The organism is Chloroflexota bacterium (genome assembly GCA_038040195.1).
GTDB lineage: Bacteria > Chloroflexota > Limnocylindria > QHBO01 > QHBO01 > DASTEQ01.
In genome coordinates, this window is record JBBPIR010000002.1 from 1 (window position 1) to 57671 (window position 57671).

Consider the following 57671-nt stretch of genomic DNA (forward strand, 5'->3'; position numbering starts at 1 on the left):
GAGCAGGGGACTCATAAGCCCTTGGTCGGTGGTTCGAATCCGCCCTCCGCTACCAGCCCCGAACTCGCCTCGTGGTTGGAGGACGGCGCTGGCCGGACCGACATCCCAGAAGGCGTATCGCTCGTCCTCGCCGTTTCCGGCGGTCCGGACTCAACGGCCCTCCTGCACGCCGCGGCCGCGGCGGCGCGCGCGCGCGATTGGCAGCTGGTGGTCGCCCATCTCGACCACGGCCTGCGCCCGGAATCGGGAGATGACGCCAGGTTCGTGACCGATGCCGCCGATGCGCTGGCGCTGCCCTGGCGGCTGCGCCGGATCGATGTCGGTGCCAAGGCGAAGCAAGACGGATCCGGGGTGGAGGAGGCAGGCAGGCGGGCGCGCTACGCGTTTCTGGACGAGGTCGCCGACAGCCTGGGGCCGGAATCGCTGGTGGTCACCGCCCACACCGCCGATGACCAGGCCGAGACGGTGCTTTTCAACCTGGCGCGCGGGAGCGGCCAGCACGGGCTGCGTGGCATGCCCGCCCGCCGCGGCCGGATTGTCCGGCCGCTGCTCCACGTCCGCCGGTCGGCGCTGCGTGCCGTCCTGGACGCCGCCGGGATCGGGTACCGGCTGGATCCGACCAACGCGGATACCGACCGATCCCGTGCGTGGGTGCGGGCCGAGATCCTGCCGGCCCTCGAGCGGCTGAACCCGGCCGCGGTCGATGCTCTCCTCCGGTTCGCGGAGCTGGCTGCCGATGACGATGCCCTGCTGGACGCCCTGGCGGCCGGGGAGTTGGCACGTCGGCGGGATGCCGACGGCGCCATCGACTGGCGTCAACCCCCGCCCCACGCCCTGGGGCGTCGCGTCCTGCGCCTCGCGATCGGGGACCCGGCGCCAGCCGCGGATCGCATCGAGGCTGTTCTGTCGGCCGCCAGCGGACCCCGCGGCGGGCTGATCATCGAGCTCGGCCGAGGTCGAAGAGCGACAATCCGCGGCCGGCGCGTCCGCATCGGTCCGTGAACCTTTCGGGGTAGTCCCATCGAGCCCATTTGTTGCGATGGGGGGGCGTCCCTATACTCAGGGCCGGTCGTACCCTATGCATTGGAGTTCGCCTCCGCTCGTGAACAGCCGACTCGTCCGCAGCAGCATCCTCATCGTTGGCGCCCTGTTCGCCATGGCCCTGCTGTGGACCTACCTCATGGACTCCGACGCCGGGCCGGCCTACACCTACAGCAACCTGCTGGCCGATGCTCAGGCGGGCAAGGTCGAGACCATCACCCAGGACGGCATCACGCTGACCATCAAACTGGAGGGCACCGCCGAGCCTAAGACGACGGTCGTGCCGTCAGACAACATCAACGTCTACACGGAGGTGTGCGCGGCCACCGGAACCAACCCCGGCACGTCGTGCCCCATCGAGTATGAAGCGGTGATCCCGAGCGCCACGGGCGGGATCATCTTCTCCCTGATCTCGATCCTCCTGCCGGTCCTAATCATCGGCGCGTTCTTCATCTTCATGATGCGCCAGGCCCAGGGCACCAACAACCAGGCCATGAGCTTCGGCAAGAGTCGGGCCCGCATGTTCCTGGGCAGCAAGACGGTGATCACCTTCGCCGACGTGGCGGGGGTTGAGGAGGCCAAGCAGGAGCTGACCGAGGTGGTCGAGTTCCTGAAGTACCCCGAGAAGTTCAACGCGCTCGGGGCCCGAATCCCGCGCGGCGTGCTGCTGGTCGGCCCGCCCGGCACCGGCAAGACGCTCCTGGCCCGGGCCGTGGCCGGCGAGGCCGGTGTCCCGTTCTTCTCGATCTCGGGGTCGGAGTTCGTCGAGATGTTCGTTGGCGTGGGTGCCAGCCGGGTGCGCGACCTGTTCGAGCAGGCCAAGCGCAACTCGCCCTGCATCGTGTTCGTCGACGAGATCGACGCGGTCGGGCGCCAGCGCGGCGCGGGGCTCGGCGGCTCGCACGATGAGCGGGAACAGACCCTGAACCAGATCCTCGTCGAGATGGATGGCTTTGACACGAACACCAACGTCATCGTGGTGGCCGCCACCAACCGGCCCGACGTCCTCGACCCGGCACTCCTGCGCCCGGGCCGCTTCGACCGCCAGGTGGTGCTCGACCGGCCCGACATCAGAGGCCGCCGCGAGATCCTCGACGTCCACGTCAAGGGCAAGCCCCTGGACAAGACGGTCGACCTGGACGACCTCGCGCGCCGCTCCCCGGGCTTCTCGGGCGCGGATCTCGCCAACCTGGTCAACGAGGCCGCCATCCTGGCGGCCCGCCGCAACAAGAAGACGATCACCCAGCCGGAGTTCACCGAGTCTGTGGATCGTGTGATCGCCGGCCCGGAGCGGCGGAGCCGGATCATCACCGAGGCTGAGCAGAGGATCATCGCGTATCACGAGGGCGGGCACGCCGTCGTCCAGCGGGTGCTCCCCAAGTGCGATCCGGTCACCAAGGTGACCATCATCTCCCGCGGGATGGCCCTGGGCTACACGATGAGCCTCCCCACCGAGGACCGATACCTCCACAGCAAGTCCGAGTTTGAGGACAAGCTGGCCGGGATGCTGGGCGGCCATGTCTCCGAGGAGATCGTGTTCGGCGACACGACCACGGGGGCGAGCAACGACATCGAGAAAGCCACTGGACTGGCGCGAGCGATGGTCACCCAGTACGGGATGAGCGAAACCCTCGGCCCGCTGGCATTCGGCAAGAAGGACGAGATGATCTTCCTGGGCCGGGAGATCTCCGAGCAGCGCAATTACTCCGACGAGGTGGCGGCCAAGATCGACGCCGAAGTGCGAGCCATCATCGACCGCGCCTCGGAGCGTGCCCGGCAGGCGCTCACCGAGCATCGCGCGGTGCTCGACCGGCTGGCCGCCTTGCTCGTGGAGAAGGAAACCATCGAGGCAGCGGAGTTCGAGGCCCTGTGGGATGGGATCCTCCCGCCACGCGACCTGGGCGGCCCGAAGCCGTCCGAATCGGCGCCGGTGGACGAACTCCCCGAAGTGGTGGGCGGCGAGGAGAAGGCGGCGCCGCGCCGCCGACGCGGCCCCGCACCCCAGCCCGCCTAGGCGGACGCTGCTAGTCCTATCGGCCCATTCCGGACCGTAAAGGCCGGGTCGTATACTCGCCACTGGTGCGTCCGGGCACCTGCCCGGAGCACGGTACGACAGCGAGGCCGAACCTTCCCCATGATCGACGAATCGCCCCCGCAGACCATCGAGACCGACTGGAAGCTCGAGACCGACGGCTCCGGGCTTGACCCGCGCACCGCGCTGGAAGTCCTCACCAACCTCAATGAACGAGTGGCCGAGGGCCGGATCAGCGATCTTCAGCCCATCGCCACCGGATTCGTGCCGTTCGACAAGGCCATCGGCGGCGGGCTGCGGGCCGGTGAGCTGATGCTGATTGGCGGGGCCCAGGGATCGGGCAAGACCACCCTGGCCCTGCAGATGGCGCGCAACATGGCCGCCTCCGGGCAGGCCAGTGTGCTGTACGTGTGCTTCGAGCACGAGGAGGACTACCTCGTCCAGCGCATGATCGCCATGGAGTCCGCTCTCGCCGCGCTCCCCAAGAAGACGGGCGCCGTGAAGATCCAGGAGGTCCGCCAGGAGGTCCTGTCGACCTTCGAAGCAGCCGCCGAGGCGGGCCAGGCGGCCAAGCTGGGCGCCAACCCGCGCCTGCGTCCAAGCCTGGAACGGATCGCGCGCTACGGGAACTCGATGTACCTCATGCGTGGCACCGCCACTGACAGCACGGTCGACAATCTCCGAGCCCTGGTCGAAACGCGCCGCGGCGGGGATGAGCGGCGGCTGGTCCTGTTCGTGGACTACCTCCAGAAGGTCCCCGTCATCCCCGAGCCGGCCGACGAGACCGAGAAGGTGACGCGCGTCGTCAACGGGCTGAAGGACATCGCCCTGGCCTGCGAGATCCCGGTGGTCGCCATCGTGGCCGCCGATCGCGAAGGCCTCAAGGCCAAGCGCCTGCGCAACCACCACCTGCGCGGCAGCAGCGCCATCAACTACGAGGCCGACATCATCCTGATCCTGAACGACAAGTACAGCATTGTGGCCAAGGTGAACATCGAGTTCAATCCGTATCAGGCCCAGCGCTACCGGGACTGGGTGGTAGCCACCATCGAGAAGAACCGGGGCGGTCAAGACAACATCGACCTGGAGTGGCAGAAGCTCTTCCAGTACAGCTGCTTTGATCCGAACGGCCGGATCACGGCCGAGAAGCTGATCGAAGAGCGGCTCTACACCGAGTAGAGCCGCCACCGCCCCGTGGACGCGTATCGGGTATTGCAGGTCGCGCCCGATTGCGAGGACGAGGTCCTGGACAGCGCGTATCGAGCCCTGGCGTTGAAGTACCACCCCGATCGGGATACCACCCAGCAGGCGGTCCGGCGAATGGCCGAGTTGAACCAGGCGTACGCCCTGGTGCGTGATCCGGCCACGCGCGCCCGGCACGACGCCGCTCGTCGGCGCGCATCCGTCACCACGATCCAACCGGCTTCGGCCGGCGCCGCGCCGCCGCCGCGTTCCACGACTGCCGGCTCCCGGCTCACGTTCGGACGCTACGCGGGCTGGACCCTGCGCGACCTGGCGCGCGAGGATCCGGATAACCTGCGCTGGCTCTCTCGCCACACGTCCGGAATCCGCTACCGGACCGAGATCTACGCGATCCTGGGCAAGATGGCGATCGGCGCCGCCTGACTCACCGGCCGGACGACCGTCAGTCCGGCCCAGGCGCTAGGCTCTCACCCCATGGCGAACTCCGTTCCGAACCGCCTGCCCCTGCGCGCGGTCTTTCTCGACGTCGGCGAGACGCTCATGCATCCCGACCCGACCTGGGAGCACGTGTACGCGCGGGCCTTCGCCGATTTCGGCGTCTCGGTCGACATGACCGAGCTCCAGGCGTCACTGCGGCGCGCGTACCAGGGTGGCGGCTACGGCTTCGATGGCAGCCTGGTGCCCAGTGCCGATGCCAGCCACCGCCGACTGGTGGAGATGGATCAGGTCGCCTTCACCGAGATCGGCCTCGAGCCTCTCCCGGAGGCGTTCTTCCGCCACCTGGCGAGCCTGTTCATGGACCCCGCCACCTGGCACGTCTTCCCGGACGTGCGGGTCGTGCTGCCGCAGCTGAAGGCTCGCGGATTGGTCCTGGGCGCCGTGTCCAACTGGGCCTGGCAGCTCCCCGAGCTGCTCGACGCGCTCGACCTGGGCCGGCATCTCGACTTCGTGGGCGCCAGCGCCCGGATCGGCTACGACAAGCCCCACCCCGGCATCTTCCGGTGGGCGCTGGACCGAGCCAAGGTAGCCCCCGAATCGGTGATCCACGTGGGAGACCATCTCGACGCCGATGTGGCCGGTGCGCGCGGGGTGGGGATCGAGCCGGTACTCCTGGACCGACGGGGTCGCCACCAGCCTCCGCCCGACGACGTGCCGGTTCTCACCACGCTCGACGAGCTGCTGCCGTTGGTGGACGCCCGCCTGACAGCGGTCACCGGCGCACCGGGCTGAGGCGCACCGGGCTGGCCACGGAGACGGGGCGCGAGACCTGGCGCTGCTTCGTCGGGATCCCGGTCGGATCTCCGCTGCGGAGGGACCTGCAACTTGCCGTGGCGCGCTGGCAGGCCCAAGAGAACGCCCCTGACCTGCGCTGGACCGATCCGGACGGCTGGCACGTGACCCTGGCCTTCTTGGGCGCTACCGACCCCTCCGACGTCCCGGACCTGGTTTCCGCGCTGCGCGGCGCCGCGCATGGGGAAGCCGAATTCCAGCTGGAAACAGGCGGGGTGGGCGCCTTTCCGCAGGCCGGCGCCGCCCAGGCCATCTGGTACGGCGTGTCCGATCCGCACCATCAGCTCACCGAACTGGCCGCCAGGGTCCAGGCAGCCGTTCGGCCATCCTCGGAGCCGACGCGCTTTCGCCCTCATCTGACCCTGGCCCGCAGCCGCGTCCGCCGCGGCGAGCCGTTGGGTTCATGGCTGGCCACCCTGGACCCACCGTCCGGGACGCTGACGGTGGACGGCCTGACCCTGTTCCGGAGCCACCTCGGGCGCGGGCCGGCACGATACGAGGTGCTTGCCAGGCTGCCGCTGAGCGGCGCAGGATCGGAGCGTGGCTGAGCCTGACGTTCGCGAGCCGCGGCCTTTGATGGTCGCCGTCATCGGCGACGCGGACCCGCGTGGTCCCGATGCCCATCGCACCCTGGAATGGGCCGAGGAGGTCGGGCAGCTGCTGGCTCGCGCCGGTGCGACCGTGATCACTGGTGGGCTGGGCGGGGTGATGCGGGCCGCGTCTCGGGGCGCTCGGGCAGCCGGCGGGTCGACGATCGGGATTCTGCCTGGGGCCGACGCCGCCGAGGCCAACGAGTTCGTTCAGCTGGCGATCCCGACCGGGCTCGGTGTCGTTCGCAACCTGGTGGTCGTGACCGCCGCGGACGCGGTGGTCGCCGTCGGCGGACGGCATGGCACCCTGTCGGAGATCGGCCTGGCCCTCCGCATGGGACGGGAGGTCGTTGGCCTCGGCACGTGGCGCATCGAGGCCGATCAGCGCGTGGGTGGCCCCCGCCTGCACCGTGCACGCGACCCCCGCGAGGCCGCCCAGCTCGCCCTGCGGCTGGCTCGCGCGGGTCCTATCGTTCCCGATTGACATCAGAGGACGCCGGCCCAATGCGGGCCGCCGTCATCGGTCTTGTCCGACCTGATTCGCTAGTGGACCAGGCCCTGCAGGCTGAGGTGGTACAGCTTGGTCGGGTCGTACGGCATGCACAGCTGGCCCTCGCCGCCGATCTCCCACGTCCACGAGATGATCTGCACGGCAGCCACCTGGAGCGCGCTCGAATCGCAGTTGGTATTGGCGTTACCCAGGAGCCGGACCTCGGCCGTCGGGGCGTAGATCGTGCCTGAGATGTGGAGCTCCACGCCGCCCTCGATATCGATGATTCCGCTGTACCCCTGGCTTCCGTCCCCGTCGTACCAGATCAGCATGCCTCCAAACGGGCAACCGTCGTCGTTGGGGTTGAAAAGATCAGGATCGTACGTGACCGGTGGGCACGCTTCATCCGCCCGCAGTCCGGCGAGGGCGAGCTCGGCCCCGGCGGTCAGGTCCAGGTTCTGCTGGCAGTTGGTGGCGGTGCCGCCGGGGCAGTTGGCGGTGGGGTTGTCGGTGTTGTAGATCAGGACCGGCGCCGGCTCGGTCGCGCTGGCGAAGAACGAGTCGACCGAGCCCGTTGCGCCGATCTTGATGCCCCCTCCGGCGATCACGTAGATGCCCGGATTCAAGACCACACGGAGTTTGTTGCCGATGTCCCACCCGCCGTAGTAGACGCCCGGATCGAGGTGGACGCAGTCGTAATTGGCGGGGAGGCCGGGGCATAGCGCCGGGTCAGACGGTACCCAGTGCCGGCCGGGCCCGCTGGCGCTGCAACCCGTCGAGAACTGGCCCGTGGCCTGGAGCGGCTGGGCGCCTGGACCCGTTCCACACGTTGCTCCCGGCGCGCTCGTATCCCAGGGCGGGAACACCAGGCTTCCCAGCGGGTCCGCGATCGGTGAAGCGCCCTCGTCGAGGACGCCGGTGATCTGGCTGCCGTCCCCGCGACAGCTGCCATGCACGTTGATCTTCGGCGAAATCAGCCTCACCGTCGAGCCGTCAAGCCGCAACGCTCCTTCCCCGTTGTTGCAGGCGTCGTCGGCAACTCTGCCCTGATTGCACTCCGAGTTGATCTGGACGTACCCTCCCGGCCCGGTGTAGCCGGAGACCGGCTCGATCTGGATCCTGGCGCTGCCATGCAGCCTGGCGGTCTCGCAGTCGGTCGGGTTCAAGGCGACGAGCGAATGGGTGTTTGTGTTCCCGCGTTGCCGAGCGGCAACCGCATCCGTCATGACCGATAAGGTGCCAAAGCCCAGAAGGCGGCCGAAGAAGGTATCGCGCTCTCGGGTGAGGACGACCTGCACCATGCCAGAAACCCCCTGAAAGTCGGGAGCCCGAGCATCCGGAGGGAAGAGGACCTCCAGCAACCCGCCGTGTGGATCGTTGGCCGGGACGCAGCCCGTGCCACCAGGGATCATGTCGTCGCTCGTCGCTGCTGCGAAGAAGCCGTTCTGGCGGGCGTAGTGGCACGCGGCGGCCTCGGCCATTGGCCAGTTGATGGTCTGGCCGGTAATGTCGTCGATAAACCGGGCGGCCGCCACCGCACCGGGGTCGACTGCGTTCTGCTCCTGCCGACGCAGGAGAACCCCAAACCCGAGGTCGACGACCAGCGCGGCGATCCCCAGCAGGACAACGAGCGCCGCCGCGGTGATCACCAGGATCTGTCCCCTCGGCTCTACGCGGCGCATGACCTGGGGCTCCTCATTGCTGGTACTGCATGGTTTCGGTAATGACCGCCCGCAGGGTGACGGTTTCCGGGATGAGCAGGAATCCGGCGCCCGGCGGCGTCCAGTTGAAACAGGCAAACACTGTAACTTCGTTGGCGATCACCGAGTTGAATGCGGCCATGCTGCTCGCCATATCGTTGGTCGCGGACGTCAGCGGCATCGGAGCCGTGCACTGGATCTGCTCCGGATCAGTCCGGGGGTCGATGTCCGTGATCGTGCCTCCACTGTCAGATGGAATGGTGCAGTAGCGGAAGGGGTTGGGCGCGTAAGGGGGGTTGAGATCGGCTGGTGGGGCGTCGTAGTCGGTGAAGGTTCCGTAGGCATCGGTCACCCAGTAGCCAGACCAGCAGGCTGAGAACTGGATGCCCGCGGGTGGCAGGCCGAAGGCGCGCTCGCGGGCGAATGCGGTCATTATTGGCCAGCGTCTTTCGGGCGGGTCGCAGCGGTAATTGAAGCCTCCTGGCAGCGGGTCCGGAGGCAGGTTGGACACGGTCGGGCACTGTGCGGTGGCACTGTGGATGGCCGCGTATCGGGCCGCCTCGCGAGCCACGTTCGTGAGCTCCTGCTGGTAGAAGACCCCGATCCCCAGCACGATGATGCCGATCAGGACCATGAAGAACAGTGGTGCGGCGAGTGCCAACTCCACGATCGTCTGTCCTCGCTCGTTTTTCAGCACAGGGAGACATCTCCCGGTGGACAGTCGAGCGCGAAAACGCGCTCGCGCTGGATCCACACCTCGCCCAGGTCCAGGCCCACATTGCCGGGCAGCGTGAAGTGCAGGTTGAACAGGGTAGTGAACTGGTAGCAGACCCGGACCTCGACCGAATGGCTGGCGGCGAAACCTCCCGACGTGTTCAGCATTGTCGGGGCCATGTGCGTGCACTGCGCCGGGATGGTGGAAGCGAATCCCGCTATGGGCGCACTGCATAGGGGATCACCATACGGACCGGCGTCGTCGAAATCGTCGTGGACGCAAACCTGCACGAGTGGCATGCTCGGGCAGGTCCGATCGGCTGAATTGAAGGTGGTATTCGGCAGCACGCTCAACTCCGAGCACGCGACCTTGGCGATCTGCTCGTGGAGGGCGGTGTAGTAGGAATTGAATTCAGCCGGATAAAGCACGGGATCAGGTGGCTTGTTGCGGAGTCGCTGGATGGCGCCGATCTCGGCCGCATTGCGGGCCGACGCTTCCGTGGAGATGCTGGCCGCAAAGACGCGTCCGAAGTCGGCGACAGCAAGCAGCAGCACCAGCAGGATGGGCAGCACCAGCGCGAACTCCGCGAGTGTTTGCCCCCCTGGGTGTTCAGTTCTGCCTCGTGCTGCTCGGACGATCATCGCTCTCCCCGCCGATCGTCTGACCGCGCAGCGCTGAATTCCCTGGGCTGACTTTAGTACCGTCGCTGCACAGTACGATCGGCGGGCACGGAGTGTAGACCCGCCACGCTTGCAGGCAACCTTACAGAACCGGCCCTAACTCAACCCCCGGCGCGCGCGCGCACCACTTTCGGATGGTCATTCCGCCATGGAACAAGTGCTCGTCCTCCCCCGCGATTCGGTTCCTGGAGGCTGCGACTTCCTTGGCGTGAGCCCGATCGGGGACGAAGAGCTGGACGACCTGCGCCGGGCGCTGACGACTGACGGCCGCTGGCTCGACCGCGTGGTTGCCGAGCAGGACTCGTCCCACAAGCAGCTGATCCCGTACGTGGTGGTGCGGGATGCCGACAGAGTCTTCCTGATGGAGCGCACCGATGCCGGCGCCGATCCCCGCCTCCATCGACGGGCGACGATCGGGGTGGGCGGGCACCTCAACCCGGTCGACGACGGCCCTGACCCGCTGGGGTCGGGGCTCCGGCGTGAGTGGGGAGAGGAGCTCCGGGCGGACTGGGAGCCCGAGTTCGTGCCCATCGGCCTGCTCAACGACGACCGCAACCATGTGGGCTCGGTCCACCTGGGGGTCGTCTTCGAGGTGCAGGCAGGGGGACGCCGGATCGACGTCCGCGAGCGGGACAAGCTGTCAGGCCGCATGGCATCCCTCGGCGAGGTGCGAGGAGCATGGGACCGTCTGGAGACCTGGTCCCAGCTGGTCGCCGAAGCATTGTGGGGTCGCCGGCCCGGCTGAATGGCAGCCCGCCGAGTCGAGCCTATACTCGATCCGTGGCGCTGCGACGAGCCGGCCTGGTTGCCCTGCTCCTGCTGGGCATTGCCGGGGCGGTTTCAGCCGGGGATGCACCGGTCGCCGAGGTGGAGCTCACCGGGGTCATCGACCAGGTCAACGCCTCGTACATCGAGGAGGCGGTCGAAGCGGCCGCCGCGGCCGGGGCCGTGGCCATCCTGATCAGGGTCGACTCCCCGGGGGGCGAGCTGACGAGCACCGACCGGATCGTCAAGGCCATCCTGAACAGCCCCATCCCCGTCGTCACATGGGTCAGCCCGTCCGGCGGCCAGGCGGCCTCCGCGGCGACGTTCATCACCCTCGCCGGCGACGTGGCGGCCATGGCGCCGCTGACCACCATCGGCGCCGCCTCGGTGGTCGGATCAGGAGGCGAGGACCTGCCCGAGACGCTGGCCGCCAAGATCACCAACGACCTGGTGGCCGAGATCCGGGACCTGGCCGCGTCCCATGGTCGTAATGCGGACTGGGCGGAGTCCGCGGTCCGCGAGGCGGCCAGCATCGGCGCCGACGATGCGGTTGCCCTCGAGCCCCCGGTGGTCGACGCCGTCGTTACGACGACGGAGGAGCTGTTCGCGGCCATCGACACCGGGGAGCGCGACGACGGCTACGCCTACCAGTTCGACGGCGCCCCGCTGCCGGCCCTGTCCGGCCGCGAGCTGTTGCCGATCAGCATGAACGTGGGCCAGGAGCTTCTCCACGTGCTGAGCGATCCGAACATCGCGTTCCTGCTCTTCACGATCGGCTTCTACGGGATCCTGGCCGAGCTGTTCCACCCGAACTTCTTCTCCGGCATCGTGGGTGCCATCGCCATCGTGCTGGCCTTCATCGGCTCCAACAGCCTGCCTCTCAACCTGGGCGGCTTGGTGCTGGTCCTCATCGGGCTTGGCCTGTTCGCGCTGGAGCTCGTGATCACCTCGCACGGTCTGCTGGCTGCGGGCGGGGCGATTGCGTTCGTGTTCGGCGCCTTCGCGCTGTACACCGGGGTGGATGGCACCGACGCCATCCAGATCGAGCTGAACCCGATCTTCATCGTGCTGCCGCTGGTGGTCGCCGCCGGATTCATCATCCTGGTCGCCCGCGGCATGGTCGAGATTCGCCGACGCCCCGCGCCGACTCAGCCCATGCTGGCGCTGGTCGGGGTGGCGGGCACGGCCCAGACCCCGATCGCCCCCACCGGCATTGCGTCGGCAGCCGGCGAAACCTGGACCGCACGCAGTCGGCTGGGATCCATCCGGCCGGGCGAGGCGTTGCGGGTGGTCGGGGTCAATGGATTGGAACTCATCGTCGAGCCCGCCTCCCCCACGGCGGACCGACCAACCGAGGAGGACTGACCGATGGAATCCATCATCCCCATCATCGTCGTGGTCGTCGCGCTGGCCGTTGTGCTGTGGCTGCTCTACAGCGCCATCCACATCGTGCGCGAGTACGAGCGGTTGGTCGTGTTCTTCTTGGGCCGGCTGCAGGGGGCCCAGGGCCCGGGGCTGGTGCTGCTGATCCCGGTCATCCAGCAATCGGTCAAGGTCGATCTGCGTGAGCGTTTCCTGGAGATTCCGCAGCAGAGCTGCATCACCAAGGACAACGCGCCGATCAGCATCGATTTCTTGGTCTATTCAAAAGTCTTCGAGCCGGAGACCACCGTGACCCAGGTGGTGGACTTCACGGGCGCCTCACAGGCGCTGGCTGCGACGACCCTGCGGGCGGTGATCGGCGACATCCCCCTCGACGACGTGCTGGCCAAGCGCGAGGACATCAACAGCATCCTGCGCACCAAGCTCGATGAGGTGACCCACCGCTGGGGGGTGAAGATCACCAGCGTGGAGATCCGCGAGATCGTCCCCCCACGCGACATCCAGGACGCCATGAACCGCCAGATGAGCGCGGAGCGCGGCCGGCGCGCGATCATCACCGAGTCGGAGGGCACCCGCCAGGCCTCGATCAACGTGGCCGAGGGGGACAAGCAGAGCACGATCCTGCGGGCCGAGGGTGACAAGCAGAGCGCGATCCTGCGAGCGGAGGGGGAGCGGCAGGCCCAGGCCCTGCGGGCCGAGGGCTACGGCACGGCTCTGACCACGATCTTCGGCGCGGCCAGCGGGGTTGACGAGAAGACGATGCAGATCCAGTACCTCGAGGTGCTCAAGGCCCTGGCCACATCGGAGAGCAAGACCTGGGTCGTGCCCATGGAGGTGACCGAGCTGACCCGGCGGATCGGTGCCACCCTCGGCGGCGGGTCGGGGGGCGGCTGATCCGCCGAGGCGTCTCGATGCGGCCGCGAAGCCTGCTGGCCTGGCTGGGCGGGCTCGGCTCGGCGCTGGCTGCCGGCTACCTCGGGTACCTGGGGTTCGTCGGTTCGCGCCGGGTCGTGACCCCGACCCTGCATGCCCTGGACGAGACCGAAGGTCTGCCCGGGTCGCCGGCGGAGCTAGGCCTCCCGCATGAGGCCGTTCGCTTCACGACCGACGACGGGGTGACGCTCGACGGCTGGCTCATACCTGCCGCCCGCGAAACCCGGGCCGCGGTGATTCTCCTCCACGGCTTCTCGTGGCATCGCGTCCCGTGGCTGTCGTTCTTCGTTCCCTGGTTGCGGGCCCGATACAACGTCCTGCAGTTCGACTTCCGCGGGCACGGGGCGTCGGATCGAGCGGCGATCACGTTGGGGACCACCGAGCGACGGGATGTCGCCGCAGCGGTCCGGCTGCTCGAGGGACGCGGATTCGGTCCGATCGCCCTATACGGCGTCAGCATGGGCGGCGCGACGGCCATCATTGCCGCCCCCGAGCTGCCGGTGGCGGCCGTCATCGCCGACGCGGCCTATGCCGATATCCGGCACCCGATCGCCAACCGCATGCGCGAGCAACGGTTGCCACTGCCCGGCCTCGGCTCACGGCTGATCATCATCGGGGCCGCCCTGCGTGCCCGGACGCGACTCATCTCGCCCATCGACCGCGTGGCTGCGATCGCACCACGCGGACTGCTGCTCATTGCCCCCCGTCAGGATCGGCTCGTCAACTGGCGGCAATCGGTGCGCCTGTATGAGTCCGCCGGGGAACCGAAGGAGCTGTTCGTGGTGGACGGGGCCGAGCACGGTGAAGCGCGGGCGGTGGGTGGCGAGGCCTACGAGCGGCGGGTGCTGACGTTCCTCGAGCGGTATCTGGAGCCGCAAACGTCTCGCGCCCAGGCCAAGGAGCGAACGGGCAGCCGACTATAATCCGCGCCACCCGGGCCGGGCGGACCTGCCGGACCGGCCGGGCTCGCCCGAGGGTCCATGGCCGTCAAGGTCCTGGTCGTCGACGACGACCTCAACATCCAGCGCGTCCTGAGCTTCACCCTCAAGCAGGAGGGCTTCGAGGTCCTGCTCGCCGGAGACGGCGAGAGCGGCGTCGCGACCGCCGCCCAGCAGTCGCCGGATCTGATCCTCATGGACGCGGCGCTGCCAGGCATCGACGGCTACCAGGCCATCATCCAGATCCGCGCCGCCGAGACTGCCGGCCGCCGCGTCCCGATCCTGCTGCTCACCGCGGAGGCCGACATCGGGCAGCGGGTCAAGGGCCTGCGCGCGGGTGCCGACGACGACATCGTCAAGCCGTTCCATCCGGCCGAGCTGATGGCCCGCATCCGGGCCCTGCTGGCCCGCAGCGGGCTGAGCGGCACGCGCCCGGATTCGGCCCAGGCCACCCTGCGACGGGTGATCGTGTTCTACGGCGCCAAGGGAGGCGTCGGCTGCACGACGTTGGCCATCAACACGGCCATCGCCCTGGCCGCCGAGCACAAGCGTCGCGTCGCGCTCGTGGATGCCAACCTCCAGTTCGGGGACCATCGGGTCTTCCTGGACCTGAAGCTCGACACCGCCTCGATCGTGAACGCCATCTCTGAGCCGGAGCTGGACGCCGACCTCCTGCGCCGCCTGGTGGTCTCTCATGCGTCTGGCGTGGACCTGCTGTTGGCGCCCACCGCCCCGGAGCAGGCCGACGTGGTGATGGAGAGTCATCGCAACTCGCCCGAGTCCCTGTCGCATCTGGTGGAGCTGATGCGGGGCATGTACGACTACACGGTCATCGACGCCAACCGCAGCCTGGACGACGTGACGATCCATCTGTTCGATGAGGCCGACGTCGTCTACGTGATCCTCACCGCCGACCTGTCGTGTTTGAAGAACGTCCAGCTGGTGCTCAAGACGATGACCGAGCTGGGGTATGCGCGGGACAAGGTCCAGCTCGTGCTGAACCGATCCAACGCATTCACTGGCATCAACATCGCGAACGCGGAAAGCGTGCTGGGCAGCCCCATCTCGCACAAGATCATCAACGAATACCGGGGCGCGATCGGGGCCTTGAACTCCGGGGCGCCGTTCATGGTCAGCCGGCCGGGCAGCCCGCTGGCCAGGGCGGTGAGCGACTTCGCGACGGCAGTCGACAAGGAGCTCTCGGTGGTCGAAGCCGAAGCCTGACAAGCCGCGTCGGGGCTTGACAAGGCACGCCTACAAGCCGCGTCGGGGCTGACAAGGCGGGCCTAAGCCGACGGTAATCCTGCCCCTTCCAGACTGCTCCCGCCGGTCGCCGTCGGATCAGGGAGGCGAGCAGGCGGCGTCCGGCATTTCGCATCCCGACGCTGCGCCTCCCGCGGGGTGGCCGGTGCTGGCGGAGACGGTGAGCGCGTCGCTTCGCGGAGTCCATGCGGTTCCGGTCCGGGTCGAGGTCGATGTCGCGTTCGGCCTGCCGGGCCTGACCATCGTCGGCTTGGCCGGAAGCGCCGTCCAGGAGGCCCGGGAGCGGGTGCGGAGCGCCGTCCGGAACAGCGGTTTCGAGGTGCCGGCCCGACGCATCACGGTCAACCTCGCCCCGGCGGACCTGCCCAAGGAAGGCACCGCCTACGACCTGGCCATCGGTGTCGGACTGTTGGCGGCCTCCGGCCAGCTCGACGCGGACCTCTCCGACACCGCTCTCCTGGCAGAGCTGGCCCTAGACGGGTCGCTGCGCCCGGTGGCAGGCACACTGGCCCTGGTCGCGGCGGTTCGCGACTCGGGCCGCCGGGCGGCTGTGGTGGCCAACGACGACCTCGTCGAGGCGGCCGCTGTCCCCGGCATCGTGGTCTACGGTGCGGCGTCCCTCGGCGAGGCTGTCGCCCACCTGGCCGGCGTCCGAACGCTCCCGGCCGCCGATCCGACCCCGCTACCTGCCTGGCGGCCGGTCGGGCCTGGCGTCGACCTGCGCGACGTCATCGGCCAGTCGCTGGCGCGTCGCGCCCTGGAGCTCGCGTTGACCGGAGGCCACAACCTGGCGCTGGTCGGTCCGCCGGGAGTCGGCAAGACGCTTCTCCTGTCGGCCGTCCCCAGGCTGCTGCCGCCCCTGGACGACAACGAGGCGGTCGAGGTCAGCCGTATCTACTCCGTGGCCGGCCTGGTCGACCGTCGCGTGCCGCTCACCCGCATGCGCCCCGTTCGCGCCCCACACCACACCATCTCCGTCCAGGCGCTGGTGGGCGGAGGCGAGCGCATTCGCCCCGGGGAGGCCAGCCTGGCCCACCGCGGTGCCCTCGTCCTCGACGAGCTGCTCCAGTTCCGACCGGACGCCCTCGATGCGCTGCGCCAGCCGATTGAGGCGGGCGAAGTGACCATTGCCCGAGTCGAGGGCTCACTGCGCCTGCCGGCGCGCTTCATGCTGCTCGTCGCCTTCAACCCGTGCCCGTGCGGCTGGCTCGGATCCCGATCCCGGGCCTGCGACTGTGATCCGTCGATGGTCCAGCGCTACGAGCGCCGGCTCTCCGGACCGATGCGCGACCGGATCGACCTGTGGGTCGTGCTCGACGAGCCGCGTCGACTGCTGGCCGATGCCGATGCCGAATCGAGCGCGGTCGTGGCGGACCGCATCGGGGCCGCGTGGAACCGTCAACGAGCTCGTCAGGGCGGACCCAACGCCGCGCTCGGGCCCGGAGCTCTGGACCAGGAACACGGTTTTGGGCAGGACGCCCTCCGCTCGCTGACGGCCCTGGTACGCGCGCTTCGGCTGTCGCCTCGCCGCGTGCATCGTGCCGCCTGGCTGGCTCGCACGATCGCGGACCTAGCGGGCACAACCGCCGTCCAGCCAACCCATGTGGAGGAGGCGTTGCGATACCGCCCGCCGGTGACGCGGTGATCGCCCATGCGCCGAATCGAACGGCCGGCTGGACCGGTCTGCGGCTCGACCACCTGGACCCCGACGTCGAACGACCGTACTGGATCGTCACCTGCCAGCTGCCCGGCCTCGGCCCGGTGGCGGTTGCCCGCTTGCTGGCTGGATCCGGCAGCCTGCGTGCCGCGTGGCGCGACGGGGCCATCGATCGCGCCGTCGCGGAGCTGCCGGCCGACACGGGCCCCGCCGCCCTGGCGCTGACGCATGACATCCGTGCGCGGGGTGTGCGACGCCTGGCGGCCGAGATCACCGCGCAGGGTCGGCGACATGGCGCGACTCCGATCGCAGCGTTCGAGGCCCTCTACCCGCCCTCCCTGGCGCATCTCGATCCGCGGCCGCCACTGCTGTGGGCAGCAGGCGATCCCGCGGCCTGGCAGGTCCCCGGCGTGGCGGTGGTCGGGACGCGCCGCCCGAGCGGCTACGGCCGGGCCGCGGCCGAGGAAATCGGCGACGAGCTGGCCCGCGCGGGTGTGGCCGTCATCTCGGGTCTGGCAATCGGAATCGACGCCGTGGCACACGGGGCGGCGGTCGCGGCCGGCGGGCGGAGCGTGGCTGTCCTGCCGTCGCCGATCGACCGCCTCTACCCACCCATCCATCGCGAGCTCGCGGCCCGGATGCTCGCGTCCGGCGGCGCCCTGCTCAGTGAGCTGCCGCCCGGTCGGCCGCTCGGCCGGCCGGATTTCGCGCGCCGCAATCGGATCATCGCCGGCCTGGCCGAGGCCGTGGTCGTGGTCGAGGCCCCAGACCGATCCGGCGCCCTCCTGACCGCGGATGCTGCGATTGCCCTCGGGCGCGAGCTGTTTGCGGTTCCCGGACCCATGGACGCGGCCACCTCGCGCGGGACGAATCGACTCATCGCCGATCACCTTGCCACCCTCGTCACGTCGCCGGCCGCGCTCCTGCACATGGTCGGCCTCCGGCGCGGGCGGTTCCCGGTGAGCGTGCGGTCGCTTTCCGAGGCGGAGGGTCTGGTCCTGGCCGCCGTCATTCGTCGGGCTGCCTCGATCGAGGAATTGGTCGACCGGACTCGCCTGTCGACCTCGGCCCTGGCGGCAACCCTGACCATGCTGGAGGCCCGCGGGCTCGTGACGGCCTACGCCGGGGCCACCTTTCACCCCACACTGGCGGCCCGTCGCAGCGGCTGGGGACGCCGACCCGGTCACCGCGCGCACCAGGTCGGGGTTGGCGCTTGACGGGGGCATCGGGCTATACTCCGCGCCTTCCTACGACCCCCGGGCCGTCCGAAAGGCGGATCCGCCGGTCCGCAGGAGCGCTTGTCTATTGACCTCTCCGTCGACTCGGGTCGCGGGGGACTTCCGCCGGCTGGTCGCAGTGGGCACACCGCTGCTTCGTCACCGGTCCATCACCCATCTGGGCGTTGCCGTCACTGCGCTTGCGGTGGCGGTGGTCGTCGCCATCCCCACCGCCCCTCTCATCAAGGCCGGCCTGATCGCAGCGCCCCCCGTGGAATCGATCCTGCCCGCCAACGTCGGGGTCGGGGTCGCCAGCGCCGACGGGGTCGTACTCCATTTCCCGGGTCCCATGGACCGCGCCGCGGTCCGCACGGCGCTTCGCCTCGTCCCGCGCACGGACGTCAGCTTCCTCTGGAACTCCGATTCGACCACCCTGGCGTTGGTGCCCAGGCTCCGTTGGGCGACCGACCAGCGGTACGTCATCCAGGTGCCCGCCGGCACGGCTCTGGCCGATCGCCGCGCGCTGGCGGCTGACTGGCGGGCATCCTTCACCACCCAGACCGCCCCGCGGGTGATGAGCCTGGCCATCACGGAGGTGAGCGGGACCCCATCCGCGGATATCCCGACCGTGGTCCAAGAGGTCCTGGCCTCCGGCGGGGACCGGGATGCGGGTCTCAGCGCCGCCACCGACGACGTGGCGCCCGAGGCCAGCGCCGCCACGGGGATCGGTCTGACCTTCAGTGCCGCAATGGACCACTCCGCGACCGAGAACGCGTTCTGGATCACGCCCAGCGTGCCCGGCGCGTTCCAGTGGCAAGGGACGACGCTGTGGTTCGCGCCGGAGCAGCGTCTGGCGCCCGGCGTGCGGTATGCGATCAGCGTGGCCGGCGCCCGCGACGCGGATGGCATTCGGGTGGGCGGTGACACGAGCTTCTCGTTCGCCACGCGCCCGAACGCCCAGGCGATGACGGTCAGCCCGGCCATCTGGGCTAGCGGCGTGACCGAGCAGACAGTGACCATCGGGTTCAGTCAACCCATGGACCCCGATGCCACGGCCGCGGCCTTCTCTCTTTCCGACACCACCAGCGGCCAGCCGGTGATGGGCCAGGTCGCCTGGAGCGCGGACGCGCGGTCCCTGACCTTCAGCGCGGGAGGCGCTCTCACGGAAGGCCACGAGTTCGTCGCCAACCTGGGAGCCGGCGCGCGCGACGCGGATGGCAACCCGGTCAGCATCTCGTGGCAGTTCTCGACCGCCGCTCCCGCGCGCACGTACACGGCGTACACGCCGTACACGCCGTACACGCCGGTTCCGGCGACGCCAGGCAGCTCGGACATGGTCCAGTACGCGCTGAACCAGCTTAATTCCGCGCGTGCGTCCTATGGGTTCGCGCCCCTGACCCTGGATTCCGCCTTATCTGCGGTCGCCTACGGCCACGCCGCCGACATGCTGGCCAACGGCTATTTCAGCCACGACTCGCTGGACGGGACCACCTACAAGCAGCGGCTGACCAACGCGGGCATCTCGTACGGCTGGTCCGGCGAGAACGCGTGCTACCTGGGCTACGGCGGCGGCGTCCAGGCCACGCTCGACTGGTGCCACGCCGCGTTCTGGTCCGAGCCATACCCGGGCGGCGGGAACCACAAGGACAACATCCTGCACCCCAACTACCGCCGGGTCGGGATCGGGATCGCGACCGGCTCGAACAAGGTGATAGTGGTCTGGGACTTCACCGACTGATCGGAGACGGCCGGTAGGCGGTCGGTAAGCCGGCCAAAACGGGGGCTCACAGACCCGGTGCTACACTCGCCGACCGATGGCGGGACCCAAGACCACGGGCGGCGACCTCGTGATCGTCGAGTCGCCGGCCAAGGCGAAGACGATCGAGCGCTACCTGGGCGACGGCTACGGCGTGCTCGCCTCCTACGGTCATGTCCGGGATCTGCCCAAGCGCGGCCTGGGCGTAGATCTTGACAACGACTTCGCGCCTCGTTACGAGCCGCTGCCCGACCGGAAGGACGAGCTCAAACGCCTGACCGATGCGGCCCGCTCGGCGGGCCGGGTGTGGCTGGCCACCGACCTCGACCGCGAAGGCGAGTCCATCGCCTGGCACATCGCCGAGCACGCCGGCCTGTCGGAGGATCGCATTCGTCGGGTGACGTTCAGCGAGATCACGCGTTCGGCCATCGAGAAGGCCTTCGCCAGCCCCCGGGAGCTGAACCGAGACCTGGTTGACGCCCAGCAGGCGCGGCGGATCATCGATCGGCTGGTGGGGTACAAGCTGAGCCCGCTGGTAGCCAGCAAGATCCGGCGCGGCCTGACCGCCGGCCGGGTCCAGAGCGTGGCGGTGCGGATCGTGGTCGACCGCGAACGGGAGATCCAGGCGTTCATCGCCGTCGAGTACTGGTCCATCGCGGCCGATCTCCGTCGCGGGGAGGCCGGCATCGCATTCCGGGTGGGGCTGACCCGGATCGACGGCCAGAAGGCCAAGATCAGCTCCCAGGACGAGGCCGACGAGCACCTCGCCGCGCTGCGCGACGCCCGCTATCGGGTCTCGGACGTGACCCGCAGCCAGCGGCGCCAGGGTCCGCCGCCCCCGTTCACGACCAGCACGCTGCAACAGGAAGCCTCGCGCAAGCTCGGCTTCTCCGCCAGGCGGACGATGGCGGCGGCGCAGGCCCTGTATGAAGGCATCGCCCTGCCGGGCGGCCAGGAGGGCCTGATCACCTACATGCGCACCGATTCGGTTTCCATGGCCGCCGGGGCAGTGGCCGAGGCGCGCGACGTCATCGGGAGCCGCTATGGCGCCGCCTTCGTCCCCGAGCGGCCGAACGCGTTCCGCACCCGGACCCGCGGCGCGCAGGAGGCGCACGAGGCGGTCCGGCCCTCGAGCTTCGCGCGCACACCCGAATCGGTCCAGGGCGCGCTCAAGCCGGATCAGTTCCGGCTATATGACCTCATCTGGCGCCGGGCCATCGCCAGCCAGATGGCCGCCGCGCTGTTCGACCAGGTTGGGGTGGATGTCGAAGCCGGCCGCTACCTGCTGCATGCGGGGACCCGGCGCCGGGTGTTCGACGGGTACCAGGCGGTGTACATCGAAGGTCGGGACGACGAGGATGAGGAGGCCGCCACGCGACTGCCGGAGCTTGCGGTCGGCGAGGCGCTGGACCTGGTGGACCTGGCTGCGGAGCAGCACTTCACTGAGCCGCCGCCCCGGTACAGCGAGGCGACACTGATTCGGGCCCTGGAGGAGCATGGCATCGGTCGACCATCGACCTATGCGCCGACGATGGAGGTCATCCGGGCGAGGGGATACGTGACGCTCGAGGACCGGCGCCTGCACCCGACCGAGGAGGCGTTCCTCCTGACGGACCTGCTGACCGGGCATTTCGCCGACGTCGTCGATCCGGCGTTCACCGCCCGCATGGAGACCCAGCTGGACGAGGTGGCAAGCGGCCGACGTGAGTGGGTTCCCATGGTGCGCGCGTTCTGGGAGCCCTTTGCCGAGCAGGTCGAACGCGGCAAGGTCGCCATCCCCAAGCAGGTCGAGGAGACCGACATCATCTGCCCGATTTCGGGCCACCCGATGCTGAAGCGGCTGGGCCGCAACGGGTGGTTCCTCGGCTGCAGCGGTTACCCCGAGTGCAAGCACACGATGCCGATCCCCGGCGAGACCGATCCGGCCATGGACCTGCCCGGTGTCGGCGAGACGTGCCCCGAGTGCGGCGAGGGGACCCTGACTCCGAAACGGGGCAAATTCGGCCCGTTCGTCGCGTGCAGCCGCTACCCCGACTGCCGCTACGTTCACCGTCCGGCAGCGGCCGCCGGCGGCGACGCGGATCCAGCCCATCCCGCGCCGGACCTCCCGGGCGCGGGCGAGACGTGTCCCGAGTGCGGTGAGGGCACCCTGACCCCGAAACGCGGACGGTACGGTCCGTTCCTGGGATGCAGCCGCTACCCCGACTGCCGGTACATCCATCGCGCGGCGTCGGCGGGCAAGGCCCGGCCTGGGGCGGGACGCCGGCGAACGACGCGGCGCGCCGCGGGGCGTCGGACCTCCGCCGGTGGTTGATCCGGCCGCGGCCGCTCCGCGCCAGGCCGACGCAGCCGTTGAGCGCTTCATCTCCCATCTCGCAACCCGCAACGCCGCCCCCGGCACGCTGACCGAATACCGTCGAAACGTCAGCGAGTTCGTCGCCTTCGTGGCGGCCCGGGGCGTCGATTGGCACGCACCCGACCGGGCTACCGTGCGCGCGTGGCTGGCTACCCTCGCCGAGCGGGAGCTATCGGCTTCCGCAGTTGGTTCCCGAGTCAGCGCAGTCCGAACCTTCTACCGCCATGCGGCCCGGCAGGGCTGGATCGAGGCCGATCCGCTGGCCGGCGTGCGGTCGCCCCGCCGACCCGGACGCCTCCCACGGGTGCTGACAGTTGACGAGGCCACCCGGCTCGTGGAGGCGCCCTCGCGCTGGACGGGAGACGGCCTGCCGGCCTCGAGCACCGCGACCCGCCGCAGGCAGGGGAATCGTGAGCTGGAGGCCTCTCTCCTCCGCCGGGACGCCGCCATCCTGGAACTGCTCTACGCCACCGGGATGCGCATCAGCGAGCTGTCGGGCCTGAGCCTGCCCGACGTCGACCTCGGTCGCCGGCGGCTGCGCGTGCTGGGCAAGGGCCGCAAGGAGCGCGACCTGATCTTCGGCCGGCCGGCGGCGGCGGCCCTGGGTGCCTACCTGATCGGAGCCCGACCGTACCTGGCGTCGCGCGCGCCGGCATCGGGCCTCTCCGGCGGCGCCGTGTTCCTCAACGCGGCGGGTGGCGCACTCACGGCGCGCGGAGCGCGCCTGGTGGTCGCCCGTTGGGTGGGCGCCAGCCAGGTCGGTGGCCGCACCTCTCCCCACACCTTGCGGCATTCATTCGCAACCCATCTCCTGGAGGGCGGGGCAGACCTGCGGACCGTCCAGGAGCTGCTGGGACACGCGTCGGCGCAGACCACGCAGATCTACACCCATCTCTCGGATGCTGCCCTGCGCGCCGCGTACCGCGCCTCGCACCCTCGATCAGAGAAGCTGCCCGCCGAGCCCTCGCATGACCGCTGACCGCCCATCGGATCTGAGCGGCGCCGCGAGCGTGGTCCTGCGCGCCAGCCTGGTGATGACGGCCGCGGCGGTTGTCAGCCGGGTGCTGGGATGGATCCGCCTGCTGGTCATCGGCGCCGAATTCGGTGCGTCGAGCGAGCTCGACGCCTACCTGGCCGCGTTCCGGATCCCGGATGCCATCTTCCAGCTCGTCGTGGCCGGCGCCCTGTCAGCGGCGCTCATCCCGGTGTATGCCGGTTATCGAGCCCGCGGCGAGGTGGATGAAGGGTGGGAGCTGGCCAGCAACGTCATCAACCTGGTGGTGCTCGCGCTCGCGGCCCTGAGCGCGGTCATGGCGGTCGGCGCTCCCTGGCTGGTGCCGATCATCGCGCCCGGCTTCGACGCCGAGACGACCGCGCTGACGGTTCGCCTGACTCAGATCATGCTCATCAGCCCCGTCTTCATCGGCCTGGGTGCCGTGGTCAGCGGCCTTCTGCAGACCCATGGCACGTTCGGTCCGACGTCGATTGCGCCACTGGTCTACAACCTGGCGATCATCGGGGCGGCCGTTTTCGTCGCGCCGGTGATGGGCGTGGAAGCGCTCGCGGCCGGGGTGGTCGTCGGCGCTGTCGGCCACCTGGTGATCCAGCTTCCCGCACTGCGCCGACTCGACCCCGCGTGGCGGCCGCGGATTGACCTGCGGCACCGGGGCGTGCGCCGCGTGTCGGTCCTGATGGCACCGCGGGTGTTCGGCCTGGCGGCGGGTCAGGTCAACCTGATCGTGAGCACCGCCCTGGCTTCAGGCCTGGCCGCAGGCAGCATCACCGCATTCACGTACGCCTTTCAGCTCAGTCAGCTGCCGGTCGGGATCATCGGCGTTTCGATCGCGGTGGCGCTGTTCCCAACCCTGTCGCGGGATGCGGCCTTGGGCCGCGCATCGGAGATCCGGCGACAGGTCAATGCCAGCCTGCGGGTCCTGTTCTTCGTCACCGCTCCGCTGGCTGCGCTCATGATCGTCCTGCACGGGCCGGTCGCCTCGGTCTTCTTCGAGTACGGGCTGTTCAGCGCCGAATCAGCCGATCGGACCGCATCCGCGCTGGCCTGGTTCGCGGTCGGCGTGCCGGCCCACGTCGTGGTCCACGTCTTGACCCGCGCCTTCTATGCGATGCAGGACACGCGCACACCGGTGGCCTGGGCGGTGGTGGCCGTGGTCGCCAACATTGGCCTGATGCTGTTGCTGGTTGGGCCGATGGGGGTCGAGGGCCTGGCGCTCGCGATTTCGATCAGCGCCACCGTGGAGGTCGTCGGCCTGCTGGCCGCGCTCCGCAGCCGGCTGGGCGGTCTGGATGGCCGCCTGCTGCTGGCGTCCTTCACGCGCTCGGGAGTGGCCACCCTGGTGGCTTCATTGGCCATGCTCGGGGCGTTCCTCGGCACCATCGCCGCCCTTCCCGGTCTCGAAGAGAACGGTGTTGGCCGGCTGGTTCTCCTCCTCGTTCCGGCAGGCATCGGTGGAACGGCCTACATCGCCGCCGGCCTCGTCCTTCGCGCGCCCGAGCTGACCACCCTGCGCTCCATCGCGGGCCGTCGACCCGCGGGCCCGTGACGTTCCGTCCCGCGGTCGAAGCCGATCAGGACGCCTGGCAGGGGCTGCTAGCGCGCGAACCGAGCGGAGATTTCCTGCATGACTGGGGATGGGCGGAGGTGGCTGCCCATGACGGGAACCCGCAGCGGCGCTATGTCGTGCTGGAAGGTGACACCCCGGTGGCGGCGGCGGCCGCCCAGGTACGCCGGCTGGCGCTCGGACGGAGCTTCTGGTACGTGCCTCACGGGCCCGTCACCGACTACGCCCATCCGGCCGCCGCGGCGCGCATCCGTGTGTTGGTCGAGGGGCTGGTGGGCGAGGCCCGGGCCGACCACGCGGTCGCGCTCCGTCTGGAGCCGCGCATCGAAAGCGGGGCGCCGGAGGTCGCCATCCTTGACGAGATGGCGCACCGGGTCCCGGAACGCCTCCAGGTGGGCCAGACCCGGATTGTTGACCTGGCCGACGACGACGCCCTGCTGGCGGGTTTCGACGCGGACACCCGGTATGGGGTTCGTCGAGCCGCCCGTGAAGGGGTCGAGATCAGCATCGACACCGATCCGCAAGACCGATCCGCCGTGGAGCGACTCCACGAGCTGGTGCGCGCGACCCAGCGCCGCGCCGGCTTCCGGCTGCCGCCCGTGGAGCGCTACTGGACCGCCTGGCAGGCCCTGGCCGGCGCCGGACGTGCGTGCCTGGTCGAGGCGCGACGCGGGGGCGAGACCCTCGCCATGGGGATGCTGGTGATCGAGGGCGAGCAGTCGTTCTATCTGTTCGCCGGCTCGCGGCGGGAGTCACCCGGTGAGCCCAAGCACTACGCCTCCTATGCCGCCCAGTGGGCCATGATGCGCGAGGCGCGCTCACGTAGTGCCCGCCGTCACGACCTGTGGGGCGTTGAACCGGCCGGTGCCGGACCAGACCATCCGTGGTACGGCGTGGGACTGTTCAAGAAGGGATTCGGGGGTCGTGGCGTGACCTGGGCCGGGAGCTGGGAGATCGTGGTCGACCCGCTTGCCTACCGCCTGCGGGCCGCCGCGTCTCGCTTTCGGCGGCGCACGCCGCAGGACGTCCCGTGACCGAGCGCGGCATCGGCCTCGGCGCCCTGGCCGACGCGGTGGATCCCGAGCGGGTGATCGGCGTGCCAGCCGGGGAGATCACCGGCCTGACTGCGCACAGTGCCGAGGTCGAGCCCGGTTCGGTGTTCTTCGCCATCCCCGGGGGGACGCACGACGGCTGGACCTTCGTCACGGAGGCCGCCTCGCGCGGCGCGGTGGCGGTCGTGGCCGAGCGCGAGACGGCCGGCCTGGTCATTCCGCAGCTGATCGTGGCGAATGTCCGCCACGCGGTGGCGGACGCGGCCGACGCATGGTACGGACGGCCGTCCGCGCACCTGCGGGTGTACGGCATAACCGGCACCGACGGAAAGTCGACAACCGCGTTCCTCTCCGTGGGCATCCTGCTGGCCGCCGGCCGCCGACCGGGCCTGGTGGGGACGGTAGACACCCGGGTCGGTGACCAGCAGAAGGCCTCGACCAGCCGGACCACGACGCCGGAAGCCCTCGAGCTGCAGCGCCTGCTGGCCGACATGGTCGAGGCCGGCAATGACAGCGTGGTGATCGAAGCCACCTCGCATGGGCTGGCCCAGGCGCGGGTCCGCAACTGCCGCTTCGCGGTGGGCGTCGTGACGACCATCACCAGCGAGCACCTCGAGTTCCACCGCACGCTGGATGCGTATCGGGCCGCCAAGGCCATCCTGGTCGAGGAGGCGCCGGTGGCGGTGCTGAACCGCGACGACGACGCGTTTGAATACCTGCAGGATCGGGCGGCGGGCGCCGTGATCAGCTACGGCATCGACGCCGAGGCGGACATCCGCGCCACGGCCCTCGACCTCGGACCGCATGGCAGCCGGTTCCACGTGACGGGGTCCCGCTGGTCGGGCCCGGTGACGATCCAGCTTCCCGGTCGCTTCAACGTCAGCAATGCCCTGGCCGCCCTCGGGCTGGCCCAGGCCGAGGACATTGACCTCGAGCAGGCCGCGGCCGCCCTGGCCGAGGTTCGCGGCGTCCCGGGCCGCATGGAGCGGATCGACATCGGCCAGCCCTTCGGGGTGATCGTCGACTACGCCCACACCGCCGATTCGCTGGCCAAAGTCCTGCGCGCGCTGCGGCCGCTGACGGCTGGGCGCCTGATCGCGGTATTCGGGTCAGCCGGCGATCGTGACCGCACCAAGCGATCGACGATGGGCCGTGTCGCCGGCGAGCTGGCTGACCTGGTGGTGGTCACCGACGAGGACCCGCGCAGCGAGTCGCCGTGGGAGATCAACGAGGAGATCGCGCAAGGCGCCCGCGACGCCGGGGCGCAGGAGCGCGAAACGCTGTGGATCATTGACGACCGCCGCTCGGCCATCGCCCATGCGCTGCGAATGGCGCAGGCCGGCGACATGGTGCTGCTGGCCGGCAAGGGGCACGAGCCGAGCATCATCTACGGCGACGACCGGCGCTGGTGGGACGAGCGCGAAGTGGCGCGCCAGGAGCTGCGCGGGATCGGATTCGGGACCGATGAGCCACCCGCCGCCTGATCCGAACCGGCTGCGGGCCTGGCAGGTGACCGACGCGAAGGCGTGGGACGCCTTCGTCGAGGCCGCCGACCATCGAGCCTTCCCCCAGCTATGGGGCTGGGGCGAGCTGCGTCGTGAAGCGGGATGGCGCCCGCTTCGCCTGGCCGTGGGCCATGTTCCCGACCAGCCGCTGGCCGGCGTCCAGCTCCTGCTGCGCCGGGTGCCGCTCACCGGGTGGTCGTTGGCGTATGCCCCTCGGGGGCCTATTGGCGCCCTCGATGAACCGGCCACCCGCGACGCGCTTGTGGCCGGGCTGCGGGCCCTCGGTGACGAGGAGCGCATCGGCCGGGTTCGGGCTGATCCCGAGGTGACCCACGTCGATCCCTACGGCGCGGCCCTCCTGGCCGCGCCGTGGCGGGAAGCGCCCAAGGTCCAACCGCCCACCACTCGCCTCATCAACCTGACCCAGCCGTCGGACGAGCTGTGGTCGGCGCTGGCCCGCAAGCACCGCCAGTACGTCTCCAAGGCCGGCCGCGAGGGCGTGACCATCGAGCAGCTCGAACCGGATTCGGACCCATTAGCGACCGCGGCCGGATTGGCGGACTTCGACCGCATCTACCGCCTGACCGGTGACCGGGCCGGTTTCGCGGTCCGCGTTCCGGACTATTACCAGCGGGTGTGGGCCGCGTTCGCCCCGCAACGCCGCGCGCGGCTGTTCTTCGCCACGGCCGACGGGGAGCGGGTGGCCACGCTCCTCCACATGGTGTGTGGCGACCGAGTGGCCGAGGTGTACGGCGGGATGACCGAACGCGGCGCCGCTACGCGGGCCAACTACCTGCTGAAGTGGGAGGCCATTCGCGCCCTCCAGGCCGAGGGTCTGCGCACCTACGACCTGTGGGGCCTCGCCACCGGCGGGATCCGCAAGTTCAAGGAGGGCTACGGCGGGACGGAGGTCACCTGGGTCGGGGCCCGCGATCTGGCCCTCAGCCGCCTCGGCGATACGGTGCTCGGCGTGGCCCTCGCCGGCTACCAGGCCCGCCAGCGACTGCGGTCCGTGGGCCGTCGGTCAGCGTCTCCGGCCCCAACTCCCGACTGACCGTACCGGGCCACCGCAAGGCCCGTGCTAGGATCGAAATGACCATGGACCTGGCCCGTCTCCGCGCCGCGCCGGCCGCCGTCGTCCAGCGCATCACGCGGGCCGGCGAGCCGGCCGCTGCACCCGGACCCACCTTGAGCGACCTCATCGCCGAGGCGCGGCGACATCGGCCCACCATCAACGTGGCCCTGATCGAGCGCGCCCACGAGGTGGCCAGCGCCGCCCACGAGGGGCAGTTGCGGGCATCGGGCGAGCCGTACATCACCCATCCCACCGCGGTGGCGTATGAATTGGCGACACTCCAGATGGACGCCGAGACCCTGGCCGCCGGGCTCCTCCACGACGTGCCCGAGGACACCGCCTATCCGTTGACCGATATCGAAAAGCGCTTCGGCCGCGAGGTCGCGCGCCTGGTTGACGGCGTGACCAAGCTGTCGAAATTCGGCAGCGCCCGGTCCACCGAGGAGCAGCAGGCCGAGAACATCCGGAAGATGTTCATGGCCATGGCCGAGGACGCGCGAGTGGTCATCATCAAGCTCGCCGACCGGCTCCACAACATGCGCACCCTTGAGTTCCTGGCGCCGGACAAGCAGGAGCGGATCGCGCGCCAGACCATGGAGATCTACGCCCCGCTGGCCCATCGGCTTGGGATGTGGCAGGTCAAGTGGGAGCTGGAGGACCTGTCGTTCAAGGTCCTCGACACGGACACCTACGCCCGGCTGGCGGGGATGCTGGCCGACAGTCGCAAAACGCGCGAGACGTTCATCAACCGTTCGATCTCCATCCTCCGCAAGGAGCTGGGGGCGGTGGGCATCCAGGCCGAGATCAGCGGCCGCCCCAAGCACATCTACAGCATCGTCAAGAAGATGGAGCGCAAGGGGGCCGAGTTCCACGAGATCTACGACCTCCACGCCATCCGGGTCCTGGTCGACGACGTGAAGGACACCTACGGCGCGCTCGGCGTGGTGCATGCCATCTGGCGCCCGATCCCGGGCCAGTTCGACGACTACATCGCGATGCCCAAGGCCAACCTGTACCAGTCGCTGCACACCGCGGTCATCGGCCCCGATGCCAAACCGCTCGAAGTGCAGATCCGGACCCGCCAGATGCACGAGGTGGCCGAGGCCGGGATCGCCGCCCACTGGCGCTACAAGGAGGGCAGCCGCGCCGATCGGCGCTACGACGAAAAGCTGGCCTGGGTCCGCCAGCTGATGGAGTGGCAGCGTGAGGTGGCCGACGCCACCGAATTCGTGGAAGGCCTCAAGCTCGACGTCTTCCAGGACCAGGTCTTCGTGTTCACCCCCAAGGGCGACGTCAAAGACCTGCCGGCTGGCGCCACCCCGCTCGACTTCGCCTATCGGATCCATACCGATGTCGGGCACCGGACCATCGGGGCCAAGGTCAACAACCGGCTGGTGCCGCTCGATTACCGGCTCCGCAACGGCGACATCGTGGACATCGTGACCACCAAGGCGTCTCACGGCCCATCCCGCGACTGGCTGGCCATCGTCCAGACCAACCAGGCCCGCGAAAAGATCCGCCAGTGGTTCAAGCGCCAGCAGCGCGACGAGAACATCGCCCAGGGGCGCGAGCTGCTCGACCGCGAGCTGCGTCGGCTGGCGCACGAGACGCTGGCATCGGTGGACAACGCCCGACTGACCGAAATCGCCGCTCAGCTCCATTTCCGCGAGCTGGACGACTTCTACGCCGCCATCGGCTACGGCGCGGTCAGCTCAGCGGCGGTCGTCAGCCGGCTGGGCATCCACGATGACGTCGAAATCACCCTCCCCGAGGTCGCCCCGCCGGCCGCGCCGAGCATCGCCGGGGTGCGGGTCAAGGGGGTGGGGGACCTGCTCGTCCGGTTCGCGAACTGCTGCAGCCCGATCCCCGGCGACGAGATCTCCGGCTACGTCACCCGCGGCAAGGGCGTGACCGTCCATCGCGCGACGTGTCCCAGCGTCCTGTCTGAGAAGGACATCGAGCGCCTGATCGAGGTCGAGTGGGAGGTGGTCGCCCAGCAGACCTACCCGATCACGATCCGGATCGAGGGCCTGGACCGGCCCGGGCTCCTGAACGAGATCACGAATGTCGTGGCCGAGAACAAGGTGAACATCGTGGCCGCTTCTGTGAGCACCAACCCCGATGGCACGGCGACGATCACCCTCACCCTGAAGGTCACCTCCCTTCAGCAGCTGTCCAAGGTCCTGGTCCGGATCGAAAACGTGCGGGACGTGACCGGCGTTACCCGGGAGCAGCACTAGCCGGGTCGATCGGTTCCGCGGACGAGGGACCGCCCGCACGGCGGAGCGCGTCGCTGGCGCCCGTCAAGGCCAACCGGATGAGGGTGGCCGCCGATCCGAAGAGCAGGATGGCGAGGACCCACACCATCCATGGCGCGGTCAGGATCGACTCGAGCTCCGGGGTGAGCGTGAACGGGGTCGTCAGCACCAGGGCACGGAGCAAGGTGCCCGCGAACCCGATCGACAGCGAAACGTAGGCCGCCAGACTGCGGACGTCCACGGCAGCCAACGGAGCGGCCACGACGAAGGCCGGAAACAGGTAGCGCTCATGGACCCGGGTGGGGAGGAAGTAGAAGGCGAAGGCCAGCATCATCCCGACCGTCAGGACGATCACCAGGTCGTGCCCGCGACGCAGCGGCACCAGCGAGGCGACCAGCCCGATCACGAGAAGCAGGGCGCCGATCCCGACGTACGGGGCGTCGTTGATCTCGAAGCCGACTAGGACACCCCACACGTTGATGGCGTCGAGCGAGGTGTCGGGTTGAAAGGTGGCGGTGCCTGACAGGCGCTCCAGCCAGTGGATTGGGCTCAGGCCGAGGAATGCGCCGATGGTCAAGGCGGCGATGGCTCCGCCGGCCACGACCGCGGCGAGGGGCCACGCCTCGCGCCGTTGCCATAACCGCTGGCCGACGACCACCAGGACGGGGAGGACGACGAGGCCGAACTGAGGCTTGGCGAGACCCGCCACGATAGCCAGCCCGCCGGCCAGGGCAAACCGGTCCGCCGACAGGGCCACGAGGGCCAGCAGGAAGAACAGGCTGCCCGCGGCGTCCACTTGGCCCCAGACCGGCCCGGCCAGGATGAGCGCCGGGTTGAGCAGGTAGCAGCCGGCCGCCAACAGCCCCGGGCCCGATCCCGCTCGGCGGCTGACGACGACGAACAACGTCAGCCCGATGAGCAGGTCGAAGGGGATCGAGAGGCCCTTGATAGCGGTCGACAGATGTTCGCCGTCGAAGGCCAGACCGACGAGCCACAGAAACGGCAGCAGGGCCGGGTAGATGGACGAGTCGTGCTCGTAGAAGTGGCCTGGCCCGTAGAGGACCAGGTTTTCCGCCCAGCGGGCCATGACCAAGACGTCACCGAAATGGCCGGGCAGAGGCAGCGCAGCCAGGCGGAGGCCGAGCCCAACCAGGAGCAGGACGATCAGGGCCATCCCCGGCATCGGCACACGGTACCCGACCCGGGCGCGGGATCGGAGTCCGCCGGTAGACTGCGGTCATGCCTGCCATACGCGCCCCTCGCGGCACCCAGGACCGGCTCCCCGAGCATGCCGCCGCGTGGGAGCGTGCCGAGGCAGCTGGCGCTGAGCTGGCATCGCGATACGGGTTCGAGCGGATCGAAACGCCTCTCTTCGAGGCCACCGAGCTGTTCGTGCGCGGGCTCGGAGAGGGCAGCGACGCTGTGGCCAAAGAGATGTTCCGGGTGGGCGGCGCGGCCGGCAGCGACGAGGAGGAGCCGGCCTGGGCCTTGCGCCCGGAGCCGACCGCCGGCATCGTCCGAGCCTACCTGGAGCATGGGTTGCACGTTCGCCCTGGGCCGCTCCGGGTATGGATGATAGGCCCCATGTTCCGATACGACCGACCGCAGGCCGGGCGCTTCCGCCAGTTCACGCAGTGGGACGTGGAGGTCATCGGCGATCCCGGGCCAGCGGTGGACGCGGAGCTGATCGAGCTCGCGGGACGGTACTGCGCGCAGGTCGGCCTGGACGACGTCTTGGTCCATCTGAACTCGATTGGCGACGCCACCTGCCGACCCGGGTACCGGGCTGCGCTGGTCGAGTACTTCACCCCCCACCGGGAGGCACTCGGCGAGGACGGCCGCCGCCGGCTGGACACCAACCCGCTGCGGGTGCTGGATGACAAGAACCTCGATCGCGGCCTGGCGGCCGGCGCCCCGAAATCCATCGACCACCTATGTGACGCGTGTCAGGCCCACTTCGCCGGCGTCACCGGCCTCCTGGATCGGCTGGGAGTCGTGTACCAGATCGACCATCGTCTGGTCCGGGGCCTGGATTACTACACCCGAACCACGTTCGAGCTGTTCCCGGCCGGCCGAACCGGGAGCCAGGATGCCCTGGCCGGCGGCGGCCGCTACGACGGCCTGGTGGAGCTGCTGGGAGGCCCGCCCACGACGGGAATCGGCTTCGGCCTGGGACTGGATCGGGTCGTGCTCGCCATGGCCCAGCGTGGCGTTCCCGGCGAGCCCACGCCCGCCCTGGTGGCCGTGGTCGGCACCCAACCGGACGACGTCGCCGAACGGCTCCTGGTGGCGGGCGCCCTGCGCGAAGCGGGACTTCGTGTGCGCCCTGACGGATCGGACCGAAAGCTCGGACGCCAGCTGGAGGCGGCCGCCAAGGTCGGCGCTCGGTGGGCGGTCATCGTGGGCGAGGAGCTGACCCGGGGTGCGGTCGTGCTTCGCGATCTCGCCGATGGCAGCCAGCGCGAGATCGCGCTCGACCAGGTGGCGAGCGCCACGCGCGGCAGCTCCACCTCATGACGCCCCCATCCTTCCGGACCCATACCTGCGGGGAGCTGCGCGCCGCCCACATCGGGGAGCGAGTGACCCTGGCCGGCTGGGTCAATCGCCGTCGTGACCACGGCCACCTGACGTTCTTCGACCTGCGCGACCGCTACGGGATCACGCAGGTGGTGACCAACCTGGACGAGGCCCCCGATGCGCACCACGCGGGCGCCGACGCACGGGCGGAGTGGGTGATCCAGGTCGAGGGCGTCGTGCGCCAGCGCCCGGACGGCACGGCGAACCCGGAGCTTCCCAGCGGGGAGGTCGAGGTCGGGGTGGATCGTCTCAGCGTGCTGAACCCGTCCAAGGTGCCGCCGTTCTACATCAACGAGGAGCAACCCGGCCTCGACGAGTCCCTCCGGCTCACCTATCGGTACCTCGATCTGCGCCGGCCGCCGCTGCAGGCACGGATGCTGCTGCGCAGCCGGCTGGCATCGGCCGTCCGACGCCACCTCGAGGGTGCGGGATTCGTGGAGATCGAGACGCCGACCCTCATCCGTTCCACCCCCGAAGGGGCGCGGGACTTCGTGGTGCCCAGCCGCCTGCAGCCGGGAAAGATCTACGCTCTGCCGCAGTCGCCGCAGGTCCTCAAGCAGCTGCTGATGGTGGCCGGATACGACCGCTACTACCAGCTGGCGCATGCCTACCGCGATGAGGACTTTCGCGCCGATCGGGGGCCGGAGCACACCCAGATCGACATCGAGATGAGCTTCGTCCGCGAGGCCGACGTGATGGCCACGGTCGAGGAGATGGTGACCGCGGTCAGCGCAGCGGTGGTGCCGGACCGTCCCATCGCCCAGGTTCCGTTCCCGCGCCTGACCTACGCCGACGCCATCATCCGCTACGGGTCTGACAAGCCCGACGTCCGGCTCGGGATGGAGCTGGTGGACCTCGGCTCGGCCGTGGCGGGCACCGACCTTCGGGTGTTTACCGATGCCCTGGCTGCCGGCGGGGCGATCCGCGGCCTGGTCGCGCCCGGCTGCGCGGGGTTCTCACGCCGCCAGACCGATGAGCTGACCGATCTCGCCATCCGGCACGGCGCCGGTGGCCTGATCCACCTGGCGGTCGAGCCCGATGGCACCCTGAAAGGAGCGGTCGCCCGCCACCTGCCGCCGGCCACCGCGGAGCGGGTGATCGAGGCCAGTGGCGCAGTGCCGGGCGACCTCATCCTGGCGGTCGCCGACGCGGACGGCCGTCGGGGGGCCGAGGCCCTGGGGAGGGTCCGGGTGGACCTGGGGGCTCAGCTCGGCATCGGCCAGCCGGGCGTGCTGTCGTACGTGTGGGTCCACCGCTTCCCCATGTTCAAGTGGGATGCCGAGGGCAACCGCTGGGACGCGACCCACAACCCGTTCAGCGCCCCGGTCTGGGAGGAGGCCGACGACATGGAGCGCGACCCCGCGGCCATCCACGCGCAGCAGTACGACCTGGCCCTCAACGGCTGGGAGCTGGGCGGCGGCTCGATCCGGATCCACCGCCGCGACCTGCTGGAGCGGGCGTTCGCCCTGATGGGCCACACGATCGAGGGCATGCGCGACCAGTTCGGGGCGCTCCTCGACGCCCTCGAGTTCGGCGCGCCCCCGCACGGTGGGATCGCGATCGGGCTGGACCGATGGACCGCGCTGCTTGCCGACCAGGACAACATCCGTGAAGTGATGGCGTTCCCCAAGACACAGTCGGGGAGCGACCTCATGCTGGGCGCCCCGTCGCCCATCGCGGCCGAGCAACTCGCCGAGTTGGGGCTGCGGCTCGCCGATCAGTCGCCCGAGGGCTCGTAGCCGCCGCCGACGTGGCGCTCCGTCCCGCGCAGGGCCGGGTTGAAGATGCAGACCAGGCGGGCGCCGCCGGCGCTGCGCGCGGTGTGCCGGTCATGCTGGTCGAGGGCATAGACCCCACCCGGCCCTACCGCGAACTCCCGCCCGCTGGCTGCATCGGTGATCTCCATCCCACCCGACACGACGTAGCACGCCTCGAGGTGGTGCCGGTACTCGAGCTCCAACTCGAAGCCGGCCTGGATCACGACGTCGTTCAGGGAGTAGCCCATCCGGTCCGCCGCGGTCAGGATCCGTCGGCTCGTCCAGTCATCGCCCGACACTTCGTGTTCGGTGCCGCCCACGTCATCGGCTGATCGAATGATCATCGGTCTCTCCTCTGCGGTTGTTCGGCCGGCGCAGGCCGATTGTGGGCCGTCCGGATGGCTGGGGCATAATCGCCCACGACCATGGCCATCTACCTCGACCACGCCGCGACCACCGCTCTGCGGCCCGAGGTCCTCGAGGCCATGCTGCCCTACCTGACCGAGCACTTCGGCAATCCGTCCAGCCTGCATGCCGCCGGTCGGCGTGCCCGGCAGGGCCTCGACGAGGCGCGAGAGACCGTGGCCGGCGCGCTGGGCGCCAAGCCGCGGGAGATCGTGTTCACCTCCGGCGCGTCGGAGAACACGAGCCTGGCCATCAACGGGATCACGTGGGCGGCGAGCGCCCGCGGCCGTCATATGGTCACCACCGCGATCGAGCACCGGGCGGTCCTGAACACCTGCGCCGTCCTCGAGCGCCACGGGTTCGAGGTGACGTACCTGCCGGTGGACCGATACGGCCAGGTGGACCCGGACGCGGTGGCAAACGCGATCGGCCCGCACACCACCCTGGTCGCGATCGGGTATGCCAACAACGAGGTCGGGACCGTTCAGCCCATCGCCCAGATCGGCGCCATCTGCCGCGAGCGGAACGTCGCCCTGTACACCGATGCCACCCAGGCAGCGGCTTCGCTGCCGCTCGACGTGGACAGCCTCCAGGTCGACCTGCTGGGCATCGCGGCCCACAAGGTCGAAGGACCCAAGGGGGTGGGCGCGCTGTTCGTGCGCCAGGGAACGAACCTCATTCCCCAGCAGCAGGGCGGGTCGCAGGAGCGGCAACGGCGAGCGGGGACCGAGAACGTGGCCGGGGCCGTGGGACTGGGTGAGGCGCTGCGCCTGGCCCGTGGCGACGCTGAGCGACTGGCGGCCGAGAACGAGCGCCAGCGGGGGTTGCGCCAGCGACTTGCGCATCGTCTCGAGGGAATTCCCGACGGCGAGCTCACTGGCCACCCCGAGGCGCGATTGCCGAACAGCGTGAGCTGGGCCTTCCGCGGCGTGGAGGGCGGTGACCTGGTGGCGGCGCTCGACCTGGAGGGCGTCGCCGCGTCCACCGGCAGCGCCTGCACCTCGGGCAGCGCCGAGCCGAGCCACGTCCTGGCGGCCATGGGGGTGCCGTCAGATCTGATTCGCGGTTCGCTGCGCCTGAGCATGGGCCGCACCACCACCGCGGCCGAGGTCGATCGAGCGGCGGACCTGGTGGCCGCCGCTGTCCAGCGGGTACGCGCCGCGGCCCAGCCCGCTGCGGCCGATGCCGCGCCGGCCCCGGCGGGGGCCTGAGAGAGCACCGATGCCGCGGATTGTGGCCGCCATGAGCGGCGGCGTGGACTCCAGCGTGGCCGCGGCGCTGCTCGCCCGCGAGGCTGCGGCGGGGGGCGACGAGGTGGTCGGGGTCTGGATGCGCACCCACCCGGACCGAGGCGAGGGCTGGGAGCCGCGACGCGGCTGCTGCTCGACCGAGGCCGCGGACGACGCCCGCCGCGTCGCGCAGCGGATCGGCATCCCGTTCTTCATCCTCAACGTCGAACCCGAGTTCGGGGCCCAGGTCATCGACGCCTTCGCCGAGGCGTACCTCGGGGGGACCACACCCAACCCATGCCAGGCCTGCAACCAGAAGATCAAATTCGACCTCCTCGCTCGGCGCGCCGTGGGCGCCTACGGGGCGGATGGCGTGGCAACCGGGCATTACGCTCGCGTTGCGCGCAGCGACGGCCAGTGGCGGCTGCTGCGGGCCGTGGACGCGACCAAGGATCAGACCTACTTCCTGTGGAACCTCGGCCAGCGCCAGCTGGCTGCCACTCGCTTCCCGCTGGGGGAGATGACCAAGCCGCAGGTCCGACAGCTGGCGACCGAGATGGAGCTCCCCACCGCGGCCACCCCCGAGTCCCAGGAGATCTGCTTCGTCCCCGCCGGCGACTACCGGGCCCTGCTGGCCGAGCGCACGTCGTACGTCGGCGAGTCGGGGCCTATCGTGGACGGCGAGGGTCGCCGGCTCGGCACCCATACCGGATTCGCGCACTACACGGTTGGCCAGCGACGCGGGCTGGGGCTGACCGCCAGCGAGCCGCACTACGTGCGCGAGATCCGGCCTGAGACCAACGAGGTCGTGGTCGGGTCGCGAGACGACCTTTCCGTGCGCGGTTTCGTCGCCGACGCTCGCCATTTCGTGGCCGGAGCGGCGCCGGCCGAGCGATTCGAGGCCCAGGTCCGGATTCGGCATCGGGCGCCCGAGGTGAACTGCGAAGTGACGCTGGTCGGGTCGGAGCGGATGGTCGTGGAGACCGCCGAGCCGGTGTGGGCCGCAGCCCCCGGCCAGTCCGCCGTCCTGTACCTCGGCGACGAGTGCCTGGGCGGAGGCCGGATCGCTCGGGCCTGAGCCGTGGTGCCGTGGGCCATCTGGACCGTCCTGGTGGCCGCCATCAACCTAACCCTGTTCATCGCCATTCGGGGCCGCTGGGGCCGGCAAGCCCTCGTGCTGGCCCTGGCTGCGCTGGCCGGCACCGCGGCCGGCAACGCCGTTGCCGGCCTCGTCGGCTTCGACCTATTGGTGTTCGGCGAATTCCACCTGGCGGCGGCCATCATCGGCGCCCAGCTGGCGCTGGTGACGACCGCGGCGCTGGCGACACTGCTCTCGCCGGCGGGTGATCCGAGCCGGCGGCGCGACGGGTCCGGGCCGGGCCGGTAGAATCGGTGCCCAACGACGAAGTCCCTCATAGGAGCAAGGCACACGTCATGAATGATTCCGGTTTCGGAAGTTTCGTCGCCGGTCTGGTCATCGGTGGCCTGATCGGCGCGGCAGTCGGGCTGCTCCTGGCGCCCGAATCGGGCGAGGAGATGCGCGGTAAGGTCGGTGAGTTCGTCGATGAGCGGACGCGCGACCTGGGCGACGCGGTCAGCGAGGGCAAGGCGGCCGCCGAGCAGGCTCGCACGGCCATGCTGGCCGCGCTTCAGCGCGACACGACCGCCGAGGCCCCGGCCGAGGAGAGCGCCAGCTAGCTTCTACCGGTGACGTCAAACAGACGAGAGCCGGCCGGGGCCGGCTCTCGTCGCGCCTGAGCGGTTTCCTCATGCAATCCCTTCCGGCGGCGGAGATCCGCGAGCGCTTCCAGCGCTTCTTCGAGGCGCGCGGTCACACCCGGGTGCTGCCTGCCCCGCTGCTCGCACGCGACGATCCCACGCTGCTGTTCACGAACTCGGGGATGGTCCAGTTCAAGCGGGTCCTGACCGGGGAAGAGACCCGCGCCTACAAGCGAGCTGTCGACAGCCAGCCGTGCCTGCGGGTGGCCGGCAAGCACAACGACTTCGAGGAGGTGGGCCGCACACCCCGGCACCAGACCCTGTTCGAGATGCTCGGCAACTGGAGCTTCGGCGACTACTTCAAGCGCGATGCCATCCACTGGGCGTGGGAGTTCCTGACCGATCCCGACCAGCTCGCGATGGACCCCGACCGTCTGGCAGCGACCGTCTACACCGATGACGACGAGGCCTATCGGATCTGGACCGATGAGATCGGCCTCCCCGTCGATCGGGTCGTCCGCTGGGGCAACATCGCTGTCGGCGACGACCACAACTTCTGGCAGATGGCCGACACCGGGCCCTGCGGACCGTGCAGCGAGATCCATTTCGATCGGGGCGCCGAATTCAGCGAAGGGCCGGACTGCATCCCCGATCATTCCGAGACGTGCCCACGCTGGCTCGAGTTCTGGAACCTGGTCTTCATGCAGTTCGATCGGTCCGCGGATGGGACGCTCACCCCGCTGCCCTTCCAGAGCGTGGACACCGGCCTCGGGTTGGAGCGGACGGCGTCGATCGTCCAGGAGGTCGAGAGCAACTACAAGACCGACCTGTTCACGAAGATCATCGAGCGGCTTCGGTTTCGTCTCGGCCACGACCCGGAGACCGTGGAGGCCGAGCGTTTCAGCTACCAGGTCGTGGCCGACCACTCGCGGGCCATGACCTTTCTCATCGCCGAAGGCGTTCGACCGTCGAACGAAGGGCCGGGCTACGTCCTGCGCAGGATCATGCGGCGCGCCGTCCGCCACGTGCGGCTGATGGGGATCTCCCAGCCAGTTCTGTCGGAGACCTGCGCGGCGGTGATCGAGCTGATGGGGCCGGCGTATCCGAACCTCGCGGAACGCCAGGAGGAGGTCCTGTCCGAGGTTGACGCCGAGGAGAAGCGCTTTGCGCGGACGCTGGAAGCCGGCTCGGAGCGGCTGGCGCAGCTGGTCGAGGCTGCAGGGAACTTGGGCATGATCAGTGGTGACGACGCGTTCAAGCTCCATGACACGTTCGGCTTCCCGATCGACCTCACGGTCGAGATCGCGGCCGAGGCGGGAGTGCGTGTCGACCGTGACGGATTCGAGGCCGCCATGACCGCGCAGCGCGAGCGGTCACGCGGCGACAAGCGCGCCGGATACACGTCCGATCCGGCCCTCGCCGGCCTGGCGTCGGAGTTCATTGGCTACCCCAACCAGACCCGGGCCGATGGGCTGGAGGTCATCGGCGTCAAACCGGCTACGGACGGCGGTCCGGCGGCCGTTGTGCTGGCCAAAACCCCGTTCTACCCCGAAGGCGGCGGGCAAATCGGCGACCGGGGGCGACTCATCGGAACGCGAGGGTCGCTGGAGGTGGTCGACACCCAGCGCGACAAAGATGCCATCGTCCATCTCGGTGCCCTGGATGGCGAGCTGGCGGTGGGCGAGGCGGTCCGAGGCGAGGTGGATGAGGAGCGGCGCTGGGCTGCGGCGCGCAACCATACCGCTACCCACCTGCTGCATCGGGCGCTGCGTGACGTGCTCGGGGAGCAGGCCAAGCAGGCGGGGAGCTGGGTCGGCCCGGAGGGGTTGCGCTTCGACTTCCCGGCCGACACGCCGACGCCACGCGACACGCTGACCCGCATCGAGGCCATCGTCAACGAGCAGGTCCGTCGGAACCTGGAGGTGACGCCGGCCTGGATGCCGCTGGCCGAGGCGCAGGCCTCGGGCGCGGACATGTTCTTCGGGGAGAAATATGTCCCCGAGTCCGTGCGGCTGGTAGCCTGCGGCGACTATTCGCGCGAGCTGTGTGGCGGTACCCACCTGGCGGCCACGGGGCAGATCGGCTCCTTCCGGATCACCGGCGAATCAAGCATCGGCGCCGGCATGCGCCGAGTCGAAGCCCTGACCGGGGCCGCGGCGGAAACGCTCATCGCGACCCGCCTGGATGCACTGCGCGCCGCGGCGCATCTGCTTGAGACGCGTGAGGAAGAGGTCCCGGCACGGATCGAAGCCCTCCTGGCTCGCGTGCGCGAGGCCGAGCGCGGCGGACGCGCGGCGGCAGCGCCCCGGTCGCGCCTCGACGCGGCAGCGGCGCTGCGTGACGCTCAGCAGGCAGGGGATGCGGCCGTGATCGTGCAGCCCTACCCCGAGGCCGATGCCAGCGCCCTGCGCGCCCTGGTGGATGACCTGCGGGCCGCGGGCGGTCGGTTCGTGGCTGTCGTGACCGGCGCCGCCGACGGCCAGCCGACGTTGGTCGTGGCGGCCAGTCGAGACCTGGCCTCCGAAGGGTTTGACGCAGCCGACATCGTGCGGCAGGTGGCTCCTCTCATCAGGGGCGGCGGAGGAGGTCGGGCGGACATGGCCCAGGCCGGCGGGTCGGATCCATCCGGCCTGGACCGGGCGTTGGCCGAGGCTGCCCGAATCGCGCTGGACGCTCTCCACGCCATCGAGGCACGCTGAGCCGTGCGCCGGATGGGGCCTGTCGCGTGGGCCGTTTGATCGGCATCGACCCCGGGGAACGACGGATTGGCGTCGCGGTGGGCGACGAGGAGACCGGCATGGCATTTCCCCGCCCGGCGCTCAGGGCCGGCTCGCGGGCCCCGGCTGGCATCCGCGCCCTCGCCGATGCGGAAGGCACGCAACGGATCATCGTGGGTCTGCCTCTCAACATGGATGGCAGCGAGGGGTCGCAGGCCGCCGCGGCGCGCGCCTTTGGTGCGCGATTGGGTGCGCTGGGGCTGGACGTGACCTTCAGCGACGAGCGCCTCACGACCTGGGATGCGGCGGAGCGAATGGCCCGGTCCGCCTCAGGCCCATCCGCCCCAGACGCGATAGACTCTGCCGCCGCCGCCCTCATCCTGGAGCAGTACCTCGTCGATCGCCGGCGGCGGCCTGAGGGAGCTTGATGTACGACCCGTCCATGACGCCTGCTGAGCAGGAGCAGGTTCGCAATGCGCGGATTCGCCGTCTCCGCGCCGAACGCGAGGGCGCGGGGCGGCGTCTGCGCGGCCGGCCGCTGCAGCCCCTCGTGCTGTTAGGGTGGATCGGTGGCGTCATCGCGCTGACGGTGATCGTCCTGTACCTCGCGGTGCTGGCCCTCTCCCCGGCCATCATGGCCTGGGTCGAAGCGCGGCCCACCTTGATCCAGAACGAGCTGATCGTCGATTTCGTCAATTGGCACCGCCCCGAAGCCATCGCCGACGAGCCGGCCAACGACACCTATCGGCGCGTGTCAATCGAGATCCCGCCTGGCGCGACCGATGCCTTCATCGGCCAGCTGCTGGTGACCCGGGGCCTGATTCACAGCGAGTTGGCCTTCCACCACCAGGTGTACGAGGCCAACCGGGAGGGCAACCTGCAGGCGGGTCAGTACGACCTCTCGCCCACCATGCGTCCTTCGTTCATCATCGCCGCCCTGCGCCAGGAAGCGGGGCCCGAGGTCACGGTCACGATCCTGGAGGGGTTGCGCCTGGAGGAAGTCGTCGCCTACGTGGGCACGACCGACCTGACCATGGACCTGGACGAGTTTCGTTTGCTGGTCACCACTCCACCGCCTGACCTCCTGGCCGCGTATCCGTTCCTGGCTGAGCTGCCCGCCGGGCGGACCCTGGAGGGCTACCTGTATCCGGACACCTACCGCGTCTTCGCCAACGCCACCGCCCGTGCCGTCGTGGAACGCCTCCTGACGACGTTCGACCAGCGGCTGAGCCAGGAGATTCGTGACCAGCTTGCCGTGCGGGGGCTGACGATCGACTACGCCGTTCGGTTGGGGTCGATCGTGGAACGCGAGGCCGTGCTCGACGAAGAGCGTCCCCTCATCGCCGGTGTCTATACCCAACGCCTGCAGACCGCGGGTTGGAACCTGGACGCCGATCCGACGCTGCAGTACGGGCTCGCCACGGCCGAGTTTGGGGCCTTGCCGATGTCCGAGTGGGGAACCGTCCGCTGGTGGCAGCCGCTGCCGGCCGGCGGGGCGGAGATCGTCCTTCCCGAGGCATTGCTTCCATTCCAGACCTACCAGGTCGGCGGCTTGCCGCCCATCCCAATCGCCTCCCCGCGCATCGCGTCCATCCAGGCGGCCGTCTTCCCCGACCTGTCCAGCGGATACTTCTTCTTCGTGGCCGCATGCCCCGACGGGGTGCGGGATGGGTCGCACCGCTTCGCGGTGACGCTCGCCGAGCACGACGCGAACATCGCCCAGATGAACGCGGAGTGCCCCTGACCGTGGCCGGCCCCGATCCGTTCGCCGAGGAGCGACCGGCTCGTGCGGCGGCCCTGCGGAAGCTCCTCGTCGAGCGCGCGTTGGACGGCATCCTGGTCCAGTCCCGAGCTACCAGCCGCCACCTGTCCGGGTTCGCCCTGCGGCGGGGCGACGAGTCCACATCGGGCTACTCCGGCACGCTGCTCGTCACCACCGACCGGAGCTGGATCCTGGCCGACAACCGCTATCTGGAACAGGCGGCGGCCGAGGCGCCGGGATGGGAGCTTGTCCTGACCGCCGACCCCCTCCCCGTCGCCCTGCCGCCTATGCTCGCCGAGGCGGGCATTCGTCGACTGGGCCTGGAGGCTGACCGCACCTCGCACGCGGTGTGGCAAGCCCTTTTGGCCGCTGCGGCCGCGGTCGAGTTGGTGCCCGTAGAATCCGATCTGGCCGAGCTGCGCATCGTGAAGAGCGCGGCCGAGATCGACGCCATCGGCCGCGCCTGCGCGCTCGGTGACCGCGCCTTCGACTTCGTCGTGGCGGCCGTCCAGCCTGGCATGACCGAGCGTGAGGTGGCGCGGCTCATCACCCAGTTCTTCGAGGACCACGGCGCCGAGGACCTCGCATTCGACAGCATCGTGCTCGTCGGCGCACGGGCCTCGATGCCGCATGGCACCCCGGACCACACCCTGGTCCGGCTGGGCCAGCCACTGTTGATGGACTTCGGCTGCCAGGTTGACGGATACCGCTCCGACATGACCCGAACGGTGTTCGTGGGCCAGCCCGACCCGCAGGCGCGGCGCCGCCACGACCTGGTGGCCGGGGCGCAGCAGGCCGCGTTGGCGGCGATCCGGGTTGGCGCGCCGGCCTCGGCGCCGCATCAGGCCGCCCAGGCGTATTTCACCGACGCCGGGTATCCGGGCGCCTTCAGCCACGGGGTCGGTCACGGGATCGGTCTCGAGACCCATGAGCCGCCCAGCCTGAAGACCTCCGATGCCCCGCTGCGGGCCGGGATGGTGTTCAGCGTGGAGCCGGGACTCTATCTTCCCGGCGAGATCGGGATCCGGATCGAGGACATCGTCGTCCTCGAAGAAAGAGGTCCGCGGCTGCTGACGGCGTCGCCGCGCGAGGCGATCGTGATCGGCGAACGGCAAGCGGCATGATCAGCACCGGGGAGATCCGAAAGGGGGTCGTGTTCGAGCTCGACGGCCAGCCGGTGAAGGTCCTCGACTGGACGCATATCAAGATGGCCCGCGGCTCGGCCCAGGTCCGGCTCAAGATACAGAACGTGCGAACGGGCGCCATCACCGAGCGGACCTTTCAGGCCGGCACCCGCTGGCCCCGGGGCCGGGTGGAGCAGCGCAAGGTGCAATACCTGTACGCCGACGGCGACGCCTTTCACTTCATGGACACTGAGACCTACGACCAATTCGCGATCAGCGCCGCCCAGCTGGGTGAGGACGCCCGGTTCCTGAAGGAGAGCACCGAGGTCACGGTGTCCTCGTACGAGGGCGAGGTCCTGGGCGTCGAGCTGCCGGTCAGCGTCGACCTTCGGGTGGCCAGCACCGAGCGCGGTTTCGCTGGCGACACCGCCACCGGCGCCCGCAAGCCGGCCACCCTCGAGACCGGGCTCGTGGTCCAGGTCCCGCTGTTCGTGAACGAGGGCGACCTGCTCCGCGTCGACACCCGGACCGGCGAGTACCAGACCCGGGTTCAGTAGGACCTTGGCCACGCCAAACCGATGACGACCGCCCCCGAAGCCAGCGCTGGCCCGCGCGTGTGGCGGGTGTCCGATCTGAACCGGCGCGTCCGCGGGTTGCTCGACGCCGATGCCGCGCTGGCCGACGTCTGGGTCGAAGGCGAGGTCAGTGGGCCGAGCTTCCCCCCGTCGGGTCACTGCTTCTTCACCCTCAAGGACGCGCACAGCCAGATCCGGGCGGTCCTGTTCCGCGAGGAGCTGGAGCGTGCCACCGTCCGGCCCCAGCATGGCGCCCAGCTGGTGTGTCACGGCCGCGTCCGCGCCTACGAGCCGCAGGGCGTGTACCAGTTGTACGTGGAGTCGGTCACGCCCGTGGGGGCGGGTGACCTGCACGCCCAGTACGAGGCGCTCCGCGCCAAGCTGGCAGCGGAGGGCCTGTTCGAGGAGTCGCGCAAGCGGCCCCTCCCGCGCTGGCCGCGCCGGATCGGGGTCGTCACCTCCCCGGTGGGGGCGGTGTGGGACGACATCTGCACCGTTCTTCGGCGCCGGTACCCGCTGGTGGAGGTGGTCCTCTCGCCTACCGCCGTGCAGGGCGGCGTCTCCGCTCCGGCCATCGTGCGGGCCCTGCGGCGCCTGTACGCCGTGGACGGCCTGGACCTTGTCATCCTGGCTCGCGGTGGCGGGTCGATCGAGGACCTGTGGGGCTTCAACGCGGAGGAGGTGGTGCGGACGGTGGCCGCATCGCCGGTCCCGGTCGTGGTCGGCGTCGGCCATGAGAGCGACATCACCCTGGCCGACTTCGCCGCCGACCGCCGCGCGCCCACGCCCTCCGCCGCGGCCGAGATTTCGGTCCCCGACGGGACGCAGCTGCCCACGATCCTGGCCCGCCTCAGCGAGCGGTCGGCGATCGCTACCGCGGCCCGGCTGGAAGCCGCCCGGCGGGCGGTGCGGGGGGAGGGTCGAGCCCTGACCGGGCTGCGACCAGACCTGTTGGCCGCTCGCCAGCGCGCCGCCGAGCTGCTCGATCGAGCCCACCGCGCCCTGGGGGCGGACCTCGAGCGGCGGCGGCTGGCGACCGCCGGCCTGCGGGACGCGTTGCGGGCGCTCGGCCCGGCGGCCACGCTCGACCGCGGCTACGCCGTCGCGCGTCGTCCGGATGGCATGATCCTTCGCGACCCGACCGACGTGGAGGAGGGGGACGACTTCGAGGTCATCGTGGCCCGCGGCGCCGTGGATGCCCGGGTCACCGGCGTGCGGCCGGGCGAGATGGAGGAGCTCTTGGGATGAGCGGACCGGACCCCAGCGTTCCGGGCGATGACCTGGCCGGGCGGCCGTTCGACGAGCTGGTGGCCGAGCTCCAGCGGATCGTGCAGACCCTCGAGGCCGGCCAGGTCGGGCTCGAAGAGAGCATCGCCCTGTACCGCGAGGGACTTCGCCTCCACGCCGCCTGCGAGGAGCGGCTGCGGGCCGCCGAGCTGGCCATCACCGAGCTCGGGCGGCGCGGCCTGGCTGGCGCCGAGGTCCCGGAGGGGACCCCGGACGCCTGACCTGCCCCCAGGCCCGGCGGCGGAGCCAGACGGGCATCGGTCTATACTCGCCTCCGTTTTGACCGCGAAGCCGTCGCCGACCGTTCTGGAGCGCATCTCCGAGCCCGCCCAGCTTCGGTCGCTGACCGATGCCGAGCTGGACCGGCTGGCCGCCGAGCTGCGCGCGACGATGATTCGCACCGTTCAGCGCACGGGTGGGCATCTCGCCTCATCGCTGGGAGCCGTGGAGATCGCCATCGCCCTGCACCGGGTGATGGACTCGCCTCGCGACCGCATCGTGTGGGACACCGGGCACCAGGCATACGCCCACAAGCTCCTCACCGGCCGCACGTCGAGCTTCGGCACCCTGCGACAGGTCGGCGGCATCGGCGGCTTTCCCCGTCGCTCGGAGAGCCCGCACGACGTGTTCGACGGGGGCCATGCGGGGACCGGAGTGAGCATCGCAGCGGGGCTGGCGGCTGCTCGCGACCTGCGACCGCCGGGTGACCCTCGGCGCGAGCAGCGGATCGCGGTGTGCGTGGGTGATGCGGCACTGACAACCGGGCTGACCCTGGAGGCGCTGAATCACCTGGGCCAGACGCACAGCCGGATGCTGATCATCCTCAACGACAACGAGATGAGCATCAGCCCGTCGGTGGGCGGACTGTCGACCCGCCTCAACAGGCTGCGCCTGTCGCGGGCCTACCAGGAGACGAAGTCGTTCACCGCGCGCGTCCTGCCCCGGATCCCGCTGATCGGGCGTCCGCTGTACGACCTCCTGGCCTGGGCCAAGGAGGGCTTCAAGCGCTCGTGGGCCAAGGTTTCGTTCTTCGAGGACATGGGGATCACCTACATCGGCGTCCTCGACGGCCATGACCGGGCCGATATGGAGGAGGCCTTCGAGGCCGCGTTCCACATCGACCGCCCGGTCCTGATCCACGTCAAGACCATCAAGGGACGCGGATACGGGCCGGCCGAGCAGGACAGCCAGGCCTTCCACGGGGCGAGCCTGCCGCCCATCGATCTGGGCCTCCTTGACCCCACCGAGGAGCCGCTGCCGGCCGCGGGGGCGGCCGGGCACCGGCCGAAGTCGTACACCCAGGTCTTCGCCGAAGAGCTGATCCGGCTGGCGGAGGCCGATCCGCGGATCTGCGCCCTCACCGCCGGCATGCCCACCGGGACCGGTCTGTCCGCCTTCCAGCAGCGGTTTCCGAGCCGATTCTTCGACGTCGGGATCGCCGAGCAGCATGCGCTGACGATGGCCACCGGGCTGGCGCTGGCCGGCATGCGCCCGGTGGTCGCCATCTACTCGACCTTCAGCCAGCGGGCCTTCGATCAGCTGGTCCACGACGTGTGCCAGAACAATGCGCCGGTGGTGCTGGGCATCGACCGGGCAGGACTGGTCGGGGAGGACGGGACCAGCCACCAGGGAATGTTCACCCTCCCCGCCCAGCGCGCCCTTCCGAACCTGGTCATCGGCTCACCGCGCGACGAGCAGGAGCTGCGCGACCTGGTGGTGACCGCCCTCGCGTATGAGGGTCCCATATCCCTTCATTACCCGCGCGACGCCGGGGAGGACCTGCCGGATCGCATCGGGCGTGCGGTCGAGATCGGGAAGGGCGAGGTCCTGCGGAAAGGCGCCGACCTGCTCATGGTCGGCTTCGGTCCCATCGTCCAGCGGCTGCTCCTGGCTGCCGACGAGCTGGGGGCGGCGGGCCTGGACGCGACCGTGGTCAACGCGCGCTGGGCCAAGCCAATCGATGCCGGTCTGCTGGCCCGCCTGGCGGCGGGCAAGCGCTTGGTCGTCACCGCCGAGGAGAGCGCCGCGATGGGCGGATTCGGGGACGGGGTGCTCGACGCGCTCAACCAGGCCGGGGTGCACGCGCCGGTGCTGAAGATCGCCCTCAGTGAAGGATTCGTCGACCATGGCTCCGTGGACGACCTGCGCCGCCAGCAGCGCATCGACGTCCCCGGCATCGTGGCCCGCATTCGCGAGGCGCTGGGGATCGACGTGGCGGTCGACGAGAGCCGCGCCCCGACGTCGACCGCCGCCTGACCGATGCCCGGCCCCGGGCCGGGGGCGCGGATCCGCGCCGACCAGCTGGTCGTGGACCGCGGGCTGGCCCGATCGCGGGCCGAGGCGCAGGCGCTCATCCTGGCCGGCGCGATTCGCATCCACGGCGCCGAGGGCCGTCGCTTGGCCGCCGGACAACGCCTCGACCCATCGCTGACCCTGGTTCGCGATCCCGGTGCGGCCTGGGCGTCGCGGGGCGGTGAGAAGCTCGCGGCGGCGCTGGACGCGTTCGGCGTCGACGTCGTCGGGCTGGTGTGCCTCGATGCCGGCGCGTCGACTGGCGGATTCACCGATGTCCTCCAGGCACGCGGCGCGCGGCGGGTGTACGCGGTGGACGTCGGGCACGGCCAGCTCCTTCCCCGACTGGCCGAGGATCCGCGGATCGAGGTCATGGATCGCACGAATCTTCGGAACTTGACGTCTCTACCAGAGCCGGTGGACCTCGCGACGCTCGACCTGTCGTTCATCTCGCTTCGCCTGGTGCTGGCTCCGGTCCGCCGTCTGCTGGCGCCCCAAGGACGGGTGGTCGCGCTGGTCAAGCCCCAGTTCGAGGCCGGCCGCGCCGACGTGCCGCGGGGTGGCGTGGTCCGCGAGCCGGCCGTCCATCGCCGGGTCCTCATTCAGCTGGCGGCGGATGCCCGTCGGGCTGGTTTCGCCGCCGTGAACGTCGTCGCATCGCCGCGGACCGGCCGCCAGGGCAACCGCGAGTTCTTGGTCCTCCTCCGCGCGGCCGAGCCATCGGACCCGGAGTCGCCGCACGACGAGCCGAGGTGGGGCGTCCTGGTCGACGCCGCCTTGGAGCCGCGTATTACGATCTGACCGTGGCCAGGACCGCCGAGCGCGCGCCCAAGGTCGAGCAGCTGAGCGTCGGCTTCGACCTGGATCCCATCATCCTGGCGCCCGAGCTGCCGTCGGACACGATGCGCCAGATCGTCTCGATCCGGATGCCGGATGCCCTCATCGAGCGGGTGGACGCGGTCGCTCGGTCCCGGGGAGTCTCGCCATCCGCCCTCATGCGGGCCCTCATTGCCGCCGGCCTGGATCGCTCGTATGCGGCGCTCACCGAGTCGGAGGCGGCGTCCGACCTCGCCGCCGAGCTGGCCGCCCTCCGGCAGCGCGTCGAGGACATCGCCACCTCCCTGGCGGCTGATCGCCCATCGTGAGCGAAGCCCGGCTGGAGCGCATCGGCTTCGCGGTCAGCCGGTACAACCCACAAGCTGCCGGAGTGCTGGAGCGCGGCCGGGCGTGGTGCGCAGCACACGGCATTTCGGCCTGGGACGCGGTCGCCGACGACGAGGAGCGGCTCGCCGCCGAGCTGGCGGGCAGCGACCTGGTGACGGTGCTCGGCGGCGATGGGACGTTCCTCCGAGTGGCGCGCGCGATCGGTGATTCACAGGTCCCGGCCCTCGGCGTCAACCTGGGTCGGGTGGGCTTCCTGGCCAAAGTCGAGCCCGACGACCTGGAGACCGCTCTGGACGGTATCGCTGCCGGCCGATACACGCTGGCCGAGCGGATGCGGCTGGGCGCAACCATCGAGCGGCGGGACGGTGGACGCCTCTCGGCGGCCTGCCTCAATGAAGTGGCGGTCGCGCGCGCCGCGCAGGTCCGCCTCATCCAGGTCGAGGTCGAGGTCAGTGGCAGCCATCTGGCCACGTACCTGGCCGACGGGGTTGTGGTGGCCACGCCCACCGGGTCCACGGCCTACTCGTACTCGGCTGGCGGCGCCGTGGTCGACCCGAGGCTCCGCAACCTGGTCATCACCCCGGTGGCCGCGTATCTGTCGGCGATCCACAGCGTGGTCGCCGGCGAGGACCACATCATCCGTCTCAGCCTGCGCGAAGCGTTCGGCGGGGCCGTCGTCTCGTTCGACGGGCAGCGCGACGTGCCGCTGGAAGTCGGGGAGTCGGTCGAGGTCCGGGCCCTGCCCATCCCGTTGCGCCTGGTCGAGCCCGAGGGCAGCACCCCGTTCTACGACCTGCTCCGCACCAAGGCCTCGCTGCTCCCGGATTAGCCATGCCGCTGCCGCAGGTCGACCCTCGCCTGGCGGCGGCCGTCGACGACTTCCTGCTCGAGATCCGCGTCGAGCGCGGCCTGTCCCCGCTGACCATCGACGCCTATCGACGCGACCTGGGCCAGTTCGCCGCCAACGCCGGGACGGCCTGGCGCGACGACCCGTCAGCCGTGGGCGAGTTCGTCGCCCGCCTGCGCCGCCAGGGCCGCCGCGCGACGACCCAGGCCCGCAAGGTGGCCGCCATTCGCAGCTTCTATGGCTTCGCGCGGCGGGAGGGGATCATCGAGCGCAACCTGGCCGACCTCATCGACCCCCCGCGCCCAGGGCGGTACCTGCCCGAGGTCCTCGCCCCGGACGAAGTCGAGCGCATCCTGGCCGCGCCGGGCGACGATCCACCCGGGATCCGCGACGCGGCGATCCTCGAGCTTCTGTACGCCTGCGGACTGCGGGTCAGCGAGCTCACAGGACTGGACCTCGACCGCCTCAACCTGCCGGGACTCGAGGTGCGGGTCATCGGGAAGGGCAACCGGGAGCGGCGCGTCCCGATGGGGGAGCCGGCGCGGGACCGGTTGCATCGGTACATCACGGGGCCGCGCCAGGACTGGACGGCCAAACGACCCATCGCCGCCGTCTTCGTGTCGCAGCGCGGGGCGCGCCTGGGACGGGAATCCGTGTGGCGCCTGGTGCGGCGTTGGGGCCGAGTGGCGGGGATCGGCGCCGATGTCACGCCACACACGTTCCGGCACAGCTTTGCTACCCATCTGCTGGAAGGTGGCGCCGATCTGCGGGTGGTCCAGACCCTGTTGGGCCATGCTAGCATCAGCACCACCCAGCTCTATACCCACCTGACCGGCGAGCGCCTGCGGGAGGTGTATGCCCGCGCGCACCCGCGAGCCTGAGGAGCCAGATCCATGAGTTACGCCCGCAAGCTCCTGGCGCGAGGCGAGGAAGTCACCTTCGAGAGCGGCCAGCACTGGTTCGCGGTCGTCGGCCGCTCGTGGTGGGCCATCATCCTGGCCATCTTGGCCCTCGCGGTGCTCCTGTTCCTGGTCAACCCCCCGGAAGCATCGCTGGACGGCCCGGGCGAGCTCGTGGCTCTCGTCCTGCTGCTGGTCGCGCTCGCGCGCATCGGCTGGGTGATCTGGGGCTGGCGCAACACCGAATTCCTGGTCACCACCCGGCGCATCATCCGGGCCGAGGGAATCCTCAACAAGCGGATGTCCGACTCCAGCCTGGAGAAGGTCAACGACGCCCATCTGACCCAGAACCTGTTCGGCCGGATCTTCGGCTTCGGCGACCTGGACATCCTGACCGCCGCCGACGAGCTGGGCGGGATCGAGGACTTCCCTCTGCTGGCAGATCCGGTGGACTTCAAGATCGCGATGCTGAACCAGAAGGAGCTCCTCGAGCGACCTGACCTGGCTGCGCCCGCCTACCAGCGCCAGCAGGCGCCGGCCATGCGTCCGGCTGAGCCGATGTCGCCGCGGGCGGGCAGCGATCGGGTGACGGTGATCGATGAGGGGACCGGCGCGGCGCCAACTCCCACCCCGCCCGCTGGACCCGAGCCGACCCCGTCGACTCCCGCGGCGCCCAGCTCGGCCCCGGGCACTCCGGCAGGGGACGCGACAGCCACGCTCGAGCGGCTCGCCTCGCTCCGCGACCGGGGCCTCATCACGGCCGAGGAATACGACGCCAAGAAGCGCGAGCTCCTGGAGCGGATCTAGCGTGGCCGTTCTCCCGGCCACGTCGAACCTCGGCCAGCGCATCGAGAACGCCGCTGCTGCCATTCGGGCCCAGCTGGCGGCCGAGCCGGCGATCGCCGCCCCGCAGCTGGGCCTGGTCCTGGGTTCGGGACTGGGCGCCGTGATCGACCTGTTGGATGCTGCGCCCCGCCTCCGCATCCCGTACGGCGACATTCCCGAGGTTCCCGTGTCGGGCGTCGCGGGCCACGCCGGCGAACTGGTGGCGGGGATGGTCGGCGGCCGACCGGTGCTTGTCCTGTCGGGACGGGTCCACGCCTACGAGGGCTACACCCATCGTGAGGTGACGATCCTGCTCCGCGCCGCGTTCCAGGTCGGCCTGCGGACCGTGGTTCTGACCAACGCGGCTGGTGGGCTCAACCCCGCCTTCGAGCCCGGTGAGCTGATGCTCGTCACCGACCACATCAACCTGTCGGGCGACAACCCATTGTTCGGCCCCAATATCGACGCCCTCGGACCCCGCTTCCCGGCGCTCACCGACGCATACGACCCCGATCTTGCCGACCGCGCCCGCGCGGCGGCCCAGCGTGCCGCCGTCCACCTCCACGAGGGGGTGTACGTCATGCTCCCCGGCCCGAACTACGAGACCCGGGCGGAGCTGCGCATGCTGCGCGGCCTGGGGGCGGACGCGGTGGGCATGTCGACCGTGCTGGAGGTCATCGTGGCCCGCCATGCCAGCGTTCGGGTCCTCGCCTTCTCACTGATCACGAACAAGGCGACGCCCGACGTCGAGATCGGGGCCAGCCACAACGAGGTCATCGAGATGGGGAAGGTGGGCGCCGCCCGCCTGGTGAAGCTGCTGGGCGAGCTGCTACCGGAGATCGCCTGAGGGTGCTGTTCCTCGGAGACAACGTCAGCCTGCCAGCCCTGGCTGGCATCGTGCTCGGCATGCTGGCGGGGATCACGACCCACGAGTTCAGCCACGCCCTGGTGGCCGACCAGCTGGGCGACCGCCAACCGCGGGCCCTGGGCCGGGTCTCACTCAACCCGCTGCGCCACCTCGACCCGTTGGGCACCGCGCTGCTGGTGCTGGTCGGCATCGGCTGGGGGAAGCCGGTCCCGGTGAACGTCGCGGCTCTGCGCCCGGGACGGGCTGGGATGGCATTCGTGGCGGGAGCCGGCCCGGTAGCCAACGTCCTGGTGGCCCTCATCCTGGCCCTGGCCTATCGGGCGTTCGATCTCACCGGTGCGGGCGGCGCCGTGCTGCAGCTGATTTACGTGGCGACAGTCGTCAACCTCCTGCTGGCCATCCTGAACCTGATCCCCATCCCGCCCCTGGATGGCTTCGCCGTCCTGACCGCCCTCGTTCCTCCGCGCTGGGAGTACAGCATCCGACGCTACCAGGGCTACGGGGTCGTGCTCCTTCTCCTGCTGCTGATCCTGCCCAACAGCCCGCTCGGTGGGGTCCTCGGCCTGGCCTACCCATGGGCGGCACTCCTGTGCGGGCTCTGACCGGAACCGGACCGATGCGCCCCGCCTACCGCGTCCGACAGTTCAGCAACCATCTCCGCGCGCAGGTCGCCCCTGCCGAACGGGCCGCGGCGCACGCCCTCCTCCCTGCGACCGCGACCTCGCTGTTCGATGCCATGCCGATCGCCGACCAGCGCCATGCCCTTGATGTCGTCCGGCGCCTGCACCAGGCGGGTGTGGATGATGCCGACCTCCTGGCCGCCGCCCTGCTCCATGACGCCGCCAAGGGCGCCCGACTGCGGTTGTGGCACCGAGTCGTCGTCGTGCTCCTGGAGGCGGGTGCGCCGAGGCGCCTGGAGCGCCTGGCATCGACCGATCCCGACTCGTGGCGGTACCCGTTCCACCTCCACCTGCACCACGCCGAGCGGTCGGCGCGTGCGGCGCTCGACGCCGGCTGCGGTCCGCGGGTCGCGGCCTTCATCCAGGGCACCCCGGACCGATCGGACGCGCAGCTGGAGGCTGCATTGCGCGCCGCCGACGCGGCATCCTGAGCACATGGCGCGCCAGGCTGTCCCCTCGAAGCGCCCTCAGGCCATCCCGATCGCAGCCGAACCCCGGGTCGGTCTGCCCATCGGACCGCCGCCCGAGTTCCAGGTCGACCTGCCGGTGTTCGAAGGACCGCTCCCGCTCCTCCTGCACCTGATCGAGTCAGCCGAGCTGGACATCCTGTCCGTCTCGCTGGCCAAGGTCGCCGATGCATACGTCGCGTTCGTGGCCGCCCATCCGGTCGACGCCGCCAACCTGGCCCAGTTCGTCTCCACCGCCGCCCAGCTCATCCTCATCAAGTCGCGGAGCCTGCTTTCCGACGAGCCGCTCGGCCTCCAGGCGGCTGGGGTCGAGGACATCGACGAGGAGGACCTGCGTCGACGGCTGATCGCGTATCGGGCCATCCGCGACGCGGCTCGCGACCTCGCCGCGCGGGACCTGGTGGCGCCGATGTGGCATCGCGAGCCACGTCTCTCGGACCTGCCCGAGGCGCCGCTGGCCCCGCTCGACCCGGCGGCCCTGTCGGACGCCCTGAGCCGGCTGGCCGCCGTCGCGGAACCGGAGCCCCCGGCGCCGGAGATCGTGCCGCGCGAGGTCACCGTCGGCCAGCAGATCGGCGTGCTGCGTGCGGCACTGGGCGAGACCGGTCGGGTCGTCCTGCAGACGGTCCTGGCCGCCGGCACGTCCCGGACCGAGCGGGTCGTGACCGTTCTGGCTGTACTCGAGCTCGTCCGTCGCCGCGAGCTCCGCGCTCGGCAGAAGACGCTGTTCGGCCCGATCGTGCTCGAGATGCTGCGGAGGTGAACCGATGAGCACCGATGCCGGGCTGGTGGCGGCCCTGGAGGCCATCCTGTTCGTGGCCGACCGTCCGCTGGCCACCGGCGAGCTGGCGGAGCTGGCCGAGGTCACGCCGCGCGCGGCGGAGGACGCGCTGACGGCATTGGGCGACGCGCTGTCCGGGCGCGGGCTGCGCCTGCAGCGGCTCGACGGGGCGTGGCAGCTCACCACAGCCCCGGAGGTGTCGGATCGGGTTCGGCGCTACGCCGAGCGGGCCGAGGGCCGCCTCAGCCCGGCCGCCCTCGAGGCCCTGGCCGTGGTGGCCTATCAGCAACCGGTGACCCGCGGCGACGTGGAGCGGATCCGGGGCGTGGACTCTGAGTCGGTCATCCGCTCGCTGCTGCATCGGCGGCTGATCGCCGAGGTTGGACGGCGCGACTCTCCCGGCCGTCCGATCGTGTACCGCACCACATTCACCTTCCTCGAGCGGTTCGGCCTGGAGGGCCTCGAGCACCTGCCGCCCCTCCCCGACGAGGCGGCCGTCCTGGTCGCCGACGGTGACGGCGCCGAGCGGCATGCAGGGTGAGCGACTCCAGACCGTGTTGGCCCGGGCCGGGCTCGGGTCGCGGCGAGCCGCCGACCGTTGGATCGCCGACGGGCGCGTGACCGTCAACGGGACGCCGGCGACGCCCGGCACCCGGGTGGACATCTCTCGGGACCGCGTGACGTTCGATGGAAAGCCGGTGACGCTGGAGGCTCCGGGCGCGGTCCACCTGGCGATCCATAAGCCACGCGGTGTCCTGTCATCGGCCGCGGCTGCCCGAGGACGCCAGGCGGTGGTCGACCTGGTCCACCCTCGACCACCCGGGCGTCTGTGGCCCGCCGGCCGCCTGGACGTCGAGTCCGAGGGCCTCATGCTGCTGACCAACGACGGGGCCTGGGCCCAGCGCGTGCTCCACCCGCGCTACGGCATCCAACGCGAGTACGCCGTCCAGCTCGACCGCACTCCGGCACCGGACGACCTCGAGCGGCTGCTGACCGGGCTTGAGCTCGAGGACGGTCCAGCCAGGCTCCTGAGCGCGGCCCCGTCGAGGCGGCCGCGCAATATCGAGATCGGGCCCGAGCCGGCCGCGCCGTGGCTCATGGTCCGGGTGGGGGAGGGTCGCAAACGCGAGGTCCGGCGCCTGTTCGCCTCGGCCGGCTATCGGGTCCATCGGTTGGTCCGGACCGCCATGGGACCGGTCACCCTGGCCGGGCTGGCGCCGGGTGCCTGGCGCCCGCTGAACGCGGGAGAGGTTGCGGCGCTGAGCGGGACGGCACAACCTGGGCCGCGCAGCGGACGGGGCGCGGGCCTGCAGATCGCCGTGGACGGAACGTCGGGATCGGGCAAGAGCACCGTTGGTCGTGCGCTGGCCGACCGGATCGGGGCGCGCTTCGTGGACACCGGGCTCCTGTATCGGGCCGTGGCCCTGGCCGCGCTCGAGGCCGGCGTCGATCCGGATGACGAGGCTGCCCTGGCGCGCCTCGCGCGCGCAGCGGACATCTACGTCCAGCCCGCGGACCACCGCGTGACGGAACCGAGCGAACGGGTGACCCTGGACGGACGCGACGTCACCGTGCACCTGCGCGAACCGCGGATCGAGAGAGCCGTTCCGGCCGTGAGCCGGCATGCCGAGGTCCGGCAGGCCATGCTGAAGGTCCAGCGCGACGCGGCGCGCGGCCGAGACACGGTGATGGTGGGGCGCGATATCGGCACCGTGGTGCTGCCGGATGCCGATCTGAAGGTGTTCCTCACCGCGTCGGCCGACACCCGGGCACGACGGCGCGCGGCGCAGATGGGTCGCCCGGACCGCTTGGCGGCCTATCGGCGCGAGATCGAGGACCGGGACCGCACCGACACGACCCGGCCGGTGGCCCCGCTGCGCCGCGCACCGGGGGCGCTGGTCCTGGACACCGGGGAGCTGGATGTCGACGCGTGCGTGGACGCCATCATCGCCGCCCTCGGACCGCGCGCCGCCCCGTGACCGCCACCCTTCCGCGGCTGTGGGCGTATCGGCCACTCGGCTTGCTCATCAGCATCCTCCTCCGCCTTTTGGGTGGTGTCCGGAGCGTGGGGCTCGAGAACCTCCCGCGCTCGGGCGCGGTCATCCTGGTCGCCAACCACTACACCCTGGCCGATCCACTGGTCGCGGGGTTTGCCACGTGCTGGCGAATCGGTCGGGTCGTGCACATGGTCAGCAAGGTCGAGGTCCGGGGTTGGCCGCTGATCGGCTGGCTGGGGACGCAGGGTGGCGTCATCTACGTCAACCGACGGATGGGCGACCTGGGTGCGCAGCGCAAGGCGCTGGCCGTGCTGGAGGCCGGTCGCGCGCTCCTCATCTTTCCGGAGGGCACCCGCAGTCCCAGCGGGGCACTCATCCCGGCCCGCAATGGGGCTGCCTTGCTCGCCATGCGGAGCGGCGCTCCGATCGTGCCACTGGCCATCACCGGGACCGAAGGGATGTTCAGCTGGCGGGCCGTCTTCGGGCCGCGCCCGCGAGCCACGGTGCGGATCGGTCAACCGTTTTCCTTGTTCTACCGTCCGGACGGACCCATCGACCGCGTTGAGCTGGTGGAGGGCACCACCCGGGTCATGCGCGAGGTGGCGGCCCTCCTGCCGCCGGCTCGAAGGGGCGTCTACGGCTGATCCAGGGGTGCGCACCTAGAATGGAGGCGTCATGAGCGCCTCGTCCGCTCCCACGCTTCCATCTCGTCCCGAGGTCCGCATCGCGGAGCGGGCCGGCTTCTGCTACGGCGTGCGGCTGGCCATCGACAAGGCCCGCAAGGCGTCCGAGGCGGGCGAGGAAGTCACCACCCTGGGCCAGCTGGTCCACAACCCGGGCATCAAGGCCGACCTCGAGGCGCGCGGGATCCACACCGCCGAGCTGGCGGACCAGGTGGAGGGCGGGACCCTCGTGGTCCGGGCGCACGGCGTCCCGCGGGAGGAGCTCGAAACGCTGCGCGCCAAGGACGATCTTCAGCTCATCGACGCCACCTGCACATGGGTCGTCCAGAGCCAGAAGGCGGCTCGCGAGCTGAACGAAGCGGGCTACACGGTCTGCATCATCGGTCACGAGAACCACCCCGAGGTGCGGGGGGTCCGCTCCTACGCCGGGGAGGATCACGTGGTCGTGGACGACATGGACCGATCCACCTGGGAGCGGGTGCCGCGCACCAAGAAGCTCGGGGTCCTGAGCCAGTCCACCATCCTGCCGTCCAAGCTC

The 57671-nt window shown here is 70.3% G+C and carries 54 protein-coding genes (1 of these 54 running past the window's edge); 49 read left to right on the top strand and 5 right to left on the bottom strand.

The features are described from left to right. The 7 genes from tilS to AABM41_04140 form a co-directional block, all read left to right on the top strand. Positions 1 to 1002 (top strand): tRNA lysidine(34) synthetase TilS (gene tilS, locus AABM41_04110; GenBank protein ID MEK6191495.1); only part of this gene is annotated, 1002 nt, incomplete at its 5' end. 154 nt (positions 1003 to 1156) lie between these two features. Continuing rightward, complete coding sequence (gene ftsH, locus AABM41_04115; protein ID MEK6191496.1) at positions 1157 to 3055, top strand: ATP-dependent zinc metalloprotease FtsH; 1899 nt, start codon at positions 1157 to 1159, stop codon at positions 3053 to 3055. 120 nt (positions 3056 to 3175) lie between these two features. After that, the gene (locus tag AABM41_04120) at positions 3176 to 4252 is read left to right on the top strand and encodes a DnaB-like helicase C-terminal domain-containing protein (protein ID MEK6191497.1); all 1077 of its coding nucleotides are present in this window, start codon (positions 3176 to 3178) and stop codon (positions 4250 to 4252) included. 15 nt (positions 4253 to 4267) lie between these two features. Continuing rightward, a complete protein-coding gene (locus tag AABM41_04125) occupies positions 4268 to 4699 on the top strand; it encodes a DnaJ domain-containing protein (protein ID MEK6191498.1) in 432 nt (143 codons plus the stop codon). Positions 4700 to 4750: 51 nt separating this feature from the next. Next, a complete protein-coding gene (locus tag AABM41_04130; GenBank protein MEK6191499.1) occupies positions 4751 to 5506 on the top strand; it encodes an HAD family hydrolase in 756 nt (251 codons plus the stop codon). Between the two features lie 98 nt (positions 5507 to 5604). Next, positions 5605 to 6114, top strand: a complete 510-nt coding sequence (gene thpR / locus AABM41_04135; protein ID MEK6191500.1) for an RNA 2',3'-cyclic phosphodiesterase — start codon at positions 5605 to 5607, stop codon at positions 6112 to 6114. Beyond that, complete coding sequence (locus tag AABM41_04140) at positions 6107 to 6640, top strand: TIGR00725 family protein (GenBank protein ID MEK6191501.1); 534 nt, start codon at positions 6107 to 6109, stop codon at positions 6638 to 6640. Before thpR ends, AABM41_04140 begins: the two co-directional genes overlap by 8 nt. A gap of 59 nt (positions 6641 to 6699) precedes the next feature. Here AABM41_04140 and AABM41_04145 read toward each other — a convergent pair whose 3' ends face one another. The 3 genes from AABM41_04145 to AABM41_04155 are packed head-to-tail and all read right to left on the bottom strand — an operon-like array spanning position 6700 to position 9702. Further along, on the bottom strand, positions 6700 to 8328 hold the full coding sequence (locus AABM41_04145) for a pilus assembly protein TadG-related protein (GenBank protein ID MEK6191502.1): 1629 nt from the start codon (positions 8326 to 8328) through the stop codon (positions 6700 to 6702). A 13-nt stretch (positions 8329 to 8341) separates the two neighbouring features. Then, positions 8342 to 9013 (bottom strand): TadE family protein, encoded by a 672-nt coding sequence (locus AABM41_04150; protein ID MEK6191503.1) that lies wholly within the window; start codon positions 9011 to 9013, stop codon positions 8342 to 8344. A gap of 23 nt (positions 9014 to 9036) precedes the next feature. Next, entirely contained in the window at positions 9037 to 9702 is a 666-nt protein-coding gene (locus AABM41_04155; GenBank protein ID MEK6191504.1) for a TadE/TadG family type IV pilus assembly protein, read from the bottom strand. Positions 9703 to 9889: 187 nt separating this feature from the next. Here AABM41_04155 and AABM41_04160 point away from each other — a divergent pair, with 187 nt between their 5' ends. The 15 genes from AABM41_04160 to AABM41_04230 all read left to right on the top strand — a co-directional run bounded on the left by AABM41_04160 (position 9890) and on the right by AABM41_04230 (position 30460). Then, positions 9890 to 10486, top strand: coding sequence for an NUDIX hydrolase (locus AABM41_04160; GenBank protein ID MEK6191505.1), 597 nt, complete (start codon positions 9890 to 9892; stop codon positions 10484 to 10486). A gap of 35 nt (positions 10487 to 10521) precedes the next feature. Continuing rightward, positions 10522 to 11871, top strand: coding sequence for an NfeD family protein (locus AABM41_04165; GenBank protein ID MEK6191506.1), 1350 nt, complete (start codon positions 10522 to 10524; stop codon positions 11869 to 11871). Between the two features lie 3 nt (positions 11872 to 11874). Next, on the top strand, positions 11875 to 12783 hold the full coding sequence (locus AABM41_04170; protein MEK6191507.1) for an SPFH domain-containing protein: 909 nt from the start codon (positions 11875 to 11877) through the stop codon (positions 12781 to 12783). Positions 12784 to 12800: 17 nt separating this feature from the next. After that, entirely contained in the window at positions 12801 to 13745 is a 945-nt protein-coding gene (locus AABM41_04175) for an alpha/beta fold hydrolase (GenBank protein ID MEK6191508.1), read from the top strand. Positions 13746 to 13802: 57 nt separating this feature from the next. Further along, positions 13803 to 14984, top strand: a complete 1182-nt coding sequence (locus AABM41_04180) for a response regulator (protein ID MEK6191509.1) — start codon at positions 13803 to 13805, stop codon at positions 14982 to 14984. A gap of 184 nt (positions 14985 to 15168) precedes the next feature. Continuing rightward, positions 15169 to 16668 (top strand): YifB family Mg chelatase-like AAA ATPase, encoded by a 1500-nt coding sequence (locus tag AABM41_04185; protein MEK6191510.1) that lies wholly within the window; start codon positions 15169 to 15171, stop codon positions 16666 to 16668. Further along, on the top strand, positions 16665 to 17897 hold the full coding sequence (gene dprA / locus AABM41_04190; protein ID MEK6191511.1) for a DNA-processing protein DprA: 1233 nt from the start codon (positions 16665 to 16667) through the stop codon (positions 17895 to 17897). Before AABM41_04185 ends, dprA begins: the two co-directional genes overlap by 4 nt. Before the next feature lie 88 nt (positions 17898 to 17985). After that, positions 17986 to 19635, top strand: a complete 1650-nt coding sequence (locus AABM41_04195; protein MEK6191512.1) for an Ig-like domain-containing protein — start codon at positions 17986 to 17988, stop codon at positions 19633 to 19635. 76 nt (positions 19636 to 19711) lie between these two features. Next, the gene (gene topA, locus AABM41_04200) at positions 19712 to 21967 is read left to right on the top strand and encodes a type I DNA topoisomerase (GenBank protein ID MEK6191513.1); all 2256 of its coding nucleotides are present in this window, start codon (positions 19712 to 19714) and stop codon (positions 21965 to 21967) included. Then, positions 21960 to 22988, top strand: coding sequence for a tyrosine recombinase XerC (locus tag AABM41_04205; GenBank protein ID MEK6191514.1), 1029 nt, complete (start codon positions 21960 to 21962; stop codon positions 22986 to 22988). Before topA ends, AABM41_04205 begins: the two co-directional genes overlap by 8 nt. Then, positions 22978 to 24570 (top strand): murein biosynthesis integral membrane protein MurJ, encoded by a 1593-nt coding sequence (gene murJ / locus AABM41_04210; GenBank protein ID MEK6191515.1) that lies wholly within the window; start codon positions 22978 to 22980, stop codon positions 24568 to 24570. The genes AABM41_04205 and murJ overlap by 11 nt, the downstream gene beginning before the upstream one ends. Then, positions 24567 to 25622, top strand: coding sequence for a peptidoglycan bridge formation glycyltransferase FemA/FemB family protein (locus AABM41_04215; GenBank protein ID MEK6191516.1), 1056 nt, complete (start codon positions 24567 to 24569; stop codon positions 25620 to 25622). Before murJ ends, AABM41_04215 begins: the two co-directional genes overlap by 4 nt. Then, positions 25619 to 27124, top strand: coding sequence for a UDP-N-acetylmuramoyl-L-alanyl-D-glutamate--2,6-diaminopimelate ligase (locus tag AABM41_04220; GenBank protein ID MEK6191517.1), 1506 nt, complete (start codon positions 25619 to 25621; stop codon positions 27122 to 27124). The genes AABM41_04215 and AABM41_04220 overlap by 4 nt, the downstream gene beginning before the upstream one ends. Next, the gene (locus tag AABM41_04225) at positions 27105 to 28199 is read left to right on the top strand and encodes a peptidoglycan bridge formation glycyltransferase FemA/FemB family protein (protein ID MEK6191518.1); all 1095 of its coding nucleotides are present in this window, start codon (positions 27105 to 27107) and stop codon (positions 28197 to 28199) included. The genes AABM41_04220 and AABM41_04225 overlap by 20 nt, the downstream gene beginning before the upstream one ends. A gap of 38 nt (positions 28200 to 28237) precedes the next feature. After that, positions 28238 to 30460 carry a bifunctional (p)ppGpp synthetase/guanosine-3',5'-bis(diphosphate) 3'-pyrophosphohydrolase gene (locus AABM41_04230; GenBank protein MEK6191519.1) on the top strand — a complete coding sequence of 741 codons (2223 nt, stop codon included), beginning with the start codon at positions 28238 to 28240 and terminating at the stop codon, positions 30458 to 30460. Here the strand turns inward: AABM41_04230 and AABM41_04235 are convergent. Further along, positions 30441 to 31661, bottom strand: coding sequence for a hypothetical protein (locus tag AABM41_04235; GenBank protein ID MEK6191520.1), 1221 nt, complete (start codon positions 31659 to 31661; stop codon positions 30441 to 30443). The genes AABM41_04230 and AABM41_04235 overlap by 20 nt on opposite strands. A 56-nt stretch (positions 31662 to 31717) precedes the next feature. Between AABM41_04235 and hisS the strand changes: the two genes are divergently transcribed. Further along, positions 31718 to 32995 (top strand): histidine--tRNA ligase, encoded by a 1278-nt coding sequence (gene hisS, locus AABM41_04240; protein MEK6191521.1) that lies wholly within the window; start codon positions 31718 to 31720, stop codon positions 32993 to 32995. Further along, a complete protein-coding gene (gene aspS / locus AABM41_04245) occupies positions 32992 to 34794 on the top strand; it encodes an aspartate--tRNA ligase (GenBank protein MEK6191522.1) in 1803 nt (600 codons plus the stop codon). The genes hisS and aspS overlap by 4 nt, the downstream gene beginning before the upstream one ends. Here the strand turns inward: aspS and AABM41_04250 are convergent. Then, positions 34773 to 35156: an ectoine synthase gene (locus AABM41_04250; protein ID MEK6191523.1), complete on the bottom strand. Its 384-nt coding sequence runs from the start codon at positions 35154 to 35156 to the stop codon at positions 34773 to 34775. The genes aspS and AABM41_04250 overlap by 22 nt on opposite strands. A gap of 81 nt (positions 35157 to 35237) precedes the next feature. Between AABM41_04250 and AABM41_04255 the strand changes: the two genes are divergently transcribed. The 25 genes from AABM41_04255 to ispH all read left to right on the top strand — a co-directional run. Continuing rightward, the gene (locus tag AABM41_04255; GenBank protein MEK6191524.1) at positions 35238 to 36428 is read left to right on the top strand and encodes a cysteine desulfurase family protein; all 1191 of its coding nucleotides are present in this window, start codon (positions 35238 to 35240) and stop codon (positions 36426 to 36428) included. A gap of 10 nt (positions 36429 to 36438) precedes the next feature. After that, positions 36439 to 37524: a tRNA 2-thiouridine(34) synthase MnmA gene (mnmA, locus tag AABM41_04260; protein MEK6191525.1), complete on the top strand. Its 1086-nt coding sequence runs from the start codon at positions 36439 to 36441 to the stop codon at positions 37522 to 37524. A gap of 6 nt (positions 37525 to 37530) precedes the next feature. After that, entirely contained in the window at positions 37531 to 37833 is a 303-nt protein-coding gene (locus AABM41_04265) for a hypothetical protein (protein ID MEK6191526.1), read from the top strand. A gap of 47 nt (positions 37834 to 37880) precedes the next feature. Further along, on the top strand, positions 37881 to 38144 hold the full coding sequence (locus AABM41_04270; protein MEK6191527.1) for a YtxH domain-containing protein: 264 nt from the start codon (positions 37881 to 37883) through the stop codon (positions 38142 to 38144). Positions 38145 to 38215: 71 nt separating this feature from the next. Next, a complete protein-coding gene (gene alaS / locus AABM41_04275; protein MEK6191528.1) occupies positions 38216 to 40864 on the top strand; it encodes an alanine--tRNA ligase in 2649 nt (882 codons plus the stop codon). A gap of 26 nt (positions 40865 to 40890) precedes the next feature. Further along, complete coding sequence (gene ruvX / locus AABM41_04280) at positions 40891 to 41310, top strand: Holliday junction resolvase RuvX (protein MEK6191529.1); 420 nt, start codon at positions 40891 to 40893, stop codon at positions 41308 to 41310. Between the two features lie 14 nt (positions 41311 to 41324). Further along, positions 41325 to 42626, top strand: a complete 1302-nt coding sequence (mltG, locus tag AABM41_04285; protein MEK6191530.1) for an endolytic transglycosylase MltG — start codon at positions 41325 to 41327, stop codon at positions 42624 to 42626. Then, positions 42617 to 43768, top strand: a complete 1152-nt coding sequence (locus AABM41_04290) for a Xaa-Pro peptidase family protein (GenBank protein MEK6191531.1) — start codon at positions 42617 to 42619, stop codon at positions 43766 to 43768. The genes mltG and AABM41_04290 overlap by 10 nt, the downstream gene beginning before the upstream one ends. Then, positions 43765 to 44325 (top strand): elongation factor P, encoded by a 561-nt coding sequence (gene efp, locus AABM41_04295; protein ID MEK6191532.1) that lies wholly within the window; start codon positions 43765 to 43767, stop codon positions 44323 to 44325. The genes AABM41_04290 and efp overlap by 4 nt, the downstream gene beginning before the upstream one ends. Before the next feature lie 21 nt (positions 44326 to 44346). Beyond that, positions 44347 to 45591 carry an exodeoxyribonuclease VII large subunit gene (xseA, locus tag AABM41_04300; protein MEK6191533.1) on the top strand — a complete coding sequence of 415 codons (1245 nt, stop codon included), beginning with the start codon at positions 44347 to 44349 and terminating at the stop codon, positions 45589 to 45591. After that, positions 45588 to 45851, top strand: coding sequence for an exodeoxyribonuclease VII small subunit (xseB, locus tag AABM41_04305; GenBank protein ID MEK6191534.1), 264 nt, complete (start codon positions 45588 to 45590; stop codon positions 45849 to 45851). Before xseA ends, xseB begins: the two co-directional genes overlap by 4 nt. A gap of 58 nt (positions 45852 to 45909) precedes the next feature. Beyond that, the gene (gene dxs, locus AABM41_04310; GenBank protein MEK6191535.1) at positions 45910 to 47886 is read left to right on the top strand and encodes a 1-deoxy-D-xylulose-5-phosphate synthase; all 1977 of its coding nucleotides are present in this window, start codon (positions 45910 to 45912) and stop codon (positions 47884 to 47886) included. Positions 47887 to 47889: 3 nt separating this feature from the next. Continuing rightward, a complete protein-coding gene (locus AABM41_04315) occupies positions 47890 to 48723 on the top strand; it encodes a TlyA family RNA methyltransferase (GenBank protein ID MEK6191536.1) in 834 nt (277 codons plus the stop codon). Between the two features lie 2 nt (positions 48724 to 48725). Further along, a complete protein-coding gene (locus AABM41_04320) occupies positions 48726 to 49067 on the top strand; it encodes a ribbon-helix-helix protein, CopG family (GenBank protein ID MEK6191537.1) in 342 nt (113 codons plus the stop codon). Next, the gene (locus AABM41_04325; GenBank protein MEK6191538.1) at positions 49064 to 49915 is read left to right on the top strand and encodes an NAD(+)/NADH kinase; all 852 of its coding nucleotides are present in this window, start codon (positions 49064 to 49066) and stop codon (positions 49913 to 49915) included. The genes AABM41_04320 and AABM41_04325 overlap by 4 nt, the downstream gene beginning before the upstream one ends. A 2-nt stretch (positions 49916 to 49917) precedes the next feature. Beyond that, a complete protein-coding gene (locus AABM41_04330) occupies positions 49918 to 50814 on the top strand; it encodes a site-specific tyrosine recombinase (GenBank protein ID MEK6191539.1) in 897 nt (298 codons plus the stop codon). A gap of 12 nt (positions 50815 to 50826) precedes the next feature. Continuing rightward, on the top strand, positions 50827 to 51639 hold the full coding sequence (locus AABM41_04335; GenBank protein MEK6191540.1) for a PH domain-containing protein: 813 nt from the start codon (positions 50827 to 50829) through the stop codon (positions 51637 to 51639). 1 nt (position 51640) lies between these two features. Then, positions 51641 to 52504, top strand: a complete 864-nt coding sequence (locus AABM41_04340) for a purine-nucleoside phosphorylase (GenBank protein MEK6191541.1) — start codon at positions 51641 to 51643, stop codon at positions 52502 to 52504. Between the two features lie 2 nt (positions 52505 to 52506). Continuing rightward, on the top strand, positions 52507 to 53127 hold the full coding sequence (locus AABM41_04345; protein ID MEK6191542.1) for a site-2 protease family protein: 621 nt from the start codon (positions 52507 to 52509) through the stop codon (positions 53125 to 53127). Beyond that, positions 53115 to 53636, top strand: coding sequence for a hypothetical protein (locus tag AABM41_04350; protein MEK6191543.1), 522 nt, complete (start codon positions 53115 to 53117; stop codon positions 53634 to 53636). Before AABM41_04345 ends, AABM41_04350 begins: the two co-directional genes overlap by 13 nt. 4 nt (positions 53637 to 53640) lie before the next feature. Further along, positions 53641 to 54435: a segregation/condensation protein A gene (locus AABM41_04355; GenBank protein MEK6191544.1), complete on the top strand. Its 795-nt coding sequence runs from the start codon at positions 53641 to 53643 to the stop codon at positions 54433 to 54435. A gap of 4 nt (positions 54436 to 54439) precedes the next feature. Next, on the top strand, positions 54440 to 54994 hold the full coding sequence (gene scpB / locus AABM41_04360) for an SMC-Scp complex subunit ScpB (protein MEK6191545.1): 555 nt from the start codon (positions 54440 to 54442) through the stop codon (positions 54992 to 54994). After that, positions 54966 to 56432 carry a (d)CMP kinase gene (cmk, locus tag AABM41_04365; GenBank protein MEK6191546.1) on the top strand — a complete coding sequence of 489 codons (1467 nt, stop codon included), beginning with the start codon at positions 54966 to 54968 and terminating at the stop codon, positions 56430 to 56432. The genes scpB and cmk overlap by 29 nt, the downstream gene beginning before the upstream one ends. Then, positions 56429 to 57094, top strand: coding sequence for a lysophospholipid acyltransferase family protein (locus AABM41_04370; GenBank protein MEK6191547.1), 666 nt, complete (start codon positions 56429 to 56431; stop codon positions 57092 to 57094). The genes cmk and AABM41_04370 overlap by 4 nt, the downstream gene beginning before the upstream one ends. 31 nt (positions 57095 to 57125) lie before the next feature. After that, positions 57126 to 57671, top strand: the 5' portion of a protein-coding gene (gene ispH, locus AABM41_04375; protein ID MEK6191548.1) for a 4-hydroxy-3-methylbut-2-enyl diphosphate reductase. It continues 348 nt past the right edge of the window; 546 of the gene's 894 nt are visible here — the first part of the coding sequence; it begins with the start codon at positions 57126 to 57128; its stop codon lies beyond the right edge, outside the window.

Coding starts and splice junctions, on each gene's coding strand:
- ftsH (MEK6191496.1), top strand. CDS start 1,157: ATGGCCCTGCTGTGGACCTACCTCATGGACTCCGACGCCGGGCCGGCC.
- AABM41_04120 (MEK6191497.1), top strand. CDS start 3,176: ATGATCGACGAATCGCCCCCGCAGACCATCGAGACCGACTGGAAGCTC.
- AABM41_04130 (MEK6191499.1), top strand. CDS start 4,751: ATGGCGAACTCCGTTCCGAACCGCCTGCCCCTGCGCGCGGTCTTTCTC.
- AABM41_04145 (MEK6191502.1), bottom strand. CDS start 8,328: ATGCGCCGCGTAGAGCCGAGGGGACAGATCCTGGTGATCACCGCGGCG.
- AABM41_04155 (MEK6191504.1), bottom strand. CDS start 9,702: ATGATCGTCCGAGCAGCACGAGGCAGAACTGAACACCCAGGGGGGCAA.
- AABM41_04160 (MEK6191505.1), top strand. CDS start 9,890: ATGGAACAAGTGCTCGTCCTCCCCCGCGATTCGGTTCCTGGAGGCTGC.
- AABM41_04170 (MEK6191507.1), top strand. CDS start 11,875: ATGGAATCCATCATCCCCATCATCGTCGTGGTCGTCGCGCTGGCCGTT.
- AABM41_04175 (MEK6191508.1), top strand. CDS start 12,801: ATGCGGCCGCGAAGCCTGCTGGCCTGGCTGGGCGGGCTCGGCTCGGCG.
- AABM41_04180 (MEK6191509.1), top strand. CDS start 13,803: ATGGCCGTCAAGGTCCTGGTCGTCGACGACGACCTCAACATCCAGCGC.
- topA (MEK6191513.1), top strand. CDS start 19,712: ATGGCGGGACCCAAGACCACGGGCGGCGACCTCGTGATCGTCGAGTCG.
- murJ (MEK6191515.1), top strand. CDS start 22,978: ATGACCGCTGACCGCCCATCGGATCTGAGCGGCGCCGCGAGCGTGGTC.
- AABM41_04225 (MEK6191518.1), top strand. CDS start 27,105: ATGAGCCACCCGCCGCCTGATCCGAACCGGCTGCGGGCCTGGCAGGTG.
- AABM41_04230 (MEK6191519.1), top strand. CDS start 28,238: ATGACCATGGACCTGGCCCGTCTCCGCGCCGCGCCGGCCGCCGTCGTC.
- AABM41_04235 (MEK6191520.1), bottom strand. CDS start 31,661: ATGCCGGGGATGGCCCTGATCGTCCTGCTCCTGGTTGGGCTCGGCCTC.
- hisS (MEK6191521.1), top strand. CDS start 31,718: ATGCCTGCCATACGCGCCCCTCGCGGCACCCAGGACCGGCTCCCCGAG.
- aspS (MEK6191522.1), top strand. CDS start 32,992: ATGACGCCCCCATCCTTCCGGACCCATACCTGCGGGGAGCTGCGCGCC.
- AABM41_04250 (MEK6191523.1), bottom strand. CDS start 35,156: ATGATCATTCGATCAGCCGATGACGTGGGCGGCACCGAACACGAAGTG.
- AABM41_04255 (MEK6191524.1), top strand. CDS start 35,238: ATGGCCATCTACCTCGACCACGCCGCGACCACCGCTCTGCGGCCCGAG.
- mnmA (MEK6191525.1), top strand. CDS start 36,439: ATGCCGCGGATTGTGGCCGCCATGAGCGGCGGCGTGGACTCCAGCGTG.
- AABM41_04270 (MEK6191527.1), top strand. CDS start 37,881: ATGAATGATTCCGGTTTCGGAAGTTTCGTCGCCGGTCTGGTCATCGGT.
- alaS (MEK6191528.1), top strand. CDS start 38,216: ATGCAATCCCTTCCGGCGGCGGAGATCCGCGAGCGCTTCCAGCGCTTC.
- mltG (MEK6191530.1), top strand. CDS start 41,325: ATGACGCCTGCTGAGCAGGAGCAGGTTCGCAATGCGCGGATTCGCCGT.
- efp (MEK6191532.1), top strand. CDS start 43,765: ATGATCAGCACCGGGGAGATCCGAAAGGGGGTCGTGTTCGAGCTCGAC.
- xseA (MEK6191533.1), top strand. CDS start 44,347: ATGACGACCGCCCCCGAAGCCAGCGCTGGCCCGCGCGTGTGGCGGGTG.
- xseB (MEK6191534.1), top strand. CDS start 45,588: ATGAGCGGACCGGACCCCAGCGTTCCGGGCGATGACCTGGCCGGGCGG.
- AABM41_04315 (MEK6191536.1), top strand. CDS start 47,890: ATGCCCGGCCCCGGGCCGGGGGCGCGGATCCGCGCCGACCAGCTGGTC.
- AABM41_04330 (MEK6191539.1), top strand. CDS start 49,918: ATGCCGCTGCCGCAGGTCGACCCTCGCCTGGCGGCGGCCGTCGACGAC.
- AABM41_04335 (MEK6191540.1), top strand. CDS start 50,827: ATGAGTTACGCCCGCAAGCTCCTGGCGCGAGGCGAGGAAGTCACCTTC.
- AABM41_04355 (MEK6191544.1), top strand. CDS start 53,641: ATGGCGCGCCAGGCTGTCCCCTCGAAGCGCCCTCAGGCCATCCCGATC.
- scpB (MEK6191545.1), top strand. CDS start 54,440: ATGAGCACCGATGCCGGGCTGGTGGCGGCCCTGGAGGCCATCCTGTTC.